The organism is Tamlana sedimenti (assembly GCF_038148895.1).
Lineage (GTDB): Bacteria > Bacteroidota > Bacteroidia > Flavobacteriales > Flavobacteriaceae > Tamlana.
In genome coordinates this window covers 57,672-115,342 of sequence record NZ_JBBVGQ010000001.1, presented here as the reverse complement: position 1 = coordinate 115,342, position 57,671 = coordinate 57,672, and the positions used below count along the sequence as shown (strand labels likewise).

Genomic DNA, 57,671 nt, shown 5'->3' with positions numbered 1-57,671 from the left:
GCAAGTGGCTGATGACTATGCCATTGTAGTTGGCAGCTCGCATGCAGAGCCAATGTTGAGCAATATCAATGTAGAATGGAATCATGATACTATGGGAGAATATCGTTATGATACCAATTCTAAAACAATTAAAAATCTATTTGAAAAAAGAGCCAAAGAAACTGCAAATTACGAAGGAATCTATACCGTTGGAATGAGAGGTGAGCACGATTCTCCAATGATTGTAGGTGAGGATGATACCGAATCTCAAGTAAAATTGCTGGAGCGAGTCATTACAGACCAAAGGGAAATTTTAAAGGAAAACTCTAAAGAAGGAGAAATTAAACCGCAAGCTTTTGTGCCCTACAAAGAAGTGCTCCATTATTATCAAAGCGGATTGGAATTGCCTGAGGATATTACTTTAGTTTGGACAGATGACAATTATGGATATGTACGGCAGCTAAGTAATCCCAAAGAACAAAAACGTAGTGGAGGCGCTGGTGTTTATTACCATACCTCATATTGGGGAAGGCCACATGACTATTTGTGGTTAAACTCAACAAATTCCATGCTCATGTGGGAAGAAATGTCAAAGGCCTTTGAATTTCAGTCGCGTAACATCTGGATTTTAAATTGTGGCGATATCAAGCCTCATGAATACAATATAGAGTTGTTTTTGGATATGGCTTGGAATATATCCAAGTTTCAAAAAAGTAAAGATGTAATTCAACATAGAACAGACTGGGCAAATAGGGAATTTGGTTCAAAAAATGCTGAGAGAATAGCAAATCTTATGGGACATTACGATGATTTGGCTTTTAAAAGAAGACCAGAATTTATGGCGTGGAGTCAAGTGGAGCCTGTAACAAAGGCCAAATCAACAGAACTTACACAATTTAATTATGGAGATGAGGTTTCACAACGTATTAAGGCTTACCAAGACTTAATAGATTCTGTGAATAATATAAAAAAGGAAATACCTGATTTTAGAAAAGATGCATTTTATCAATTGGTCTATTATCCAGTAATTGGAGCCGCTAGTTTAAACCATAAATGGTTGTATGCCTATAAAAACCAATTTGTGGCGCTCCAAGGAAGAGCAAGCTCTTCGTATTATGCAAAAAAAATGCAAGAATCATTCAACCGAATTATTTCGGAAACTAATTATTACAACAAGACTTTGCAGAAAGGCAAATGGAACCATATCATGAACTGGTCGCCTCGGTATTTACCTGTCTTTTCTCAACCCACTTTTGAATTAGCGCAGCCTCAATCAAAGGCTTCATTGGGACTAGCTTTGGAAGGCTATGAGATGGAATTGAACGATAAGACCATAAATTCTTTTGCAGACGTTTTGCCAGTTTTCAATGCGTATACCAAAAACACATATTTTATAGATGTGTTTTTAAAAGGTGAAGCAAGCTTAAATTGGAATGCTGTACCTAAAGCCGACTGGATTAAGATGTCTAAAAGTTCTGGAACATTGCATACAAGTATGCCAGAAGAAAGAATATGGGTAACATTAGATTGGGATAAAGTTCCCAAGGGGAAAAATATTAAAGAAGCGCCTCTTGGACATGATTATCAATTGATTCCTCCTGGTTTCAAAGTGAACTCAACAATAGAATTTATATCTGAAAATAGTGTTTACAGTGTAGGAGTATCAGCCTTTAACCCTAACTTAGAGGATTTAAAGAATTTTAATGGGTTTGTTGAAGACAAGGGATTTGTGTCCATAAATGCTGAAAATTTTACCCAAAAGCAAGATGGGACAGAAGCCATTTGGGCTTCTTTTGAAAATTTAGGGTATACAGGCAACGTTGTTGTGGCTTTGCCTAGAGACGCAAAATCTCAAGTTTTAATTCCTGAGATAATTAAAAACAGCCCAGTTTTAACCTATGATTTTTATACATTTAATTTTGGTGAAGCAGATGTTAATTTGCAAGCCATACCAACGCATGCATTTAATAATGATAGAGGGGTGCGATGCGCTGTTGCCATAGATGATGCTAAACCAGTAATTGTTGATTTTCAAACTTTTGGAAGAAGTGGGCCATGGATGCAAAATGTAATGAAAAATGCTGCAGTGCGATCGGTAAAGCAGATTGTTAATAAAGCAGGTATGCATACTTTAAAGATTTGGATGGTGGACCCTGGAGTAATGGTAGACCAAATTTTAATAGATTTAGGGGGTTGGAAATCATCTTATGCATTTCCCCAAGAAACAAAAATGAACAGAATTGAATAGATTGTCCATTAAGATAACATTATTTATAATCCCACTTGTTTTTCTAGTAGCATGTAAGAAACAAAATGAAAAACCAAATGGAAAGCCTTTGCAGGTGGCATTTTTATCCGATGTGCATTTACTTGATATTTATGGAAAGTTTTCAGATAATGATTATCGGGGCGTATTGAATCCAACTACTGGGAAATATACCCTTGCCCGAACCATGCAATCTCAGTTGGAATCTACGAGGTTGTTTAATGAAAATTATTTTGCATTCAAGGCGGCCCTAAATGATTTGGTTAAAAGAGGTGTTAAGTACGCTGTGTTGCCAGGAGATTTTAGTGATGATGGTCAGAAGGTTAACGTTAGAGCTTTGAAGGATATACTAATTAGTTATGCTAACAAGCACAATATTAATTTTATTCTAACCACAGGAAACCATGACCCGGTTAAGCCATTTTATGAAGATGGTGGAAAAAAGGATTTCTTAGGTGAGGAAGGCAAACAACAAGCCATTTTCAGTAGAGAAAATATATTTATTTCAAAAGATTCTGGTGCTTTGCCTGCAGTCATTACTAAAGATATTGGTAAGTTAGGATATAAGGAAATTTTACAAGAACTTAAGTTTTTTGGTTTTCAACCTAATGAAGAAACTGTTTATTGGGAGACGCCTTTTACCAATTATTTAAATGGTACTTACAGCTATCAAAAAGCCTTAAGTAAAGCAGACATATCCAACAGGACTTATAAAATTCAACCAAATCTGGCAGAAGTGCCAGATTTAAGTTATTTAATAGAGTTAGGCAATAATATTTGGTTTTTGGCAATTGATGGAAACGTTTATCTTCCTGGTTCTGAAGAGATTTCATATAGTCCAAACGATTTTAAGAATGCCAGTGTTGGTTATAATAACGTTTTAACCCATAAAGCATATTTGCTGAATTGGGTACAATCGGTAACAAAGAGGGCGCACAAATTAGGAAAAACTTTAATTGTTTTTAGCCATTATCCAACAGTGGATTTTAATGATGGGGCAACAAATGAAATTCGTAGTTTATTTGGTGAAGATAAAATGCAGTTGGATCGTGTCCCTACAGATGAAGTGGCTAAAGCTCTAAGTGAGGCCGGAGTTAAAGTTCATTTTGGGGGGCATATGCATATTAACGATACAGGATTAAAAAGATTTAGTAAGGAAAGGAGTTTAATTAATATTCAAGTGCCGTCTTTGGCAGCTTACATACCTGCGTATAAGCTGCTAACTTTAAAAAGTAATGAACTTTTTGAAGTAGAAACTATTATTTTAGATTCGGTTGCAGGCTTTAATGAGTTATTTTCTTTATACAAAGAAGAATATAATTTTTTAAAAGAAAATAATGAGGAGGATATATGGAACCAAGATATATTAAAATCTTCGTCCTATAAAGAATTTACAGAATGGCATTTAAGAGAGTTGGTTAGATTTCGGTTTTTAAAAAGTGATTGGCCTGAAGGATTAAAAAACATTTTAATTAATAAAAGAGGAAAGGAGCTCATAACATTTGCTGAAAGTGAACAAGGTGATATCGAGAGTTTTTATAGTGAATTACTGAAACAAGACATAAATTTGAATGATTTTGAAGAATGGACAGGTTTAGACATGGTTAATGATTTTTACAAAATTAAAAATGCAGATAATTTGGCAATTATGGATGTTGGTAAAATCAGAATAAACCAATACATAGCATTGTCTAAGCTTTTTAAAAGCACGGCTCATAGAGAGTTTAGTTTATTCGGAACGATTTTCTTAAAGTTTTGTAATGGTCAACCAGCCAATCATTTTCAAATAGATTTAAAGTCAGGTGAAATTATGGCTATAAATCCTTTAAATCAGTAAATGAGTATAATGCAAATTAACAATTGTTGTCTCTTTATGGGAAAGTATTATGTTCTAATTATTTTTTCATTTATTTTATTTCCTGCTCGAGGACAGCAAATAAAACTTGAACACTACAATGATAAGGATGGGCTTTCACATAATTCAGTAAGGCATATAGTTCAGGATAATCAAGGTTTTTTGTGGTTAGGTACTTTTTCAGGACTTAACAGATTTGATGGTTATCAATTTAAATCGTACTTAAGTTCATCTCATGAAGGCCATGGTATATTAAATGATGATATTACGGACTTAGTATATGATGAAAAGTCAAATAGTATATGGATTGGAACAAGAAAAGGGTTGACGCATTTTAAAACTGATACAAGAGAATTTAAAACATATGTGCCAGATAAAAAGAAACCAGATGCCTTACCAGATGAGGAAATCCGCTCTGTACACGTTGACAAATTTAATCGTGTTTGGGTAGGTACAAAAACAGCCGGAGTCCATTTGTTTTATCCGGAAAGTGAAAGATTTGAAAAAATAAACTTGTCTGGTTTCGAGTATGTAAAGGAAATATTTGAAGACAAGAAAGGCAACATTTGGATTGGTAGCTTTGAAACTGCTTCGGTTGCCAAAATTGTAATGGACAATACAGGCAATTTTACTGAAATGAAAACCTATACGCTTTCAATTCCTAAATCAAACAAGCTTAATCCTTACTTAAATTTTGTTTTTGAAGATTCTAAATCAGATATGTTTGTTGGCACGAGGGAAGGTCTTTATAAACTTGATAGAAAATCGAATACTTTTATAAATCTGTTTATTGAGGATGATTCAGTAAGGGAGAAGTTAGGTCCATATTTTTTGTCAGTTGCTCTGGCACCCGATGGAAAATATTGGGTTGGAACTTTGGGAGGATTATTGGTTTGTGATTATTTGGAAGATATTGCAAAAGGAGATTATAAGTGGTATTATTCAGTATTATCTGATGATACTTCTTTGGTCGATAATCTAATTTCCTCGCTTTATTTTGATCCTTCTGGGGTATTATGGATTGGAACTGAAGATGGTTTAGATAAATACGACCCTTATGAAAATCAGTTTAATTTAAATAAGGATATATCAACGTATATTGGTAACCAAGCTCCAAGAATTAGGGGGTTTTCAAAAACATACAATGATAAAATAATTATAGCAACTTGGCACAATGGGCTTTTTATTGCTGAAAAGGATAATCGTATTGTGCCATTGTTTAATAATAAAACTAATATTTCAAGTATTTATTCCTCGGATGGAAAAATATTTTATTGTGGCTTATGGGATGGGAGAGTTTTAATTTATGATTATTTAAAAAATACGGCAGATGTCATAGATGTTGGGTTTGTTAATGCGCCTGTCTTTTCATTTTTAAAATTGAATCCTACTACATTAATTGTAGGGTCTTTTGGTGAAGGAGCAATTGTACTCGATTTAAACTCGCTTAAGCAAAATCCATTTTATGGCAAACTCGTTCCAGAATTCGAAATTAACAAGATTAAGAATGATGGTGAGACTTTATGGTTTGCTACTGAAACAGGTTTGGTTAAGTATGATTTTTCTAAGCGAACGACCAAAATTTATTCAAGTCAAAATAAAGAACTTTATGGTTTGCCCAACAACAATATTAGTGATGTTTTAATTGACCGCGATAAAAACATTTGGGCAGCTACCCGAAACGGACTCTCCATGCTTAATCCAGATAAAGATGATTTCGAGCCCATAACTGAGTTTCATGAATTGAACGGAAAATGGATTACCGATTTGACTTTAGACGCCGATGGTGTTCTATGGTTAAACATAAACAATAATAAAATAGCTAAATATGATATAAAACATAAAATTGTTAATGTTTACCATGTTGATAGTGGTAATAGATTAGATGTTTTTAGTTCAAGTGGTTTTTTTAATTTAAACGATTCGCAAATATATATAGCTGGCAAAGAAGGGATTATTTATTTTTCAATTAGTGGAATTAAAGAAAATAGCTATTCTCCAAAACCTGTTATTACCGAGTTTAAAATAGAAAATAAAGAAATACTTCCAGGAACATTAATAAACAATCAAGTTCCTTTTAAAAAGGATATCAATTTTAGTAAAGATGTTGTTTTAAGTTATAAGAATAGAAGTTTTTCAATACAATTTGCATCACCATCTTTTACTAATGAACGGCAAAACAAGTTCAAGTATATGTTGGAAGGTTTCAATAAGGAATGGATTGAAAGTTCTAGCGAAACAAGAACGGTGCAATATACCAACCTGTACTCAAAGAATTATATATTTAAAATAAAATCCTGTAACAGTGATGGTGTTTGGAGTGAAGTTAGTGAATTTAATATTAAGGTGTTGCCAACGTTTTGGTTGACTTATAAAGGTGTCGCCATTATTCTATTCATTTTGTCTTTGTTAATTTATCTTTCCAGAAACCTGATAAAATCACGATTAAAACTGAAACAAGAGCTATTAATGGAAAAGGTAAAAAGGGAAAGGGATGAAAAGCTCAATACTGAAAAACTCCGTTTTTTTACAAATATATCTCACGAATTAAGAACACCATTAACCCTAATATTAGGGCCTGTTAAACAATTGTTAGAACAAAAAACCACTGATAAATATGAAGAAAGTAGGTTGAATTTAATTTACCAGAATGCTAATAGATTGCTTCGGTTGGTAAACCAGATCTTGGATTTTAGACGTGCAGAAACAGGAGCGCTTAGTTTAAAAGTATCTGAAATTGATGTTATTGCACCTACAAAAAATATTTTCAATTCTTTTATTGAATTGGCTCAAACCAAGAATATTACTTTCAATTTAAATATTGAAACAGAACCTTTGGAGTGTTGGATTGATCTTGATAAGTATAACAAGATACTATTCAATTTACTGTCAAATGCCATGAAGTTTACGGATAATTATGGTAATGTAGATTTGTTTATTGGGCTTAAAGAGGAACATCAAAAAATGCTGAAGATTGAGGTAAGCGATGATGGTATTGGAATTCCTTTAGAAAGTCAAGAAAAAATATTTTCAAGATTTTATCAGGCGCAAAACAGTAAATCTAGTACAACAGGAACAGGCATAGGCTTGTCTTTGGTCAAAGCTTTAGTTGAAATTCACAAAGGAAATATTGTTGTAGATAGTTCGTCTAACAAAGGAAGCGTTTTTACTGTTGAGTTGCCTGTAGGTAGAGAGGCCTACAATGATGATGAGTTGGTAGAGTTTACACCCAGCCCTGGTAATGGCGACGCCATACCGTTTAAAATCAAAGAGTTGACACTTCAGGATATTGAGGTTAAAAAGTCAAAAACAAATACTAATATCAAACATAAAATATTGGTTTTAGATGACAATACTGAACTCAGAAGGTATGTGGCGGAATATCTTTCCAGTTACTATAAAGTTTATGAGGCTGAAAATGGAAAGGAAGGATTGGAGATTTGCCGGAAGGTAAAGCCTGTGCTTTGTGTTGCGGATGTTATGATGCCAGTAATGGATGGATTTCAATTTGTGGAACAATTAAAGGCAGATGAAAATTTGAGTCACATAGCAGTCGTTTTATTGACAGCTTTAGCCGAAAATGAGAATAGAATAAAAGGGTATTCTATAGGTGTTGACGGCTATTTGGTAAAACCTTTTGATCCGGCCTTGCTAAAAACAAGAATAGATAATATCATAAAAATACATTTTGATTTAAAACAGAAATTTTCAGGTGAGGTTGAAAGCGATATTGTAACCTTGGCACATTCTCAAAGAGATGTCGAGTTGGTTTCCAAAATAAAGAACTTAATTGATGAAAATATCAATGAGCCCAACTTAACACCTAATTTCTTGTGTGAAGAATTAGCAATGAGTTCTTCTAAATTATACCGGAAGATTACCCAACTAACAGATTTGTCACCTAATGAATTTATTAGGACTATCAGATTAAAAAAGTCGGCTCAGTTGTTAAAGACTAAAAATTATAATGTGTCTGAAGTAGCTGATATGGTTGGATTTAATGATCCGTTGTATTTTAGCAGATGTTTTAAAAAGCAGTTTGGATACTCGCCCAGTACTTTATTAAAATAACCCTTTCGTTTCTGCCTTATGGTTACTAAGCAGTTCATGTACATGTTTTTGAATAAAATGTCATGGTGGTTTTTATAAAAAAGGTCAATATTTGATATTACATAATCAATATGAGCTGTTCTAAATGAAAAATATTCAATCTATACCAGTAGTGCCTAAAAATATGATTTTGCCTTTTATTTTGGTCACGTCATTATTTGCATTATGGGGTTTTGCAAATGCGGTTACTGATCCAATGGTACAATCATTCAAGAAGGTTTTAGAACTATCCAATTCTCAAGCTGCATGGGTGCAAATGGCATTTTATGGGGGTTATTTTTGTATGGCTTTACCTGCGGCCATTTTTATGAGGAAGTATTCCTATAAAGTTGGAATTTTAATTGGATTGGGATTATACGCAATCGGTGCTTTACTATTTTATCCTGCAGCCATAACCGAGAAATTTTGGTTTTTTTGCCTTGGGCTTTATATTCTAACATTTGGGTTGGCATTTTTAGAGACAGCTGCAAATCCCTATGCTCTTGCTATGGGAGATAAAAGAACCGCGACACAACGACTAAATTTGGCCCAAGCATTTAATCCGCTAGGTTTAATAGCAGGTTTGTTTGTTGCACAGCAATTTGTCATGAAGAGACTACAATCTGACGACATAGAAAACTTTAGTTCTTTAAATGAAGCATCAAAGTTGTTGGTAAGAACATCAGATTTAATGGTTATACGAAGTCCCTACGTTATTTTGGGTTTGGTGATTACGGGAGTTTTTGTTCTGTTTTTGGTTTCTAGAATGCCACAATCTAAAGAAGAAGGGCACATGCCAAAAATTAGAGAGACCTTCCATGAACTTTTTAAAAATAGAATATATTTATTCGGGGTATTGGCACAAATAGCCCATACAGGGTGTCTCATTATGTGTTGGACATATATATATCTATATGCTGAAGCCATTGGCATAGATAGCGTTGCCGCCGGGTATTTTCAAATGGCAGCTTTTGTTGTTTTTACCTTGGGACGTGCTGTGGGCACTTATTTGTTGAAGTTTGTAAATTCAGGAACCTTGCTAATGGTTTTTGCGGTTATGGGTGTTTTTTTTACTGGTATAGCCATTTTTATTACAGGAATTATTGGATTATACAGTTTGGTTTGTGTTTCTTTTTGTATGTCATTAATGTTCCCAACAATTTATGGTATAGCTTTAGGACCATTAACAGAAGAACAATCAAAAGTTGGCTCTGCCGGTTTAATAATGGCCATTGTTGGTGGTGCTTTAATGCCTAAAGTTCAAGGAACAATAATAGATATTGGAGGTAGTGGTGTGTCAGACATAACCATATTAGGGGTGTCTGAGGTTAATTTCTCATTCTTTTTGCCTCTTTTATGTTTTTTGTATATCGCCATGTACGGTTTGAAAGTTAGTCGTTGAATTAATAAGTTTAAATCAAGCTTTTGCCCATTTTAAAATGGGTTAAAGCATATATTACATTAAATACAATATAAAATGAGTCGGAAAACAAATTACAATATTGTTATCGCAATTCTAACGGTAACAACATTGTTCAGTTGCAATAAAACAACAACAAAAGTAGTCATAAATAATCCTGTTGTAGATGGACACTTTGCAGATCCATCTATTGTTAAATATCAAGGTAAGTTTTATATATATGCAACGAGAGATCCTTGGGGAGGACAGGATTTGGCAGTTATGGAATCTCCCGATTTTAAAAATTGGAAACAAAAGCAAATACATTGGCCCACAAAAACATTGTGTGTTAGTCCAACATCAAATGATAGCCGTGTCTGGGCTCCGTCGGTCATTCAGGGAGCAGATGGCAAATTTTACATGTACGTGTCTGTAGGAAGTGAGATATGGGTTGGGGTTAGTAGCCATCCGTTAGGGCCATGGAAAAATGCAAAACCAGATAATACTCCTTTGATCGTAGGAAATATGTTTCCCGAGTATCATATGATTGATGCGGAAGCCTTTATTGATAGCGATGGTCAGGTTTATTTATATTGGGGATCTGGATTAAATTGGGTCAATGGTCATTGTTTTGTAGTAAAATTAAGGGAAGACATGATTAGCTTTAACAAAGAAGAAATAAAGGATATAACCCCGCCTAATTATTTTGAAGCGCCTATTATGTTAAAGAAAAGTGGAAAGTATTATTTAATGTATTCCGATGGGAAGTGTACTACCGAAACTTATAAAGTACGGTATGCCATTGGAGAAAGTCCTTACGGGCCTTGGATTGAGGGTGATAACAGTCCTATTTTAATCACATCAGAGGATAAAACTACTAGAGGTCCTGGGCATCATACTGTTTTTGAAGAAAACGGCCAAAATTACATTTTATACCATCGCATAACAGATAATATTACGGAGCTTTACAGGGAATTAGCTATTGATAGTTTGAATTTTAGCGATGATGGAAGGATAAAAAAAATTAAGCCTTCCGGCATTGTACTATCTCTAAAGTGATTCCATATTGAAGCAAAAGTAAACGAGATTGACATTTCATTTGCAAATTAAAGTAACCAAGTTTTAATTGCAAGGCTTAAAAGGATTTGATTTTTTCGTTTGAAAATGTCTGAATAAAAATCTGTTTTTAGTATATAAGGCTATATTAAAAAACATTTCAGCGTTTGTAGCTTATCACATTTGGTGAAAAGACTTCTACTCGCCACAAAGAAGTATCTCTATTCTTTATAATTGCCTGTTTTTTAGCCCTATAAAAAAATAGGAATTTTTAATGCTTCATCAAGTAAATTAAAGTTATTGTCACATCCATACGATGTGTTGATTTAATGGGGCCTATAAATTCAATTGGACAGAGTACAATATAGAAGAGCCTTATGACCATTGATCATAAGGCTCTAACAAAAAACTAAACTCAAATACTAAAAACCAGTTTTATTCATAACCAGGATTTTGTACCAATCCAGGGGTTGTTGCCAAGGGTCCTGGTGGAATTGCAAAAATCCTATGGTTTGGGTCTGTATCTGTTTTATCTGTCCAAGAATCTTCCCAAGTTCCAAAACGGATTTGATCTGTTCTTCTGTGGTACTCCCAATAGAATTCAAATCCACGCTCATTGTACACATCATTTAAATTTGCACTTGTTAAAGCGAAACTGGCACCTCCACGGGCTACTCTAACAGCATTAACGTCGGCTAATGCATCTCCACCCGATCCAGATCTTAATATGGCTTCGGCTCTCATTAGGTATATCTCTGCCAATCTAAATATAACTATATCTACTCCAGTATCATCTCTATTGGTGCCAATATCATCAATTCCCCATTTAGAAACCCTAACGCCTACAGATTGGTTTTCTGCAATTAAGCTAACCTCGCGCGTGTGGTTTGCCAGAGATTGGTCTCTTGTCCAAAGTTGTACAGGAACGATGTCGATGGTTTGGTCGGCATTTATAATTGGCGTTCCATTATCATTTTTAATACCGTATAATTGACCTTCTAAGAAACCGCGGTGTACTTTATATTGAGATAGCGGTATTGTGCCTTCTTGGTTAGGGTAACTAGCCTTAAAATATCTAGGGTCATTGGCTGAGTCCCAAGTGTCCAAGAAGTCAGGTAATGTGCAGCCTGCATCTGAACCTGTTAAGAAGTCACCGTCCGGAGAAAGGTAAATATATCCTCTAGAAAGTCCATTTGTAGTGTTTCTTGTGATGCTTCTGCCACCAATAACAACAGAATTTTTTTCATTTTTTACGGCCCAAATAATTTCTTTATGGTTTTCATTATCTGGATCGAATAGGCTAAAGTAGTCGTCAGTTTCCAAAGCATGTGTTCCACTATTAATTATCTCGGTGGTGAGGCTTATTACTTTTTGCATATCCTCATTGGCAAAATTGAAACTTGAGGCATAACGGTTTTCATAAACCGCTCTGTTTAAATAAACCCTGGCCAAAAGTGATTTCGCGGCATCTTGAGTGAAACGTACCGTGTTTTTACCTGTAGGTAGGTTGGGCATAGCAAATTCTAAGTTGGTAATAATTGTATTTACCGCATCTGCTCCGGTTAAAATCTGAGAATCAGCATTAAAATCAATGTTCTCGATGCCTCGATAAGGTACTTGTCCATATGCATCTAAAGCTACCCACATGAAATGCGATAACAAAGCTACAGCCTCTGCATGCTCTTGGGTACCTGTCTCCAAGAAATCTACCGCTAATGTGGCATTGGCCAATCCAGTTGTAACATGCTCCCAAGTTTCCCTGGTATAACGGTGTTCTGGTTTCCAATCATGCCTATGTAGTTCTTGAAATGTACCGCCATCAAACCAGTCACTTTGTCTCGTGGGGACCATGCCCTCATCAGCAGAAAAAGTTTGTAGGGCAAAAAACCATCTATGTCCATAAACCCTTCTCATAGAGTTATAAGCTGGCGCCAAGAGACTTAAGTCGTCTGCATCATTTAATAAGTCCTCTCCTCGGGCCTCATCAATTATTTTTTCCTCTATATCACATGACTGGTATCCAAGAATTGAAACCAACATGACAATTAGAATAATAAATTGTTTTTTCATATTTTATATTTTAATTTTTATTAATTAAATACTTTTCCAATTTTAGAATGAAAGGTCAAGCCCCAATATAATCGTTCTTGGACGTGGATAAGCTGAAAAATCTACACCGTAAGTATTCCCACCAGCCGTATTTACCTCAGGATCATACCCAGAGTAATCGGTTATAACGAAAAGGTTTTGTCCTGTTAAATATAGTCTCAAATTGTCAAGAAAGTATGCGTCTTGAATATTCCACCCCAACGTAGCATTGTTTAATCTTAAGAATGAACCATCTTCAATAAACCTTGACGAAGATACGGGTGCAACCAATGGGTTTTCGTTTACATCAAGGTAAGAACGATAAATATTGTTTCCATTTTGTGCTAAGGAAGCTGCGCTTGAATAAGCTCTAGCGGTATTGTTGAAAATATCCACACCACCTATACCATTAAAGTTCAACGCTAAGTCAAAGTTTTTATAGCTTGCGTTTATGTTGAAGCCATAAATAGTTTTAGGAAGTGCATCGCCAACAATCTCACGATTAGCAGATAAAATTTCATTGCCACTGGCATCAAACCCATCGAATCTATAAAGATAAAAAGACCCTGCAGATTCTCCGTTGGTAAAAATACTACTGAACTCACCAGATGCACCCGGACCAGAAATGCCTCCCACAAAGATATCGGTTTGTAAACCTTCAATTGTATTGTTCAAGAACGATATGTTACCTCCAAAGTCTAGAGAGAAATCTTCAGTTCTTAAAATGTTGGCATCAATACCAAATTCAATTCCTTTGTTAATAATTTCTGCATCAGAGTTTACGAAAACCGTATTAACCGAAGAAGGTGCGGCTGCCGAAACTTCTAAGAAAAGATCAGTAGTGGTTTTGTTAAAATAGTCCAATGTGCCACTAATTTTACCATTAAGTATACTCCAATCTAAACCTACATTAAATTGTTCTGTTACCTCCCATTTTAAATCTGGGTTTGGAGTTCGGCTAATGCCTAATCCATTTACAACTGTTGTGCCGTTAAATACAAAGCTGTTGTCAAATGAGATATTAAATGATGGTTGTGTAACTCTTACGGGAATTGCTTGATTACCAGTTTGTCCCCATCCAACTCTTAATTTTAAGTTGGAGAAAACATCAGAGTTTTTAAGGAACTCTTCTTCACTAATTTTCCACCCCAATGCAGCGGAAGGGAAATAGCCATATCTGTTGTTTTTACCAAACACAGAAGAACCATCTGCCCTAAGAGAGGCGGTTATTAAATATTTATCAAGGAAGCTTGCATTGGCTCTTCCAAAGAATGATTGTAATTTTCTTTCAGTATTACTTGAGCCAATAACAGCATTTCCTTGTGCAATACCTAAATTGAAAATTGGATCTATTTCGGTAGTACTGAAGTCATCTCTTCTAAACCTCACGTCTTTATTGTTAAAAACTTGATAAGAATGTCCTGCAAGTACATCAAAATTAAAAGTTTCATATTCCTTGGTATAGGTTAAATAATTCTCAATTAATTTATTGGAATCCTCTCTAGCGACAAGAGTTACCTGTTCGGTATCAATTGAACCACCATCAGCTGCATTGCTAAAAACCCTTAAATAACGATCAGTATCGGCACTTTCGTAAGCTAAATTTATCTTATAATCCAATCCCTCTAAAATGGTATAGGTTGCAGACAGGTTGGCCAAAAGCCTTTTGCTTTCAGCTCTATCGCGATACAGGTCAAAGAATGACACAGGGTTATCTGTAGCTCCAGTCCTGGTAACAACATTGCCATTGCTATCCCATGGTGCGGCTGTAGGATTGGCCCTCAAAGCAGATGTGATTAAGTTTCCATCTGAACTAGCAGATCCACCTGTGGCCTGACTTTCATCGGTTAAGTCGGCAGCGGTAAGGTTCAATTGTAATTTTAAACGGTCATCCAATGCAGAAGTACCTATGTTAATTCTTCCATTAACTTTTTCATGACCTGTTGTTCTGACCAGTCCTTCTTGGTCTAAGTAGCCTAAGGATACACTATAATTGGTTTTTTCGGATCCTCCCGAGAATCCAAAGTTGTAATTTTGTGTAATGGCTGTTTGGTATATTTCATCTTGCCAGTTTGTGTTGGCGTTAGCAGCATCAATATAGCTATTTGGGTCTCTGCCAACAATAGTTGCCAAACGCGCAGTTTGCTCACGGTATTCACTCGCACTTAGCAAATCAATTTCACGAGCAACATTAGCAAACCCAATCGATGAACCAAATGTAATTGTTGGTTTACCTTCTTTACCTTTCTTGGTTTGGATTATAACTACACCATTAGAAGCTCTGGTTCCGTAGATTGCAGTTGCAGATGCATCTTTTAATACAGTAATACTTTCTATGTCCTGAGGATTTAAAAAGTTTAAAGGGCTTCTTGATCTTGTGGCTCCTAGACCAGAAATGCCTTCTGTTCCTGAGGACCCGCCGTCGAGGGGAACTCCATCGACAACAAATAAAGGATTGCTATCGCCTCTAACTGTATTAACACCACGAATGTTAATGTCGATGGCGCTTCCGGGTTCACCTGACCCACTAGTTACATTAACACCAGAAATTTTACCTTGCAGCAATTGACCTGGAGAATTATTGATTCCCTTGTTGAAATCTGTAGCCCCAATAACTTTAACTGAACCTGTTAAATCTTTGCTTTTTACTTGTCCATAGCCAACCACAACTACTTCATCTAGTAAAGCAGAGTCTTCTTCAAGTTGGATTTGTATACTTGTGCGGCCATTTACAGGAACTTCGAGCGTTTTATAACCTAAAAAAGAAACCACCAAAGTTGCGTCTCCACTATCAACAGTAATCTGAAAATTACCATCAAAACTTGTTACGCTTCCATTAGATGTTCCTTTTTCAACAATACTTGCGCCGGGTAGGGGCACACCATTTTGATCTGTTACGCTGCCTGTAATCGCGAGATTCTGCCCATAAGCGGTTAACAGTGATCCAAGCATTAAGCAAATCATAAAGAAATTTTTCATCATAATTAATAAGTTTAGATTAGTTGTGGTAAAACTATTTACAACCTTCGCTTTTAATATGGATAATTATGTCAAAAACATGGATAAAAACTTCTGCATCTTTTGTCATGGCTAATATTATTAACCCAGATATACACAAGGTTTCCTTTCTAATGTAATTAAAATTTCATTTCGGGTTAGTATTAATTTTAGTGTAAATGTGTTAAGTTTAAAATCTTATCTTCTCTTTTTTTATACTATTTTCGTAACCAAATATTCCTTGTTGAGGATCTATTGGTTCTATTAAAATTTACAAGAGTTACTCTTTACATGGAATGCTTAAAGTTTTTAATAAATAGAAAACAATGAATTTATTTGACATATCAGACAAAGTAGCATTAGTTACTGGTGGCGGTGGTGCTCTAGGAGGAAGTATGGCAGAATATCTGTTGGAAAATGGTGCCATTGCAATTATTCTGCACTACAAACAAAAAACGGTTGATGAAACTGTTAAAAGGATGTCTGCTATTAGCAAAAAAGTGGATGGTTTTGTCTGTGATGTTACTGACCAAAAAAGTGTTGAAGAAGTTTCCAATGCTATAATTGATAAATATGGCAGGATAGATATTTTGATTAATGCGGCCGGTGGAAATATGCAGGGAGCAACCATTGGGCCAAATCAATCTTTTTTTGATGTCGATTTGAATGACTACCGAAAAGTTGTTGATTTAAATCTGTTTGGAAGTGTTATACCCTCTATTGTTTTTGGTAGGGAGATGGTAAAAAATAAAAAGGGTGTCATTGTTAATATATCTTCAGTAGCTGCTGATAGAGCTCTTACACGAGTTGCAGGATATTCCTCATCAAAAGCAGCTATTGACAATTTTACCAAGTGGTTATCAGTTGAGTTAGCTGCCAAATATGGAGACGGTTTGCGCGTAAACTCCATAACACCTGGATTTTTTATAGGAAACCAAAACAGGGATTTGTTGCTTAAAAATGATGGAACTTACACCGATCGAGGAAATACAATTATACAAAATACGCCAATGAAGCGTTTTGGAAAAGCTGATGAGCTTAATGGGGCATTGCATTATTTGTGCAGTGATGCTTCAAAATTTGTCACAGGAATTACCGTAACTGTTGACGGTGGATTCAGCGCTTTTAGTGGGGTTTAAATTTTATTTAAAAAATATGAAAGAAACATTTAGATGGTTTGGAGTATCAGATTCAGTCAAGTTATCTCACATCAAACAAGCTGGGGCTACTGGGGTTGTAACAGCATTACATCATATTGCCAATGGTGAAGTTTGGGAAGTTGAAGAAATTCTGAAAGTAAAGGAAGCAATTGAATCAAACGGTTTGGAATGGACCTTTATTGAAAGTATTCCAATCCATGAAAACATAAAACTACGTAAAGGGGATTATTTGCAGCGTATTGAAAATTATAAGCAAAGCCTCAAAAATGTCGCCACTTGTGGTGTAAAAAATGTTTGCTATAATTTTATGCCTGTTTTGGATTGGACACGTACGCAATTGTTTTGGAAACTTAATGACGGAAGCACCGCGCTTCGTTTCGATAAAGTTGAAATGGCCGTTTTTGAAAAGTTCATCATGAAACGGGAAGGTGTTGAAAAGGCCTATACTCCTGAAATTTTAGACCAAGCCAAAATTCGTTTTTCCGAAATGACTTCAGATGAAAAACAACAATTGGAAGATAATGTTTTAAAAGGTTTACCAGGTACGGTTGATGATTTAACCATTCCTGTTTTTAAAGACATGATTGCCCAATACGATAATTTATCGCATGCCGATTTAAAAGCCAATTTATCTTATTTTTTAAATGAAGTCATTCCCGTTTGCGAGGAACATGGTATTGTTATGGCCATTCATCCAGACGACCCACCAATCGATATCATGGGGCTGCCCAGAATTATAAAGTCGGAAAAGGATTTAGATGATTTAATTGGTTTCGTTGATAGCCCTTCAAATGGCATTACATTTTGTACAGGGTCTTTGGGTGCAAATCCAGATAATGATTTGCCTAAAATGATTAGAAAGTTTAGTGACCGTATTCATTTTTTACATTTACGGAATGTGAAACGTGAAGACGACGGTAGCTTTTTTGAAGATAATCACTTGGAGGGTTCGTCAGATATGTATGAGGTTGTTAAGGCGGTTTTGGATATTGAAAAGGAACGGGGAGTGCAATTGCCTATGCGCCCAGACCATGGGCATCAAATGTTGCAAGATTTAGATTCTAATAGCGCCTATGCGGGCTATACCGCTATTGGCCGATTACGGGGTTTAGCGGAAATACGAGGTTTGGCTATGGGTATTTCGCGTAGTTCATAAATCTACTAAGCATTTACTACATTTTTGGGTTTTCCGCTTAAAAATGCTTCTAAATTTTCAACGGTTGTTTGCATCAAGCGTATGCGTGCTTCTTTCGGTGCCCAAGCAATATGGGGCGTGATGATGCAATTCTTTGCACCTAATAATGGGTTGTCTTTTTCCATAGGCTCTTTTGAAATAACATCTAGTGCGGCTCCAGACAATTTGCCTTCATTTAGTGCATTGGTAAGGTCTGTTTCATTAATCAAAGGCCCACGGGATGTATTGATTATCATAGTGCCATCTTTCATTTTTGCAATGCTTCTGCTATTTATAAAACCTTCGGTTTCTTTGGTTAATGGGCAATGAAGACTTATAATGTCCGAAGTTCTTAACAATTCTTCTAGGGCGACAAAATTCAAAGTATCATTTTCAAATTCCGTGTAAACTGTTCTGTTGTAAACCTTAATCTTTAGACCAAAAACTTGGGCAATTTTAGCCATAGCTTTACCAATTTTTCCAAAACCAATAATGCCCAAAGTTTTTCCAGATAGTTCAATGAGCGGGTAATTCCAAAAGGAAAAATCTTTGCTTTTTACCCACTCTCCGTTTTTTACAGCTGTGTCATGCGCCCCAACATGATGGCACATTTCCAATAACAAAGCCATAGTAAATTGGGCGACAGCACTTGAGCTGTAGTCGGGAACGTTGGTTACAATAATATTGTTTTTTTTGGCAAATTCAATATCAACAACATTATAGCCTGTAGCTAAAACACCAATGTACTTCAAATTGGGCGTTTTTGCCAAAATTGAACCATTAAGTGGTGTTTTGTTGGTTAAAACAATTTCTGCGTCATCAATGTTGTTGATAATATCCTTGTCATTGTAGGGTGTTCTATCAAAAACCGTTAGGTCTCCGTATTGCTTGATGCTTTCCCAATTTAAGTCACCTGGATTAAGGGTGTAACCATCCAGTACCACTATTTTCATAAGTAGAATGCCAGTTTAAAATATAAAATTTGTAAGTGAAAATATTTATTTAACTCTATGGTATATTTCGCCGTAAATAGGGTTTCCTAGACTATCTCTTTCCGTTTGCATATAGGAATCATTGTCAATGAAGACAATGCTTAATCTGTGTATGCTATCTTTCTCCAGAACGTTAATCAAAGCTTCTGAGCCGTATACGGTACGTTCGGTTAACGTATCGTTTTTAAAGGTGTATTCTCCGCTTCCAAACCATTCAGATGGATGGTAAGTAGTAAACCTATTCCACATAAATTTTGTTTCGGAAAACATTTTCATCTGCATGAATTTTTCAGATGTCTTAATGGTATCCACAGAGCCGTCACCAGTATAATTAAGATAACTGGTCATTTCCCAAGTCCCTTTTATGGAAGGCTCATCTAATGCCTCCTCTATGGCTTTTTGGGTAGTAGATTCAGTGTCGTTTTTACATCCAATAAAAAATAATGATAATGCCAGAACAAAGAATAGATTTTTTCTCATGACTTGTTTAGTTTGTTGATTACATCAAATAAATTTACAAAAAAAAACAACATTAAATTTTATCACCATAGATTTTAAATATTTGATCATAGTAAAGTGTTAATAACTTATAGGTAAGGTTTTGATCAAAAATTCTACTTTTGTTGTTCTAAAATGAAATGATTATGTCTAATGATATCGAAAGAGTAAAATGTCTCATTATAGGATCGGGGCCTGCTGGTTATACGGCTGCAATTTATGCGGCAAGAGCCAATATGAGTCCTGTTTTGTATCAGGGTTCACAGCCAGGGGGACAATTAACCACGACTAATGAGGTTGAAAATTTTCCAGGTTACCCTGATGGTATTACTGGTCCAGAAATGATGATGCAATTACAAGCCCAAGCGCAACGTTTTAAAACAGATGTGCGAGACGGATGGATTACCAAAGTTGATTTTTCCGGTGATTTACACAAAGTTTGGGTTAATGGCGAAAAGGAAATTCATGCTGATACTGTGATAATTTCTACAGGTGCTTCCGCAAAGTATTTAGGTTTGGATTCTGAGCAAAAATATTTGAAATTAGGTGGAGGTGTTTCTGCCTGTGCTGTTTGCGATGGGTTTTTCTATAGAAATCAAGAAGTGGTTATTGTAGGCGCTGGAGATTCTGCTTGCGAAGAGGCACATTACTTATCAAAACTTTGTAAAAAAGTAACCATGTTGGTAAGACGCGATGAGTTTAGGGCATCCAAGATTATGGAAGCGCGTGTTAAAAACACTAAGAATATTGAGATTTTGTTTAATACTGAAACTGATGAGGTTTTAGGCGACGGACAAGTGGTTACAGGCGTAAGGGTCTTTAACAACAAAACCAATGAAAAACACGAAATTCCAGCAACTGGCTTTTTTGTGGCCATTGGGCATAAACCAAATACTGATATCTTCAAAGGTTATTTAGATTTGGATGAAACAGGATATATTATAAATGTTCCAGGAACGTCAAAAACCAATGTGGAAGGCGTTTTTGTTTCTGGTGATGCTGCCGACCATGTTTATCGTCAAGCCGTGACAGCTGCGGGAACAGGTTGTATGGCTGCATTAGATGCAGAACGCTATTTGGCAGCCAAGGATTCCACTTTTGAAGTGTCAACATCTACTTATAACTAGGTAAATAAATAATTGAGTTAAATAAAACCGAAGCGAAAGCTTCGGTTTTATTTTTTCGGAATATATTTTTAAAATATGTTTAAAATTGTTTTCTTTGAACCCCAATTTTAAACGGGATGTGGCGCAGTCCGGTTAGCGTACACGGCTGGGGGCCGTGTGGTCGCAGGTTCAAATCCTGTCATCCCGACATCTGTATCGTAAGATACCTTCTAAAAGCTTATTGAATGAATCGTAACAGTAATTTTTTTTTACTTATTTCATTTAATAAGCTTTCTTATTTTAAAAAAGCCTTTTTGGTCATACATTTTTACCTAGCATTTTATAGATTTTAATTAAGACTAACTACAAAAGAATACCCAGAAAAACTTAAGGTTTAAAAAAATATTTAATTTTTTTTCTTGAAGTTGTCACCCACTTATTAAATTTATTCGTCCTGTTAGTATAACGTTCTAATCAATCTGTAATAAGAAACAGATTAAAACATATTAATTAACTAAAACTTCAATTATGAAAAAACAATTACTTTCATGCTTGGCATTGGCTTTAGCTCTTACTGCTGGTGCACAAATTACCCTAGTAAAAGATATTAATGATGGGTCTTCAGATTCAAACCCAAACGACTCGTATACTTTTAACGGTAAAACTTACTTTCAGGCTGATGATAGCTCAGGAGTTAACACTGGTGGTGTAGATTTCGGTGACGAACTTTGGGTTACCGATGGTACAACAGGTGGAACTATGCTGTTTAAAAATATAAGAGGAACTGAGGATACAGGCGGTGGATCAACAAGCTCTCAACCGGAAGGTTTTTTTGAATATAATGGTTCTTTGTATCTCAGTGCGACCACAGATGCTGGAGGTCAATTATTCAAACTTAATGCTACCGAAGATGACTTAGAAGAAGTTACTGGTGTTCCTGGCTTCAATAATTCTTGTGAACTGGGCGGTTTAATCTATTTTGTTTACGCACAAGGTCCTGGTTTGGATAATGTTCTGTATGTTTTTGATGGCACTGGTGCTTCTGCTGTAACCAACAATAGTGTTGGTACATTGGGTACAGAGCATATAAGTAGCAATACCTCTGCTATTTCATCTTCTTATATAACTGCATATAATGGTAAAGTGTATTTTTATGGTATAATGTCTATAGATGCTGCCAAAGATGCTACTGATCCAACACAAATTGGTTACGAACTTTACAGTTACGATCCTGCCTCTGGTATGTTTGAATTGGTAAAAGATATTATGCCAGGATTAAACACTACAGGTTCAGGCCCAGGTAATAGCGGTGTGAATAACCTTAATGTGCTTAATGGGAAACTATATTTTAAAGCTGAAACTTCTGGATATTTATATGAATCTGATGGTACAGAAGGCGGAACTATACCTGTTGCGGCAGCTACAACTGCAGGTGTAGATGGTTGTTTGTCTTTTTATGTTTGGAACGATAAAATTTATTTTGAAGGCGATGCTGATGGAAGTGACCAACTTTGGGTTTTTGACCCTGTTGCAGATACAGTAACCCAAGTTAGTAACGTTACAGGTTACAGTTCACACGACCCAAGATATTACACTGGTGTTGGTGCCGATTTATTTTATGTAGGTAGAAATGGTGTTAATAACACGGATTGGCATATTTACAGATTGAAAAATGGAACAGATTGGTCATACATTGATGCTACTGATGATCTTGATTGCGAGTGGTTGTTCGAGTTAAACGGAAAACTGTATTTTGAAGGTGATGATGACGGGTCAGCCAATGCATATGGTACTGAATTGTATGAGTTGGATCCAACAACACTTTCAGCTTCTGATGTGAGACTTAAAGGTATTGCCGCCGCATATCCTAACCCTGCAAAAGACTATATTACTGTAGATAAATCATTGGTAAACGGTGCTTACAGTATTTACGATGTTACAGGAAAAGCTGTTAAACAAGGAGTGCTTCAATCCCAAAAAATCAATTTAAACTTGAATACTGGGTTCTATATATTTAAAGCCCAAACAGATTCTGGTTTCTATACACAAAAGCTTATCGTGAAATAAGTTAACTTGTTATAAATTTTAAAAAAGCCACTTATAATTATAGGTGGCTTTTTTTATATGATTATCCTAATTTTTAATATTCTAAATTTTTATATTCAAAAAATAACATAGCGTATTATGGTGAATTTTTAAATTTTCTTTTAATAATTCATTAAATAATGGTTTTTGTTCAAAAGTTTACAAAATATGTTATATTCTCTATAACTTTGTTGAATACTCAGTTGGCTTAAAATCAAATTAAGCAAACTCCCTGGGGATTGTGTGATAATGAAAGTATCTGGTAAAACCATTCAATATAATAGCTTAGAGTTCAAGGGCATTTTTGAGCGTCTTTTTCCTCATATGTGTGTACTTGGTTCCCGGATTTTAGGAAGCGATGACAAAGGAAAAGATGTGGCCCAAGAAGCCTTTGTTAAATTATGGCAAAGGGATAACGAAGATTTTAATAGTGAAAGGGCACTTCAAGCTTATCTTTACGTTTTAGTGAAAAATGCCTGCATCAGTCAGCTTCGAAAAGATAAAAAATACAATAGCACAACTTTGGACGAAGGTCTTACCGTCAGCCAACAGTCCGTTTTAAACGAAATATTAAGAGAAGAAACGTACAAGCTATTGTACGATGCTATAAAGGAACTCTCACCCCAAGCTGAAGAAGTTGTAAATTTAGCACTAAAGGGCTATACCAATCAGAACATCGCAGACGAACTGGATATCACTATCAATTCAGTAAAAACAGTAAAGAAGCGGGCTTATTCAAAACTTAGAAAAACGCTTGGAAGCCAATTTGTTACCATATTGCTAACAAATTTCATTCAATTTTTTTAGAGATTTTTAACAAACCTGTCACCCTTTGTAGTAAAAGTTGCGTCCTTATTATGTACAACGTTCTAGTTTGTTGTAATTTAATGGTAAAATGGAAGAAATAAACAATCAAATAAAAAATTCAGAACTTTTAGCAGGCAAAGTGTTGGGCTCTTTAAACGAAGCCGAGCAAAAAACGTTACATGAATGGGAGCAAATGCCTGGTAACAGGAAACTCGCCGAAGATATTCTGAATCCAGAGGCTTTTACGGCCTGGAAATACAAACTCAGGCAGGTTGACACCGAAAAGGAATGGAAATCTTTTTTAGCGCATATGGAGGGCTCTACTGATAACCGCGCTAAAGTTATAAGATTAAAAGTAGTAAAATGGGCGGTGTCAGTAGCAGCAATATTCATATTGGGTATTGCAGTGTTCTCTTTATATGAATATTCAAATCCAGAAAATAATTATCAAACCGTTGAGGCGTCAACCATTGCGCCTGGTTCTTCAAATGCAGAATTGGTATTGTCTGATGGGGCAGTTGTGAACTTAGAACAAGCTTCAAAGAACAAAATTAATGAAGGTGAGGTTCTTGCTGAAAATAACGATGGTGTTCTTCAGTATACCAATTCAAAAGAACAAAAGGAAATAGTCAGCAAAACAAATACGCTAAAAGTGCCTAGAGGTGGCGAGTATCAATTGGTACTTTCAGACGGCACAAAAGTGTGGTTAAATTCTGAAACCGAATTAACCTATTCTGTTCCTTTTGTTGGTAAAGAAAGAAGGGTAAGCTTAAAGGGTGAAGCTTATTTTGATGTTGCTCCGAATAAAGATATGCCTTTTATTGTGGCTTCAGAAAATCAAGAAATACGAGTGTTGGGTACTGAATTTAATGTATCGGCATACCCAAGTGACGCCAATGTGGTGTCTACCTTGGTGGAAGGAAAAGTTCAAGTTCGTAGTACACAAGCCGGGCATTTGGAATTCTTATCACCAAACCAACAATCTATCTTCAATAAAACTTCGGGGAATATGAACAAGCGTACTGTTGATGTTTATCCTTACATAGCTTGGAAAGATGGGCGTTTCGTACTAAATAACGTAACGTTGGAAGATTTTCTGTCTAAAATGTCCAGATGGTATAATGTTGAAGTTGTTTTTAATGATGAAAGCTTAAAAAGCATTAAGTTCTCTGGAGATCTTCCAAGATATAATGATATGACCAGTATTTTAAAAATTATTGAAGCAGAAATGTCCGTGAACATAAAAGTAGAGGATAACAAGAAAATACATGTGTTTAAATAATCTTGCCGTCTGCCAGATTAAGTTGTATATCAAAAGAAAATTACTAACCTCTTTTCTGTTATTTGAAAAGACACATAAGAATAAAATAAATATGAGATTGTCAATTGTTTTTATGATGACCGCTATGCTGAGTTTAAATGCAAAAGCGTATTCTCAATCTAAATTTGTAAAGATAAATTTAACCAATGTGAGCTTTTCGGAGTTGTTTGAAGTTATCAGGCAACAAACAGATTACAGTTTTTTCTTCAATGATGAAAAAATAGCCGAACTGGATAAAATCTCTGTAAACAAGGAAAGGGTCACCGTAAAAGATTTGCTGGATGAGATTCTAGCCGGAACCAATTTGTCCTATAAATTAGTTGACGGTGTTGTGGTTATAGTAGAAGACGGTAAGGTTGTTGAAACCCAAACCTTAATTATATCAGGAAGCGTAGTTGATGCAACAACAAACGAACCTATTCCTGGAGTAAACGTATTGTTGAAAGGAAGTAGGTTAGGCTCGACCACAGATTTTGATGGCAATTTTACCATTAAACTTCCTGGGAATGAAGCCATTTTAATATTTTCTTATTTAGGTTACAAAACGCAGGAGATAAAGGTTAATAAAACCATGGAGCTTCATGTTAAAATGGAAGTTGAAAACCTAGGTTTGGATGAAATTGTCATAACAGGTTATCAAACTATAGATAAGCGCGAGCTAACCAGTTCCATTGCTTCAGTAAGTGCCGAGGACTTAGATATTGTTAGCGCGGTAAGTGTTGATAAAATGCTTGAAGGTAAAGCAACAGGTTTGATGATTACAAATTTAAGTTCAACTCCTGGTGCCGCCGCAAAAATACGTGTTCGTAACGGAAGTACTTTTACGGGAAACCAAAGTCCGTTGTGGGTTGTTGACGGTGTTATTTATGAAGACCCGGTGCCTTTAAATGCAGAGGATATCAATAGCTTTGACAATGTAAATATAATTGGTAACGCGCTTACTGGAATTAACCCTTCAGATATTGCCAAAATAGATATCTTAAAAGACGCATCGGCTACGGCTATTTATGGTACACGAGCTGCTAATGGGGTTATTGTAATCACTACAAAAAGAGGTAAAGAGGGAAAACCTGTTATGAGTTACTCAAACGGTTTGAGCTTTGTGCAGGCGCCTGCATATTCCGATATGAACTTAATGAATTCAAAAGAGCGAATTGATGTTTCGCGCGAAATGTACCAACGTAATTTAGGATACAGCCAATCTTACGATAATATTGACAGATTGGGTTACGAAGGCGCCTTGTTGAATTTATGGGACGGTACATGCAATTTTCAGCAATTTCAAAATCAAGTAAGTTATTTGGAGTCCTTAAATAGTGATTGGTTTGGGGCTTTATATCGCAATTCATTTAGTCAAAGACATTCACTAAGTGCATCTGGTGGTGGTGAAAATGCTAAATATTATTTTTCACTCGGGTATGACGACCAAAAAGGAACCGAGCAAAATGTAGATTTAAACCGTATTACAGCGCGTTCAAATCTTGATTTAGACGTTCGAGATAATGTTTTAGTGTCCTTCAGAATTAATGGATCTATTCAAAAAGGGGCCTATAACCATACTTCTGTGAACCTATTCAATCAAGCTTATTACACAAGTAGAACAATTCCTATTTATGACCAAAATGGAAATTATTTTAAGCAAAGCCAGCGCATACTTTCAGATGCCAATGGTATAGCTTATGCCGGTTATAATGTTTTGAACGAAATGGCCAATTCAGAGCGTAATATTACCAATAAAGACTTTTCGATTACGGGTTCTTTACGTTGGGATTTCTTAGACCATTTTAGATTTACAACACAAGCCAGTTACAGAAATACAACAAACTTAACCGAAGAGTGGATTACGGAAGACACCTTTTATGCGGCACAACTTCGTACCTTCGATGCTTTCGAGGATTTAATTGAAAGTCGAGTGAACTTAGGGAGCACACTTCCATTTGGTGGCGTATATTCTGGCGGTATGGTAAGCCAAGATACTTATGCCATAACCAATCAATTAAATTATAACTTAAGGGTTAATAACCATTCCTTTAACTTAAATCTAGGTCAAGAAGCCCGTTCCATCAATTATTGGGGGGCTACTGGTTTTACAGTTCCAGGTTATAACCATTATCAAGGTAGAGGGTTTGTTGCTTTGCCTAGAGTGTCTCCCATACCAAGTGATAATGGAACTATTTTGGATTTCGATTCGTACGATTATGATGCCATGATTAACTGGTTAACTGTATCGGGGAACAATAATGTTTATCCGAATATCACCGATAGAGTACAAAATTTCATGTCGTATTTCGGTATTTTCAATTATGTGTATGATAATCGATATGTTCTTAATTTCAACATGAGAAGTGATGGTTCCAATGCTTTTGGGCAATATGAGCGGTATAAATTTAAACCTACGTGGTCCGTTTCTGGGCGTTGGAATATCCACAACGAAAATTTCATGGTAAATTCAGAAGCTATTGATGAGTTGGCTCTCAGGGCGTCCTTTGGAGTAAGAGGCACCATGCCTAATGCCAGTCCTTATTTGATTATTACCAATTATGGTAGAAACGATGTAGTTTATTATCCTGAAAATACGGCAAGTTTAAGTGAATTTCCTAATGCGAATTTACGCTGGGAAAAAACCGAAACCACCAACTTAGGGCTAAACTACAGTCTGCTTCAAGGAAGAATTAGTGGCGCATTGGATTTTTCATATTCAAAAAGTACTGATTTATTGCAGGGTAGACCGGTGTCATTGGTTAATGGTAATGCGGTGCAAATGTTCAATTCGGGTAGTAAGGACGTAAGCAACTATGAGTTTTCTATACGAACCATAAATGTTAAGAACAAAAATGTATCGTGGAGCACGCATTTTAATTTTTCTTATGCAAGGGATAGAGTATTGAAAGGCTTTGAAGATGGTGCTGTAGCAGGCTTAACGGTTAGCAATTATCTACAAGGTAATATTTACCGAGCAGGGTTTCCAACCAATGGTTTTTTCTCTTATAAATTTGCCGGACTAAACGAACAAGGCTTACCGACATTTGAGCATCTGGTAGAAGAAAACATGACCGCTGAAGAGCAATTACAAGCGGCATTGGTTTATCAAGGCAGTAGGGTACCGCTATATTATGGTGGTTTTGGAACCCAAATAAGGTCTGGAAATTTTACATTATCAGCTAATTTTACTTATAAATTAGGGTATAAAACTAGATTACTGAGCTTGTATAACGGCAACCAAAATTTACCATTGCCCTATGAAAATATGAGCTCTGAGTTTAATAACCGATGGAGGCAATCTGGCGATGAGGCTCTTACCGATATTCCAACGCTTTCAAATTACAATCAAACATTTACATCAAACCCGACTGCCGACGGACTTAATACTGTTTATGTAACGAATTTCAGAAATGTAGTGCCTCAAGGTAGAAACGCTTGGTGGATGTATGATAACAGTGATGCCAGGGTTGTAAGTGCGAGTCATTTCCGATTCCAATCGTTAACACTATCCTATAATGTGCCAAAAGAATTTGCTGAAACCATTGGCATAAACAATATGAACATAGGCTTACAAGGAAGTAACCTGTCTTACTTTGCCTTTGACAGGAATTTAAGGGGTCAAGATCCTGAACAGGTTAATGGTATTGGCTTGCCAACCTCCCCAACCTATAGTTTAAGTGTAAATATGAGTTTCTAAAAAAGATGAAGATGAAAAAATTGATATACATACTGCTGTTGGTTCCATTTGTTGGATGCAGTGATTTTTTAGATGAGGTTGATCAGGATAAATTGATTCCTGAAAAAACGGACCATTATTCAGCACTTTTGCTTAAAGAGTTTAACGGTCAGTACCCAATTTTTAGGACGGTTGATTATATGACGGATAATGTTACCGAAGATCCCAAAGCCTTTACTTCTGTAAAATTTCCTGTTAAAACAACTTATGCTTGGCAACGCGAAATAGAGATTGATGAAGATGGCAATAGGGTTAATAACATCAATAATGCATGGGAACAAATGTATGAGGATGTAGCCATTGCCAATTATGTAATTGAACTTGTGGACGGAGCCATAGGTGACGAAGAGGAAATAGAATATATAAAAGGAGAAGCATATTTTATCAGAGCCCTTAGTTACTTTAATCTGCTTAATTTATACGGTCCGCCTTACGATGCCTCAAGTGCCAATCAAGATTTAGGCGTTCCCATTAGGGATAATATTGGGGTGGAATTGAGTTACACTAGAAATACAGTTGCAGAATGCTATGCTTTTATCGAGCAAGATATTGAAACAGCAACAAGCCTTATTGCCAAGAGCGGTGTTGAAAAAACAATTTGGCATCCTAATACGGCTACGTGTAATTTATTAATGTCCAGAGTTAAATTGTACCAAAAAAAATGGGATGAAGCCATACAATATGCCAATGAAGTAATGGGAGTAGCTGGATTATCAAAAATTTCTGCAGACTTTCCATTTATTACCGAAAACAATTCCGAGGTTTTATATTCATACTACACAACAAACCCAGTGTTTGGTCTGTATTCTATCGGTACATCATTAAGAGAGGTGTTTTACAGGGCAAATCAAGAATTGGTTGGCCTGTATGATGATGAAGATATTAGAAAAGAAGCCTTCTTTTTGCGTGTTTCAGACGGTACAGGAAACTTTTATTACCGGACAAAAAAATATCAAACAGGTTTATATACCAATTTAGGATTTGCCAATTTTAGGGTAGCGGAGGCCTACCTTAACAGGGCAGAGGCTTATGCTAAAAAGGGAGAGGTTGCAAATGCCATCAATGATATTAAAGCATTACACGGCAAGCGTTATTCTGATGCTTCCCAAGTGGCATATCCATCAACTGATGCTGAGGTGCTAAATTTTGTTTTGGAGGAACGGAGAAAAGAACTGTGCTTTGAAGACCACCACAGATGGTTCGACCTGCGTAGAATGGAAAACCGTCCAGAAATAAAACACGAGTTTACATTAATTGAAGACAATGGAGCAAAATTAGGTAAGGAAATTTTTACCCTGTTGTCCAACGACATAAATTATACTTTGCCACTTCCGCTTAAGGAAAGAGAGAACAATCCGGTCATTAGAAATAATGAACGTTATGAAAAGATACCAATAATTGAATAATAGGCTAATTATGAACAGGAACGTATTTGTATATCTGGTTTTTTTAACTCTAGGGTTTTCATCATGTGAAACGGAGGCAGAGTTGTACCCCACAAATTTGGATGAGGATAGGGTTGCTTCACAGATAGATTTTTCCAATTCCGATGTTAAAAGGTTGTACACCGATTTTAATATGGGGATTTTGTTTGAATACAATCAGATTCTGGATTTTGCTTATGCAGCTTCGTCGGATTCTGAGGCCGCCCAATGGGGAAGTGTTGAAATTCCCCAAGTAAGTACACTGTTTGATAATGATGAAACTGGTATTGTTCCATCTGAAAATCAAGATGATTATCAAACATATAAAAATGCCGTGGTTGATTTATTGGATGATAATCTATTTAAATACTTTAAGCCCAATACTGCCATAGCACAATTAATGCCCTACAAGGTATTGGTAAGCCACTCAATTTTCACATCGAGAAATGTACCAGGAGAAGCGTCAAATGTCATCATCGAGACAGAATCGCGTTTCAGCAGTGAAGCAACAAACGAACTTCGTACCGTATATAATGACCATTCAATTGTTTTTTCAGTCAATTTAGATGACATAAGTGATGTGGAAAAGTTTGCTAAGGACAACTTCTACATACTTTTATGCAGAATCATCGGGATGCACAACCTTTACGACCAAATTCCTAATGAATTTTATGGTGTTAAAAGTAATTACTATGGTCTAGAAATAGAACCAGTTTACAGGGACGAAGAAGGTATTGACGAAGAAAAATTGGTTTTTGTCATCGACAAAGATTGGTTTTATGAAAAAGGATTTATTGATTCAAAATATTTTTTCGATTCTGAAATAGGAACCATTTACCAATATTATGATGAAGATGGGAATTATCTTGGGGTTATTGGGCGCATTACACACTTAAAGGCTATTGCACCAGATGATGAATTTGTTAATAGTAAAGAAAAAGACGTGCGAGCTTACTTAACTGAGATGATACATAGGGATGCTGATGAAATTCTGGCTTATCCTCAAGTGGTAAGAGACAATATGAAAATTTTATTGGATGTGCTTACAGATTGGGGCATTGATATTTTATCACTCAATCCCGATTTGGAAGTATTAAATTAAAATCAAAAATGTATGAAAAAGGATTTTATCTATAGCATTATAATTGGCTTCAGTTTGTTGCTCATGTTTCAAGCTTGTCAAGAAGATCCCATATTCCCAGATCCTGGTTTTGAGATTGAAGATCAGCGTGTAGAAGTAAGACGAGATACGGCTGACCATTACGACATCAATATGAAAATGGATGTCCCCAATGGCGTGAATGAAATTTTGCTATTGAACGCTTTGGATTATAATACATTGGAAACTATTGATGGTTATACAAACCAATCAAAATTTGATTTCACATACTCGGTAGATTTAACACCTTTTGAAAAAGACACAGTGCTTAATTACATCATTAAGGTTACTGATAATGACCTAAGAACTTTTAACCGAGGAATAAGAATTTCGGTTAAAGGGTTTTCTTTTCCAGAGGTTAAGTTGGTAGGAGGTAATAATGTGGCTGTAGCCGCTCCCGCATATTTGTTAAAAGGAACCATTTCTACAGGGTTAAACACCATAAACACGGTTCAAGTTATTTTTCAAGGCGAAGTACAATATAGTTTTGAAGCTGGCCCTAATGATGAACTCTACGAAATGCCATTGGAAGCTTTGGTGTTCTTAGGAAATTTGGAACCCGGAGAAGTATACCCAATCCAGATTATAGTAACTGATAATATGGGACAGGAATCTACCACCATTGTGAATGTGCGTAAAAGTACTTCAATTAAAAAACCAAACAGGATACTCTATACCAACCGCTTAGATGTTCAAACAGAGATTTTAATTGAGTACAATGATGACGAGAATATAACATCGTTTGGCATAAATTTTCCAAGTGGTGTAATTTATCTTGCTAGGTTTGAGTATAATGAGCTTAATATGGTTTCAAAATATATATATAGAAATATTGCTTCTGACGGCGCTTTTGATCGCGATGCCATTCACTTCTTTAACTACATTGAGGGCACAAAACAGTTAATAGATATAGAAAGGCAGGATTTAGGGTACGACGAAGCTGGAAACCTCATTTCTGAAAGTTCTCTAACCAAGGAGGCCAGTGAGTTTGTATACGAGGGTGCTACTACAAAAGTACTTTCTTTCAGAAGAAGCTCTACCTGTAGCAATATTTATTATAGCGATCCTTTTGGACTGGGAGAGAATATTTTTGGGGAATATTTCCAGACAAACAGTTATATGGGCAGTAATACAGTTAGAAGACAACACAGGGAGGATTATGATCCTGTGCTCATTCCAACATATCAAGAAAATTTACCACCATTTCATGATGCAGTAAGTTCCGTTATGTTTACTGTATTTCAAGATATTTTGTACAATAAGTACATGATGACTAAAACAGTACCGACAGACCCAACCTACGATGGTTCTTATTTGTATCAACCTAGTTTCAGTTATGAAACAGATGAAGACGGAAATATATCACTTATTACAAAACTGCTTACAGATGGGGCTTTTGGCTATAAAGGTGAAACCGAAACGTATGCTTTCTTCTATAATTAGCAACAATAGATTAAACTGTTCAAAAAAGCTGTTATTCATCATAATAGCTTTTTTGTTTTATAATGTCACCCCAAACTTAAAAAATTACGTCTTATTAATATAAACCTTTTTTGAAGCCTATAAAAAATGAGATTCCTCCATTTAAACTTAGACAATCATTTCATGAAAAAAAATCTACTTGTGCTATTGGTACTGATGTTTGCAAACATTATTAGTTCAAGTGCACAAGGCATCGAGTTTCAACACATTTCACTTGAAGAAGCCCTTGCTAAAGCCAAAGCCGAGAACAAATTGGTTTTTATTGATTTCTATACCGTTTGGTGTGGCCCCTGCAAAGCCATGGCAAAGAAAATATTTCCGTTGCCCGAGGTTGGTGAGGTTTACAATCAAGGTTATATAAACATCAAATTGGATGCAGAAAAAGAAGGGCTGGCCGACGCAAAAAAATATCAAGTAACAAGCTACCCCACATATTTGTATTTAAATGCTGATGGAAATGTGGTCTATAAAGAAACGGGTATGAAACCGGCAGAAGATTTTATTCAATTGGGGAAAGATGCCTTAAAATCTGTTGACAGCGAATATAGTTTAGAGCGTTTGCAAGCCGATTTTCCCAACAAACAAAACGATGCCGATTTCCTTAAAATCTATTTCAATAAAATGTTGGAATACGGCCAAAACCCTGCCTATGGTATTGATGCTTGGTTAAAAGTACAAACCGAAATTGAGGAGGCCGATGTAGATATGATGGAGTTTTTGTTGAAATATCAAAATTATATTTTAATGGACTCCAAAGGTGAAGAAATTCTTCTGGCCAATTTTGATGAGTATATGGATATTGCCACCCAAAAGGAAGAAAAGGATTTAGAGCGGTTTAAAATATTAACCGTTCAAAACACTAAAAATTTAGCCTACGATACCAAAAATGCGGAGTTATGGCTCGCTTTTATGGAGCGTTTTCAAACCTTGCCGGAGCACGTTCAGAAAAAGGGCAACCTTCTAGAGTATAAAATGATTTATTATTCCATGATAAAAGACGATATAGCCTATAAAAATGTTGTAGAACAATATGTTGACAGTTTAATGAAGGCCAACGTTGTAAGTGAAATTAAAACAGATGACGAGAAGTCTTACCAACAGCGTATTAAAGCTCTTGACGGTAATAACTCTCCAGATGCCGAGCGCTTAAGGGAAGCCTATAAAAATGGAATAACAGGTGGTAGAATTGTAAAAGACCTACATGAAAAAGGCAGTGCTTACCTTCATCGAATTAACAGCAAAAACGATTACAAAACCCTTGAAAACTGGATAGATTACGGTTATCAATTCGGTTCAAGCGCCTATTATATGGATAACCTCATGGCCGATATGTATTATCAAAAGGGAAAAACTAAAAAGGCAATTGCCTTAAAGCAACAAGCTGTGGATAATTGGCCTGAGTATGACAAAAAAAGGGTGAGTAGGGTTTACGAGTTAGAGCAAATGCAGAAAGGTGAGGAAATTTAAAGTATTAAAAGTTAAAAGTAGGTTCATGTTACATAAAATAATAATCGGGTTTTGCTTAACTATATTGCCTTTTTTTGGAGCATCGCAAGGCATCAATTTTGAAAACGGAAGTTTTCAGCAGGCCTTCAATAAAGCAAAAAAAGAAAATAAGGTGTTGTTTGTAGATGGGTACGCCGATTGGTGTGCACCATGTAAAAAAATGGCAAAAACTGTTTTCATGGAAGACGAAGTGGGCGCTTATTTCAATGAGCATTTTGTGTCTTACAAATTGAATATTGAAAAAGGTAACGGACCAAAACTAAAGGAAAAATATGGTATTCAGGGGCTACCGAGCTATGTTTTTATAGATACGAATGATGAGGTGGTTTATAGATCGTCAAGTGCTATGCCTGCTGATGAGTTTCTGAATGAAGCAAAGGCGGCTATGGCTTCAGCTAATAACCCTAATAGTGTAGCACGTTTATCTGAACTTTATAATAAAAATAAAGAAGACGAAACTTTATTGGCAAAGTACTTAGATAAGTTATTAGAAATAAAAACGGATAAAAACTACACAGATATTCTGGAACAGTATTTAAAAGTTCAAAATAATATTGCCGATTCAAGTCAGGCTATGGTGAACTTATTAGCAAATCATCATAAGCAAATTGTTTATGGAGGTGAGGCAGATCGTATTATTAACGAAAATTTAAAAACCAAATCTTGGAAAAAGTATGTTAGAAAAGATATTAGAGAAATCTATCAATCCATTCCCAAAAGTATGGTGAAAACATCTACCGAATATGCCATTATTAAACGTGATACAACATTAATAGAGTTAACTTTGAAAAGAGCACCGGAAACTGGGATTACAGTGGATAATGCGCAAAAAAAGCGAATTTATGCTTACTACTATTTGAATACTAAACAGGGAGAAAAATATAAAGCCTTAATGCATGATGACATTGTTAATTATGTGGCTGAAATTGATCAAGAAAGTTTGAGAATCTACTATCAGGAATGGTTGGTTAGAAAAGCTGAGGGAGATTCAAAAGCCCAAAGAGAAAGACCTTTTTCTCTTCGCAAGAGTGCAGAAATTTACGGTATGGTTAAAGATTATGTGACTTTCGCAAATACTGAAGCGGAGAAAAAGGAAGTGTTGTCTTGGATGGAAGTGGCCTATTACATTCGTCCCAATTCAGCTGAAAACACAAGCAATTATGCGAACATTCTTTATTTGATTGGTGACAAAAACCAGGCTATTGAGCTTAAGGAAGAAGCCTATGGTCTGGGCCAAAAGGAAGGTTTAAAAAGGCTTTCAACCATCAAAAGAGATTTAGACTTAATGAAAGCTGGTGACGATATTTTGTTTTAACATTCTAAATTTTACTTGATTTTCATGTATAGGTTTTAGATGCGTAAAATTTAAAACAATTACCCTAGTGTTTAATTTAAAAAAGTTTAAACGAATTCATATTATAATCTGAATAAATCAGGTAAACCATTAACTTAATTATTATGAGGCATTTTTTAAAACCATTTTTTATAGTATTAATACTTATAGCAACTACTGTACATGGTCAGGAATTATACAAAAATAATATCCATAAATACAAAGTAGCATTAAAGGTTGAGGCTGGGAAGTTGATCGATAAAGGTAATGTTGTGTCGGGAGATTCGCTAAATACAATGTTTAAAGAAAAAGGTTATAACTCAATCGATGTTAACCTTAAATCCATGAAAAAGAAAAAACTAAGCCCAGGAAAGATATATGATTTAGTCTCAGAAGCAGCGGTAATTGTTTCTCCTGCCGGACGATCTGATGAGGTAAATGAGGAAGGAGAAAAATCTAAGAAAGTTAATACTTATCCAGCATCGGGGTATATAATAGATTCAGAAGGTATTGTTGTAACTAACTATCATGTGGTAAGTGGTTTTGTATACCGTAAGAATACCAAGGCCCGAGATGTTTTGGTAGTTATGATGAAAGATGGCACTATTTTTCCGGTGAAAAAAGTGTTATCGGCAGATAAAAATAACGATTTAGCGATTTTAAAAATTGACCCTAAAGGAGTTGAGCTTCCAGCATTAAGTGTGGCAACAAAAGATGCCGAAATTGGGGATCTAGCATATATAGTAAGCCATCCAAAAGGATATTTTTATGCTTTTTCTTCAGGTATGGTTACCGATAAATTTTGTGAACTTAAAATTGGGGGATATAGAAATATTATGGCGATATCAGCCGATTTCGCTGCTGGATCAAGTGGTGCAGCTATTATTGATCAGTTTGGTAATGTAATGGGAACAGTTACTTATACTAAAACCTTGCAACACTCAGATGATGCTGATAAAACTCAAATGGTATTGAAGGCTACAATTCCTGCTTCCAGTCTTTTAAAATTAATTAAGGAAGGCAATTAAAAAGTTGAAATTATTTGTAGAAAATAAAAGTAAACGGCTTAGCAAAAAGAATATATTGCCAAATTATTTGCCATATTTAGCATTTTGTCCCTCTTCTCTTGTGTTAAGGCGTCTTATATATGTATGACAATGATTGTCTTTTCCATTAGTGATATATTTTAAAATTGAATTTTAACATTTTATTAATAGGGGTAAAGTTTAAATAGAACATCTAGATATGTAAAGACTATGCTTTTAGTTTTATTCATATTTGAATTAGTCACTCTATATATGAAGAGAAATCAAGAGGAGGGCTGGACAAAGCGGTCCTCTTTTATTAAAAGTATCTTAAATAAAATGATACCGACAGTTAAAAATTTATTTTTACCCATTAAACAATTAATTCAATGAAACGTATTCTTGTTTTTACATGTTCTTTTTTTGTCGCAATAGCCTTAAATGGTCAGGCGCAAAAGCTTAATTATGAAGATTTATTGCCCACAGACACAACCATAAAAAAGGGTGTATTGCCCAACGGAATGACCTATTATATTAAAAGTACCGATGTGGTTAAAGGGGCAGCAAGTTATTATATCATTCAAAATGTGGGCTCTATTTTAGAGAACGAAGACCAGCAGGGTTTAGCTCATTTTTTGGAGCATATGGCTTTTAATGGTACTGAAAGTTTCCCTGGAAAAGGTATTTTAAACACACTTCAAAAGCACGGGGCTGTATTTGGAAAGGATATTAATGCATATACCAGTTTTGATGAAACGGTTTACAACCTAAACAATATTCCAACTAAAGATAATTTGATTGATACCTGTTTAACAGTTTTGCGTGATTGGTCCAATTATTTATTGTTAACCGATGAAGAAATTGACGCAGAACGAGGTGTAATAAAGGAAGAATGGCGTTCGGGTCAAAGTGGGCAAAGACGATTATGGAAAATTTCAATGCCCATTTCGTATAATCACTCCAAATATGCCAACAGAATGCCCATTGGGTTAATGTCTGTTGTTGAAGGCTTTGAATATAAGGCGCTCCGTGATTTTTATCACGATTGGTATCGAACCGATTTGCAGGCTATTGCTGTAATTGGTGATATAGATGAGGAAGAAGTAGAACAAAAAATAAAGGATAAATTCTCAAATATTCCAGCCGTTGAAAATCCTAAGGAACGTTACATTGTTGACATACCCGAAAACACCAAAATGGGTTTCAGTTTGGGTACAGACCCCGAAGTGTCCTCAGCATCCATAAATTTTGGCATTCGCCACAAAAAATCTTTGGAAAATGAAACTATAGCGGATTTAAAACGTAGTTTATTACAGTCTATGGCAACCAGCATGTTATCATCTAGGGTTTCGGAGATTGCCCTAAAGCCAGAAGCCACGTTTTTGGCTGGTAGAATTGGTTTCACAGGTTTATCAAGAACATCAAACTATTTGTATGTTTCAGTTTATCCTAAACCAAATCAGCAAAAGGAGGCCTTTAAAGAGGTGATGACCGAAGTGCAACGAGCCGTTAAGTTTGGTTTTATTCAGGCTGAACTCGATAGGGCCATTGCCAATTTAAAGACGTCTTATGAAAACGAAATTGCCAAAAATGATGATAAAAATCACGGGCAAATAGAACGAGCGATTCAAAACAATTTCTTGGAAAATCGTACCATAACAGATATTGAAAAAGAATATGAGATTGCGAAAGAAATTTTCGCCAATATCACCCTCGAGGAATTGCACAGCACTTTATTGAAGCTTTACACAGAAAACAACAGATTTTTAAATGTTACAGGGGTTGAAGGGCAAGATAACTTAACCGAGGAACAAGCAAAGGAAATCATTCAAGCTATAGAGAACGATGAGGCCTTGCAACCTTATACAGAATCTTTGGCAGGTAAAACTTTAGTGTCAGATTTAAACATTGTACCAGGTTCAATCGTAAAATCAGTGCACGACAAGGTGGTTGGTTCAACCACATTTACACTGAGCAATGGTGTGAAAGTGCATTATAAATTTGTGGACAAAGAAAAGGATAAAGTGGCCATGCAGGCCATGAGTTACGGAGGTATATCACTTTTAAGTGATGATGATTTACCATCAGCTAATTTGGTTGGAAGTTTGGTGCAAATGTCCGGTTTAGGCGATTTTAGTGCAACGGATTTAAAAAAGGTTTTAGCAGGAAAAACTGCAAGCGTTAGAATAGGTTTGGATGAGATAGGAGAATCACTTTCTGGTGGTTCAAACACCAAAGATGTTGAAACCATGTTGCAAATGGCACATGTGTATTTTGTAAAACCACGCTTTGATACTGATGCTTTCAAGGTTTTGGAAAGTAATATAGATAGTTATTTAATCAGAAGAAGTAAAAACATCAATGAGCAAATGCGCGATAGTTTGGTTGTTGCATTGTATGGTAAAAACAATCCAAAGGAACGTATTTTCAATCAAGATTATGCCGAAGAAATTTCATTTGAAAAAATAAAAGCCATATATCAAGATAGATTCGCCGATGTTTCCGATTTTGAATTTTTCATTGTTGGTGATGTATCAGAAGAGCAATTAAAGCCATTGTTAGAGCAATATATAGCAAGCATACCAACAAAAGCCAAAAAAGAGAATTATAAAGACAATGGTGCCGAATGGATTGCAAACAATATGGATAAAGATATTTATCTAACGATGGAAGACCCGAAAGCTCGAGTTGATATTGCCTATAAAAAAGAGATGCCATTCTCTAGAAAAAATGTAATTTACACAGGAGTTTTGGGAGATATTTTGCAGTTACGCATTAATGAAACTGTGAGGGAATCTGAAGGTGGTGCGTATAGTCCATACGCAGGGGCAAGTTTTAGTAGGGAGCCAAAATCGATGGCTTATGTGTCTTTTAGGTTTGATTGTAATCCGGATATGGCCGATAAATTGGCAGATATTGTGAACGGTGAATTGAAAAAAATAGCTGATGGCATAATCAATGATGACGATTTAAATAAAACACGAACAAACTTTTTAAAGGAACGTGAACAAGCTGAAGATAAAAATGGGTTTGATATGCAGTTGCTTACAAGGTATTTCAGATTTGGTGAGAACTTGAATGACCCCAAAAACTTTGAGAACATTGTAAGCAAAATGACAAAAAAAGATGTTCAGAATATTGCGAAGCAGGTGCTTGAAGGCGGAAAATCGTATGAAATAATCTTTAAACCAAAACAAAAAGTTTAAAAATAATTAACTTCAAAAAATGAAAAAATTAATTTTAGTTATAGCCTTAATCACAACTTTTGTTGGTCAGGCACAAATATTGGAACCCGTAAAGTGGACTACCTCTGTAAATAAAATTTCAGATTCAGAGTACGAACTTGTTGCAACAGCTACAATTGATTCGGGTTGGCACTTGTATTCACAAGATGTACCCGAAGATGGACCTATTCCAACAAGTTTTAGCTACCAAGGAAGCACCGATTATTTAAAAAAGGGAAATACCTCTGAAGAAGAAGGACATACGATTGATGACCCCATTTTTGAAATGAAAATCAAGTATTTTGAAACTAAAGCCGATTTCAAACAACGTATAAAACTTAAATCAAAGTTGCCATTTATAATTAATGGTTCAGTGGAATTTATGGTGTGTGATAACAGCAGATGCTTACCGCCTACGGAAGTCGATTTGAAGTTCAACGTAGAATAAATTAGAACAGCACGTAATGAAGAAGTTTCTTTTTGTACTCGCAGCATTTATATTTTCGGTTAACGCCATTGCGCAAGTATTTGAGCCCGTAAAGTGGTCAACCGATGTTGAAAAAATCTCAGATACAGAATACAACTTAATTTCTAAAGCCACAATTGATAAAGGGTGGCATTTATATTCACAAGATGTACCAGAAGGTGGGCCAATTGCAACATCTTTTATTTATGATGACAGTGAAGGCACATTCAAAATCGTTGGCAATACAACGGAAGATGAGGGGCACACCGTCAACGACCCCGTGTTTGAAATGGAGATTAAATTCTTTGAAGGAACTGCTGTTTTCAAACAAAAAATTAAAGTTAAGGAAACCATTGAAATTATTAACGGATTTGTAGAGTTTATGGTTTGTGATGATACAAGATGCTTGCCCCCAACGGATGTTGATTTGGTTTTTAAAGTTTCAAATAATTCAGGAGCGAATGTGACTGAAACAGTAAGTGCGACAGAGGATTCTGGGAATTCCAACGAACCACAATCAAAAAGAGGTTTGTGGTCTATTTTTATTGTAGCTTTTTTATCAGGATTTGCAGCACTGTTAACACCTTGTGTTTTCCCAATGATACCGATGACAGTTAGCTTTTTTACCAAGCAAAGTAAAAATAAGGCTATTGGTATAAAAAATGCCATTATTTATGGAGTTTGCATCATAGTTATTTATGTGCTTCTGGGAACGGCAGTAACAGCAATTTTTGGAGCAGATGCCCTGAATGCTATGGCGTCAAACCCTTGGTTTAATCTGGTGTTCTTCTTGTTGTTGGTGATTTTTGCAGTGTCATTTTTAGGAGCTTTTGAAATTATGTTGCCAAATTCTTGGGCGAATAAAGTAGACCGCCAAGCAGATAGAGGTGGGTTGATAGGTATTTTCTTCATGGCATTGGCGCTGGCCATTGTATCTTTCTCGTGTACAGGGCCTATTGTTGGAACTTTATTGGTGGAAGCTGCTTCAAAAGGAGGGCTGGCACCAATTATCGGTATGTTTGGCTTTTCTTTAGCCATTGCGTTGCCATTTGCTTTATTTGCGGCATTCCCTGGATGGTTAAATTCACTTCCTAAATCAGGTGGTTGGTTAAACACGGTTAAAGTTGTGCTCGGATTTTTGGAACTGGCACTGGCATTTAAATTTTTATCAAATGCCGATTATGTATTGCAATTACATTTGCTTGAAAGAGAGGTTTTTATTGCTATTTGGATTGCCATTTTTGGAGTGTTGGCGTTTTACCTTTTTGGTAAAATTCAATTGCCACATGATTCACCATTGAGCCATATTTCGGTAGGAAGGTTGAGTTTAGGGTTGCTTACATTAGCCTTTACCATTTATATGATTCCAGGACTTTGGGGTGCACCACTCAACCTGATTAGTGCTTTTCCTCCTCCACATGATTATAGTGAGTCTCCATACGGGGTTGGCTCAACAAAGGCTGCAGGAGCATCAATTTCCAATGCCCACGAAGGTTTGCCAGAAGGAGCACATTTGATGGCGCCACATAACATAATGGCTTTCAGAGATTATGAAACAGGTTTGGCCTATGCTAAAAAAGTGGGTAAACCCGTAATGATAGATTTTACAGGGTACACGTGTGTAAATTGTAGAAAAATGGAACAAAATGTTTGGGTGAAGCCAAAAATATTGGACGTTCTAAAGAACGATGTCGTATTGATATCTCTTTATGTTGATGACCCTAAAGCTTTACCAGAAGACGAAATAAGGGAATATACTCTAAAACCTGGAAAGTATTGGAAGGACTATGGAGATAAATGGGGGGATTTGCAAGCATCTCGATATAATGCCAATTCCCAGCCTTTTTACGTTTTAATGGACCATAATGAGGAAAACTTGATAGATCCGGCAGCCTACACGCCTGATGTTGATGAATATTATGATTGGCTGACGGAAGGTATTTCAAAATTTAAGTAAAACAAGGAACGATGAGCGTTACTGAAAATTCTTTGAAAAAGTCGAATCCTTGGGAAACAAAAACTTCCAAACATGATTTGGAAGCCTATTTTGAACCTTTTCGAAAAAATGTTGTTGGATTGGATTTGAGCTTCGAATCGCCTTACGGAAAACAGAAAATCATATATGCTGATTGGACAGCAAGTGGCCGCTTATATCGTCCCATAGAAGAAAAGCTCTTAAATGAAATAGGTCCCTTTGTTGCGAACACCCATACTGAAACGTCTATTACAGGCAGCGTTATGACACATGCCTACCATGATGCCAGAAACATCATCAAAAAGCATGTTAATGCATCAAAGGATGATGTTTTAATTACCGTTGGTACTGGTATGACGGGAGCTATAAATAAGTTTCAGCGCATTTTGGGCATTAAGCTTAATGAAAACCTAAAAGACCATACCGAAGTTCCCGAAGAAAAGAGACCGGTGATTTTTGTGTCTCACATGGAGCACCATTCAAACCAAACGTCATGGATTGAAACTATCGCTAAAGTTGTGGTCATTCCGTCGAATAGTGAAGGTTTGCCCTGCTTGGATAGTTTAAAGAATTTGCTTGAGGAACACAGTCAAATACCTATAAAAATTGCTGCGATAACCGGTTGTTCCAATGTTACCGGAATTAGAACAAATTATCATGAGGTTGCAAAAATCATGCATCAAAATAACGGTTTGTGTTTTGTTGATTTTGCATGTTCGGCTCCTTATGTGGAAATAAATATGCATCCAGAAAACGAAGAAGAATATTTGGATGCCATTACCTTTTCGCCCCATAAATTTTTAGGTGGTCCGGGTACATCTGGCGTATTGATTTTTAATAAAAAATTATATAAAAACTTAGTGCCGGACAATCCAGGAGGTGGCACGGTAAATTATACCAATCCTTGGGGTGACCATGATTATATTGACGATATTGAAACTCGTGAAGACGGAGGAACACCAGGTTTTTTACAAGCTATTAGAATAGCACTTTCCATTAAATTGAAAGAAGAAATGGGCGTGCAGAATATTTTGGATAGGGAACATGAATTGGTTTCCATTATTTTTGATAGATTATCGAAAATAAATAACTTGAAGATTCTAGCCCCAGACCACAAAGATAGGCTGGGGGTCATTTCTTTTTATATTGAAGAAGCACATTATAACTTGGTGGTGAAGTTACTTAACGACAGGTTTGGTATACAGACCAGAGGTGGTTGTTCCTGTGCGGGTACATATGGGCATTATTTGTTGAATGTGGATCAAATAACCTCAAAATCCATAGAGAAAAAAATATTGGAAGGTTGCCTCATTGAGCGTCCGGGTTGGATACGCATGTCCATTCACCCCACAATGACCAATAGCGAAGTACGATTTATTTGCGATGCCATTAATCAAGTAGCTGAAAACTTCAAAGAATGGGAAAACGATTATACTTATAATTCGGCCAAGAATGAGTTTGTGCACAACAGTAACAAATCTATTGAATCTGAAATTACCCAAAGTTGGTTCAATTCCGGCAATTCTTAAATAGTTATTTTATGATAGGCATGAAGAACCTGTTTTTTGTTTTCATCTTTAGTATACTGTTTTCATGTAATACGCAACCTGAAAATGAGGCGTTATTAGTTGAAGGCGTTTCGGCAGAATTGGCAACCTTTAGAAAAAAGCAAGTTTCTGATGTTATTTATAATTTATCATTCCACATTCCCTTAAAAAAAGAAGAATCCATTGCTTCAAAACTTGAGTTGAATGTGAATTTATCCAATAATAAGAATCATTTAATCTTAGACTTTAACGAGGACAAATCGCATATAAAACATGTACAGGCTAATGACGATAGCATTCCAATAAACCATCAAAAGGAGCATTTAATTATTGATAAAAAGTATTTGAAAGAAGGAGAGAATACAGTTTCCGTTTTATTTGATGCCGGGGAAAAATCGCTTAATAGAAACGAAGATTATTTGTATACTTTGTTGGTTCCCGATAGGGCGAGTACACTGTTTCCATGTTTTGACCAGCCCGATATTAAGGCTAAGTATGTGTTGGATATTACGGTACCAAAATCTTGGAAGGTTTTAAGCGGCGCACCTTTAGCCCAAAAGGAAGAGCAGGCTGATTTTACAAAGTATATTTATGGCGTTTCAGACAAGATGAGTACCTACCTATTTTCATTTGTGGCGGGTGAATTTCAAGAAGTAGCCAAGAAGCCTGATAGCATGGAAATGAATTTATTATATAGGGAAAATGACCAAGCTAAAATTGATGCAAGCATTGATGAAATTTTTAAGCTGCATCAAGAGTCGGTCGATTTTTTAGAAGATTATACCCGATATAATTTTCCGTTCCAAAAGATGGATTTCGCCTCAATTCCGGGGTTTCAATACGGGGGAATGGAGCATGTGGGAGCAATTCAATACCGAGAATCTTCACTTTTTTTAGATGAAAGTGCCACACAAGAAAGTCTTTTGAATAGGGCAAAATTGATTGCCCACGAAACTTCGCATATGTGGTTTGGAGATTTGGTGACCATGAAATGGTTTGATGATGTTTGGCTAAAAGAAGTGTTTGCCAACTTTATGGCCGATAAAATAGTAAATGGTTCTTTCCCAGAAATAAATCACGATTTACGTTTTTTAACGTCCCATTACCCAAGTGCTTACAGTGAAGACCGAACTCGGGGAGCAACACCAATTCGTCAAAAACTGGATAATTTAAAAAATGCGGGTACACTTTATGGCAACATTATCTATCATAAGGCACCAATTATGATGCGTCAACTTGAAGCTATTATGGGTAATGGTTCATTCAAAAAAGGCATGCGCAATTACATTAAAACTTATGCTAACGATAATGCCGATTGGAATGATTTGATGGACTTATTAAACAATGAAACGCCCATTGACTTAAAACAATGGAGTGAGGTTTGGGTAAACCAACCAGGGCGACCGATAATTTCGGATAGTATTAGTTACAAGAACGGTAAAATCGAAAATTTTGAAATCTATCAAAAAGCGGAAGATGGGATTGATAAACTATGGGCACAGGCGTTCAGTTTAGGGTTTGTTTATCCAGATTCCGTGCACACAGTTTCCGTTGAAATAAAAGATAAAAAAACAATTTTAAACAAATTTGTTGGCATGGCCAAACCTTTAGCCATCGTCTATAATTATGATGGTTTAGGTTATGGCGTCTTTCCTGTTGATCTTTCCAATTTAAGTATTTCTAACATTAAAGATGATCTAGCCCGTGGTTACGCATACATTAATTTATACGAAAATATGCTGAACGGAACTATCTCTCCAATGGTAGCACTCAATGAATTTATTAATGGATTTAAAGTTGAAGATGAGGACCTAATTGTTAATCTGATATCAGGTAGAATAGGAAGCACTTTTTGGAAATATTTGTCAAATGAACAGCGTGATGAAATGCAACAATCTTTGGAGGTCATTTTAAAGGAACGTTTATCTGAAAACCTGAGCCCGAGCATTAAGAAAACAGTGTTCTATTTATATCAAAGTATAGCCTATTCTGAAACAGGAAAGGATTTTTTATATGATATATGGAATAAAACCACAACCATAGATAGTCTAAAACTAAATGAAAACGATTATACAGGTTTGGCAGGTACTTTGGCTATTTATAAACATGAGAAAGCTGACGAAATTTTAAATAAGGCCAAGGAAGATATTACAAACGCTGACAGAAAAAAACGTTTTGAATTTTTGCTTCCTACACTGTCAAACGATGAATTGGTACGCGATGATTTTGTGAAATCACTTTCAAAACCAGAAAATAGGGAAAAGGAATCTTGGGTTTTATCGGCCTTAAGTAATATTAATCATCCGTTGCGACAAGATTCAGCTAAAAAACATTTAAGGTTTTATCTGGATTTGGTTGAGGAAATACAACTAACGGGCGACATCTTTTTTCCGAAAGGTTGGCTAGATGTTACCATTGGTTATTACACTTCCGGAGAGGCAAATCAAGTGCTCAAAGAATTTTTGAACGATAATCCAGATTTTAGCCCAGTTCTTAAAAATAAACTTTTGCAATCTACAGATGGTTTATATCGTGTTCAGGAATTATGGGAAATGTGATTTTTAATTTTCGAAAAACTTATTTTACTTTTTTCTGAAGTTTTGACGTGTCCGTCATTTTGTTAATCAAGATTTTCGGGTTTTCGTACAGATAAATACTGCTGTTTCCCGAAGCCTCAATGGTTATATTTTCCATCACTTCAAGGTAGGCATCACTACCAATATTGCAGGTAACATCACAAGAATTTATGGTGAAGTTCTTACCGTTAAACAGTGAACTGTTATCCAAATCTATTTTGGCTAAGTCGCAAGAGCCTTCTATTATGGCATTTCCGCGTTGATACAGCGTAGCCATAAAGTTTGGTGTGTTTATCAAGGCTTCAAGCTTACTATTTCCGCTCATATGAATAGAGCAGTTTTCACTTGTTACGTTTAGTTTAACCTTGGATTTATCGTCCGCTTCAAAGTCAAAATTAGGAGTTTGAACCGTAAGGCCTATTTTTGAAGAACCTTTTGCATTCACCTTCAAGCTAGGTAAATCCATGGTTGCCAATGCCAGAATTTCAGCTTCATCAGTAGTTTTAATTGATTTTAATGCATTGTTATAACCGACCTTAATGTTCAATGCTTTTTTTGAAGTTATCTTTGCTTTATTGTTAAAGGTAAGCACGCTATCAATAACTTGAAATTTAATAAACTCATGTAGGTTTTCATCGGTTTCAATTTCAACAGTAGGATTATTGTTAAAAATAATTTCAATGTCAAAATCTTCATCCAAAGCAATGGTGTGAAATGCATTTATGTCAGTTATTTGCTTGGTAACATTTCTATTGCCTTTAACCTTTTCTTGTGCTGTAATGGAGTTAATTACTAGCAGCAGCAATAAACTTAGTAAATAATTTTTCATATTTTTATATTCAAGGGTCATTATAAATTTAGACCCATTCTGCATAAAAGTAGTCACTTTACAATCAAAACGCCAAATAATGAATACTATTTTAGTTCCAAAAACGTAAATATTTTCTTATATCTTGTTGCTTTTTTGAAACATTGTTTAATCTATGACAAAAATCATATTCTTTATTACGTTTGGTGTCGAACTTTGCATTATAATTAATAAATGAATTTGAAATGAGCATTATTAGAAAAATAAACGAACCAATTTTAACCATACTTGCTTTTTTGGCAATTTCGGTCAATTTAACCCAAGCACAGGAGTTTAAATTGAACAACCCAGAGTCCTCTCTAAAGGTTTTGGGTACTTCAAGTTTGCACGATTGGCATGTTACAGCAGAACAGCAAAGTGGTAAAATTAACTTTTCAGATATTGAGGCAGGAAAAATTGAGAGCCTTTCAGTATCTATAGTTGCAGAGAGCTTGAAAAGTGGAAAATCCTCAATGGACAAAAACACTTATAAAGCATTAAAAACTGATGACCATAAAAACATTTCGTTTCAACTTACCGAAGTAAAGGACGTTGTTGCGAAAGGAAATGGAGCTTTTTCAGTAAAAACAATGGGAAACCTTACCATAGTAGGCACCAAAAAAAGCATTTCGCTCGATTTTGAGATGAATTTAGTGGGGTCAAAAATTAAAATTTCGGGAGATAAAAAAATTAAAATGACCGATTTTAACATAGACCCACCCAAGGCCCTATTCGGTACCATTACCACAGGAGACGATATAACAATTGAATTTACAACAGTATTTAAATAAAAACCAAATTAACAAACAATAAAAATTAAAAATCATGAAAACAATATTTAAACATTCAATTTTAGCAATAGCTTTATTTACTGGCCTGAGTTTTTATGCTCAGAACAGAAACTTAGACAATTACAGGCAGCCAGATAAAAATGGCGTAAATGTATTTGAAGCCCCAAAAGATACCGTATCTACGTTTGACGGAGTTAAGGTACGCGTTGGTGGTTCATCAACCCTTCAATATCAAGCATTAGATCATGAAAATGGTGTAGCTCAAAGTGATATAGATGCAGGTACAGTAATGGCATTAAAAAGCATAGGTTCTAACTTTAACTTAGCAACTGCCAATTTAGATTTAGATGTAGCGTTGGCCAAAGGTGTAAGAATGCACTTAAGAACTTATTTGTCATCTCGTCACCACCCAGAACCTTATGTAAAAGGTGGTTATTTCCAAATTGACAATTTAGACTTTATTAGCGAGGGTTTATTGTCTGATTTAATGGATAATGTAACCATTAAAATTGGACACATGGAAAACAACTACGGTGATGCCCATTTTAGAAGAACTGATAACGCCCAAGCCATCTATAACCCATTTGTAGGTAACTTGATTATGGATGCCTTTACAACTGAAGTTGGTGGTGAAGTTTACTACCGAGGTGAATGTGGTGTTTTGGCTATGATTGGAGTTGCAAATGGTAAATTAAATCAGTCAGTTGCAAATGGATCAAATGATAAAACAGGTGGAGCATCTTTATTGGCAAAACTTGGTTATGACAAACAAATAACAGATGACTTTAGATTCAGATTGACAGGATCTGTTTTAAATACTGGTTATGTTCCAAGAAACTACCTATATACTGCAGACCGTGCAGGTTCTAGATACTACTTTGTAATGGAAGATGTTGATGCAGGAGCAAGTAGTCCTTTTAGATCTGGTCGTTTTGATCCAGGTTTCACAAATAGAATTACTGCTATTATGATTAACCCTTTCGTGAAATACCAAGGATTGGAATTCTTCGGAACTGTTGAGCTTGCAAGCGGTGGTGCTATGGCTGAGTCATCTGACCGTAAAACAACACAATTGGCTGGTGAAGTAATTTATAGATTTGGTAATACTGAAAACTTTTACATAGGTGGTCGTTATAATACAGTGTCTTCAGAACAATCATTTGGAGATGTTGATATAGATAGATTCCAATTGGGTGCAGGCTGGTTTATGACCAACAACATCCTTGCTAAAGTTGAATATGTAACTCAAAGCTATGATGGCTATCCATCAACAAGTATCTTGAATGATGGTAAATTCAACGGTTTGATGGTAGAAGCAGTTATTAGCTTCTAGTTATTAAACCAAAATACACAAACAAGTCTCTTAGTGCGCCAATAAATAAAATAATGATCCCTAAAATTGCACTTTGAGACTTGTTTTTTTAATTTTATAGTATAGAAACATTATAAATATTGGGTGATGAAACGAGGTTTGTTTTTTGTCTTTGTTATTGCTACTCTGGCCTTTGCCAGTAAGGATGATTTCTTTATTAGCACAGAGGTAAATATTGAGCCAGAAAGTTCCTTGTTTGTAAAAGGAACAACCAACGTAAATACCTTTAAATGTATTTATAATGTTACCAAATTTAAAAACCCGATTCCGGTAAACTATCATTTGGAAAATGGTAAAATGGTATTTAACAAAACCGTTTTGGTTTTAAATAACAACTGTTTTGATTGTGGTGGAAAAGCGATAAACAATGACTTTCAAGATATTTTAAAATCTCATCAATATCCTCAAATTAATTTGGTTTTAAAAGAGATTAAAAGCTTGGAAGAAAGTACCAATGTTGAAGTTTTTGTAGATATTGAAATTGCTGGGGTAAAAAGACCATACGTTATCCCGGTGAATTTGAACGAACAAGACAATATGTTCATAAACGGCCATGTTGATATTTGTTTGACCGATTTTCATATCACGGCGCCCAAGAAATTTTTCGGACTCATTTCGGTAGATAACGAAATTGAAATAGAGTTTAAATTGGTAGTACAAGAAGAAGAGAGTTAAACACTTTGCTTACTCATAAAATAAAAGGCTCCAAACATTTGTGTTTGGAGCCTTTTTTAATGGTTGGTTTTGTGTTATTTTCTCTTGATGTGTCCGCCAGATACATCCTTGTTTTTATCAACCGTGCTGGGGTTTCCATAATATGAAATATCTCCGCCACTGCTTGTTTTAGCGGTTAACGAATTTTTAGTGTTTACCGTAATATCGGCGCCACTTGTTGCTTTTACTTCACTGGAGTCCGCTATTAAATCGGCCGCTTTAATGTCACTGCCACTGTTGGCTTCGGCAAAAAGTTTTGATGTTTTTCCAGATAAACGCATATCGCTCCCACTTGTTGATTCACATTTTAAGATAGACGTGTTTACATCAAGATTCATATCGCTTCCGCTCGTTGATTTTAATTCTAGTTTTTCAGCGGTAATGGTGTTTGTTGCGTACACATCGCTCCCACTTGTTGATTCGATTTTAGAGATGTCCTTGAAGCTCACCTTTACCTTTTTGGAAGTGGCATTGCCAATTTGTTTTTTACAATGGATTTTTAATACCCCATTTTCAATTTCAGTAAGAATAAGGTCCTGAAGGTTTTCATCGGCCTCAACGCTAATGCCTTCATTGTCACTCTGTGTAAGGTAAACATCGAGACCTTCATTGACTTTTATGGTTGAAAAAGGTTCATTTACAGGTCTTTCTGTTGTAATGACTTCTCCATTTCCGCGCACACCTGAGTTGAGGTTGATATCGAAATTACATGAAAAAAGCGATAGGCTTAATATGGTTGCTACGATGATTTTGATTAATGTTGTCATAACTGTTTGTTTTTTGATTTGATTTTTATTTTGATTGATGATGGGTTATTATTCCGATTCTATTTTAACACCATCTGAATTGATGTTTACTTTTACTTCTTCAGATTCTGCTTGAAAACCTTCTTTGTCAATTTTAAGATGGGTATCTTCAGCGTGAACTTCCAGACCATTGTCGTCTAGTTTTAAACCAGGCGTATTTACTTTTATGCTAAATTCTTCTTCTGGGCAGTCCAAACATTCGCTGTCTTCATCAAGAATCTTAACATGGTGGTTTAGGTATTTTGACGAAACTAAATTACCATCATATTTTCTGTAATATAAGTAGCGTTTTGTGCTGTTATTTAGATATAATATGGTGTTTTCGGGCAGATACAAAATAACGTTAACGCTTTGGTCGCTAAATTTACTTTCAGGGTTTGTGGTTAAATATGAATCTAGTGATAATATGTTGTTTTGAAATCCATACTTGTAATTTATGTTTTTTGCCCGCTCAATAGCCGTGTCGTAATCCCTGCCATCTGCACTTTTTTCAATCACAATTTTTGCAATTGAATCGGTTGTAGATTTTACAAGTAAGTCTATATCTTGAAAATAAATAACCTTATTTCCATTTTCGTCATGTGCTATTTTAAAGTCATGTCTTCTGTTTTGAAAGTCATAACTCAAATTCGAATTACTAACCATTTTTACGGTTAATGTGTCATTGGCCATAACCGGCAATTCTGCTTTTTCAATATAAGCTTCGGTAAATGCATGCTCGCTGGCTTGACGGATTCCAATCACAATCAGGGCTATTATCGACATAAACCATAATCCCAACAGAGTGAATTTGGCAATATTACCTATAGATTTTAGGTGGTTGATTAGAATTTTCAATCCTAAGTAAAAAAGGAAAAAGAATGGTATGCCAACTGCAAAAAATGCCAATAAGGATATTAGCCAAAGTGGCGCGCTACTGGAGTTTACTATCTCAACAATATCCAACCCCGGAATATGTACAATGTCAGCAACCCCAAAAGAAAATAGGCCAATAATTAGAGCTATTAAAGCCGAGGCTCCAACAAAAATTAAAAATACGCCAACAAGTTTTGCAAATACACGAAGGAAGAACATTATAATGTCTGCCAGCGTGTCAAAAAATGTTCTTGACGATGATTTTATGGAATTAGCGCTTTTTTTTACATCTACTTTTTTTGCCGCATTAGATACTGAGTCTGACACGTTTTTAGCAACGTCGCTTACCGTTTCGGTTACAGAATCAAAACCGTCTTTTATTTTTTTTTCGATGTTGCTAATGTTAACAGGTTCTCCCGTCATCATCAGTTTTTCGGCAGTTGTTTTAGCTTCGGGAACCAAAATCCAAAGTAAAATATAAAGCAATACACCTGTTCCGGCACCAAATACCAATAGAATCCAAGCTAAGCGAATCCAAATGGCATCAATGCCAAAATAGTGTGCCAAACCTGATGAAACTCCGCCTATATAGGAGTTGTCGGTGTCTCTGTATAATTTTCTGGATGTGGAAGATTTTTTTGAGTATGAAGTGCTTGGTTCATCCTCAAAAATTTCGTCATCAACCAAATAATCTTCAGGTTGCCCCATTACGGAAATGATTTCGTCTACTTCCTTCAGGCGAATAACTTGTTTGTTGTTCTGAACGCGTTCGTTAAAAAGCTCGGCAATACGTGCTTCAATATCTGCTATAATTTCAGAACGACCTTGAGAGTCTGTAAATGAACGTTTTATAGCCTCAAGATAGCGCTGTAATTTTTGGTATGCATCTTCATCAATATGAAAAAATATACCGGCTAAATTTATGTTGACTGTTTTATTCATTTTTTTGTTGTTTTTTGGCTTGTTACAATGTTTACTGCGTTACGTAATTCGTTCCAAGTAGTATCTAATTCGTTTAAAAATAATTTGCCTGTTTCGGTCAATCCGTAATACTTTCTTGGAGGTCCAGAGGTACTTTCTTCCCATCTGTAGTTCAATAGTCCAGCGTTTTTTAGCCGCGTAAGTAACGGGTAAATGGTGCCTTCAACCACAAGCAATTTTGCGTCTTTTAGCGTATCTAAGATTTCTGCAACATACGCGTCGTTATCTTTCAATACCGAGAGTATGCAGAATTCTAAAACGCCTTTTCGCATTTGTGCCTTTGTGTTTTCTATCTTCATAGTATCATGCGTTTAATATGGTGAAACTGTTCATTTTTTGATTGATTTGATGATTATTTTGATGAAATTTTAATTCTAATTATGTTCTGGGCGTTGCGCCTCCTTGGGTCGTCGCCGGGCTTTCCGCTACAAGTCCTCGGTCGTGCCTCCCTGTGGGCTTTCCACTACAATCCCTAACGCGGTGCGCAACTCCATTCATGTTATTTTAAAAAATTAATGGTTAAAGGATATTTATAAACTTCGCCTTCTCGGGCTTTTAAGCTTGCAATAACAATAAGTACCAATTCTACGATAAAGGCAATTATGGCAAGTGCCCCCAAAAAGCCACCCAAATAAAGGAGTGGAGATGGCTTGCTCATATTAATGTGAAAATCATGAAAGCCATGAAAATCTACAAAATCAAGACCATTTAAAACTTTAAAAATGAAAAATGGAATGGTGAGTGTGCCTAAAATAACAGCGTATAAAAAAATACTCAGTTGAAAGTTTATGGCCTGCTTACCATTTGCATCAATAAATTCCGATTTGTCTTTGTTGGCAATCCATAAAACGATTGGGCCAATAAAGTTTCCAAACGGGATAAAAAACCTTGTAAAGGTGGACAAATGAATGAACGTTGCAATGTTTTTTTGATGATTATCTAACATGATTTCTTGATTGATTTAGAACATATAATAGTTTCTTATGCAAATATATGTCTAAAATAAGGTACTTTGTTACGCATAGTACTTAAAATTAACATATTTTTAACATATTTTGATGATGTATAATTTCATAACTTAGAGAAAAATTTAAAGCTTAAAAATGAAACTAACACCCAGAAAATTAAATGCTTTTACCATGTTTAAGCTTCCTTCCGCTTACTTGTGTGGGGTGCGCACCAAATATATTGATGCCAACAAATGTATTGTTGCCGTAAGACACAGATGGATAAATCAAAACCCATTTAATTCTATGTTTTGGGCAGTACAGGGTATGGCGGCAGAGTTTTCGACCGGTGCTTTGGTTACGGCTAAAATCCAAGAATCTGGAAGAAAGATTTCCATGCTCGTTACTTCCAATAGTTCTGTTTTTATCAAAAAAGCTACAGGAAGAATCACTTTTACGTGTAATGAAGGACACCTAATTGATGAAGCTATAAGAAAAACCATCGAAACAGGCGAAGGGCAAACAGTATTGATGACTTCGGTTGGCGTGAATGAAGAAGGTCTCGAAGTTTCCACTTTTAAGTTTGAATGGAGTATTAAGGTTAAAAGTTAAATTGTTTGTTGTTAAGGTGTACAGTTGTATGGAGACTTAACATCAAACATCTAAACAACTAGCAAAGTACTGTAACAAAACCCAAAACAAATCAACAAATAAACGAATCAACAAAAAACATTAAAATGACAGCACACGAAATTGACTATAGAATATATGGTGAAGAAATGCAATATGTAGAAATAGAACTCGACCCGCAAGAAGGGGTTGTTGCCGAAGCAGGAAGTTTTATGATGATGGACGACGGCATAAAAATGGAGACTATTTTTGGTGATGGTTCGCAAAAAGATACAGGTTTTTTAGGGAAAATATTAGGAGCAGGAAAACGAATCCTAACCGGTGAAAGTTTATTTATGACAGCTTTTTACAACAACGTGGTTGGGAAACGCAATGTGTCTTTTGCATCGCCTTATCCCGGAAAAATAATTCCTATAGATTTAACGCGTTTTGGAGGTAAGTTTATCTGTCAAAAGGATGCTTTTCTCTGTGCGGCTAAAGGCGTGAGTATTGGTATTGAGTTTTCCAAAAAATTAGGCCGAGGGCTTTTCGGTGGAGAAGGGTTCATTATGCAAAAATTGGAAGGTGATGGCATGGCCTTTGTTCATGCTGGCGGTACCATGGCCATGAAAGAACTTAAAGCTGGCGAAATACTTAGGGTAGATACTGGTTGTATTGTAGGTTTTGACCATTCCGTTGATTATGATATCGAATTTATAGGCGGTATAAGAAACACCATTTTTGGCGGCGAGGGATTATTCTTTGCTAAATTGCAAGGTCCTGGTACAGTGTATATCCAATCGTTGCCCTTTAGTAGGTTGGCTGGTCGAGTATTAGCATCTGCACCGCAAGGTGGAGGTAAAGATAAAGGCGAGGGTAGCATTCTCGGGGGCTTAGGCGATTTACTGGATGGGGATAACAGATTTTAAATGTTATTTAACGAAAAAATAAGATTGTTTTTCCAATTTTTTAGTAAATTGCCTCGTTATTAAAACAAAAGCCTATTAACAAAGATCTACAATTATTCAAACCTTAAACCTTAACAAAGATATGGCGAGAGCAATGCTTGAGTACACCAAAACGGTACTTAACAAAGTTAGTTTTGATGTTACTTTGTTTTGCAGAGAAGTACAAAAGGCGCTAAATCGTTTACTGCCTTATGAGATTGAAGAGCTTAAAATTTTTATTCATTCTCTGATTCAGCAAAACCCAGAATTAAATCAGTGTTTAATTTATTTAAAACCATAAAAAAAGCGACCGATTATCGGTCGCTTTTTTTTTTATGCCCTTTTAGGTAAAGGACTAATGATTTTTACATCCTGAAATTTAATGGCTCCACGGATAATCCCTGAAATGACATCCTGTAAGGCCTCAATAATTTGCATCTTTAGCTCACTTTTGTGATAAATGATGCTAACTTCTCTTGCCGGCGAAGGTTCGCTAAAATAATGCAGGTTTTCTTTTTCTTTTTCGTGAATATCCAATGTATGCAAATAGGGTAAAAGGGTCATGCCTAAGCCTTCGTTCGATAATTTCACCAAGGTTTCAATACTGCCACTTTCCAATTGAAACTGATCTTCGGAATGGCTTTTAAAAACTTTGCACAAGTTAATTACACCATCTCTAAAGCAATGGCCGTCTTCAAGCAGAAGCATATCATCAATTTCTAAATCTGAAACCTCTATTTTTTTGTTGGTATGCAACCTATGGCCTTTAGGAATATAGCTAACGAACGGTTCGTAATACAGTACACGTTCCTTGATGTTTTCGTCTTCTAAAGGCGTTGCTGCTATGGCAGCATCTAAATGCCCTTCGTTAATTCTGGTAATGATTTCATCTGTTGTTAGTTCCTCAATCTTGAGTTTAACTTTAGGGTGCTTCCGTATAAAATTCTTAAGGAACATGGGCAACAGAGTAGGCATAACCGTTGGAATGATGCCCAGTTTAAATTCACCGCCAATAAAGCCTTTCTGCTGGTCAACAATATCTTGTATTCTATAGGATTCGTTAACAATGTTTCTGGCCTGGGTTACAATTTTTCGGCCAACATCTGTCAATTCAATGGGCTTTTTGCTTCGGTCGAATATTTGAATGTCCAGTTCGTCCTCAAGCTTCTGTATTTGCATGCTCAACGTGGGCTGCGTCACAAAACATTTTTCGGCTGCTTTAGTAAAATTTCGGTTTTCGGCAACTGCCAAAACATAATATAATTGGGTAATTGTCATGAGTATAAATTAAGGCTATAAAAATATAAAAACTATCAATAAAACTTATGGAAATAACCATTAATTATAAATTAAATTTGTAGTAAATAAGATAGATTATGGGAATGACATTAAATAGTATTGGATTAGATACAGAAAAAACAAAGGTTTTAGCCAAAGATTTAAATCATTTATTGGCAAATTTTCAAATATATTATCAGAATTTAAGAGGTATTCACTGGAATATTAAAGGGAAACGCTTCTTTGATTTACATGTGAAGTTTGAAGAATTATACACGGATGCCAACATTAAGGTAGATGAAATTGCCGAACGGATTTTAACATTAGGCGAAACGCCTCTTCATACATTTGAAGATTACTCTTCTAGAGCTCAGGTGCCTGTAGGAAAAAACATTTCCCAGGATGAAAGAGCGGTTAAATTAATTGTAGATTCTTTAACTGAGTTGTTGAAAATTGAACGTGTTATTCTTGAAAAATCTGATGACGCCAATGATGAAGGTACCAACTCTATGATGAGTGATTTCATTACCGAACAGGAAAAAACGGTTTGGATGATGAAAGCTTGGCTGGGAGAACCCATTTAAAATTAAGATAGATTAATAGCAAGAAGGGCATCCGTGAGGATGCTTTTTTTGTGGCTTATCAAAGTAATCCCCTGGCTTTTATTTCCAGATATTTATTAATCGTGTCTATCGTTAAATTTTCGGGTGTGGTAAGGATGGAATGAATACCGTACTTTTTTAGTTCATTTACAATCAGGCGTTTTTCAAATTCAAATTTTTCGGCAATGACTTTGTCGTAAACTTGTTGAATGGTTTCGGCTTCGTTTTTTATCAAATTGTCCAGTTCAGTATTTTTAAAGAAAATAATAACCAATAAATGGGCTTTTGATATTGCTTTTAAATAAGCAAGTTGCCTTTCCAAACCATCCAAAGTCTCAAAATTGGTATACATTAAAATGAGGCTTCTATGGGTAATATGGCGTTTAATGTTGGTGTACAAACGGCTGAAATCGCTCTCAAAAAAATCGGTTTTAACATTATAAAGGGCTTCCAGAATAAGTTGCATTTGCGAGCTTCGTCTTTCGGCAACAACCACGTTTTCAATGCGCTTTGAAAATGACATCATCCCGGCTTTATCATGCTTTTTTAAAATAACGTTGCTTATCACTAATGCAGAATTAATGGCGTAATCCAAAAGACTTAATCCGCTAAAAG

Annotated in this window: 41 protein-coding genes and 1 tRNA gene (2 of these 42 cut by a window edge); 31 read left to right on the top strand and 11 right to left on the bottom strand. The window is 35.7% G+C overall.

Annotated elements, in window-relative coordinates; genetic code table 11:
• From WJN01_RS00510 to WJN01_RS00490, 5 genes are all read left to right on the top strand, one after another.
• Positions 1-2,227: the 3' portion of a glycosyl hydrolase 115 family protein gene (locus tag WJN01_RS00510; RefSeq protein ID WP_445195216.1), read on the top strand. It extends 734 nt beyond the left edge of the window; only the last 2,227 of its 2,961 coding nucleotides appear in the window; its start codon lies beyond the left edge, outside the window; the stop codon is at positions 2,225-2,227.
• Positions 2,228-2,321: 94 nt separating this feature from the next.
• Positions 2,322-4,082, top strand: coding sequence for a metallophosphoesterase (locus WJN01_RS00505; protein ID WP_445195215.1), 1,761 nt, complete (start codon positions 2,322-2,324; stop codon positions 4,080-4,082).
• A gap of 36 nt (positions 4,083-4,118) precedes the next feature.
• On the top strand, positions 4,119-8,171 hold the full coding sequence (locus tag WJN01_RS00500) for a hybrid sensor histidine kinase/response regulator transcription factor (RefSeq protein WP_445195214.1): 4,053 nt from the start codon (positions 4,119-4,121) through the stop codon (positions 8,169-8,171).
• Between the two features lie 124 nt (positions 8,172-8,295).
• Positions 8,296-9,591: an L-fucose:H+ symporter permease gene (gene fucP, locus WJN01_RS00495; protein ID WP_445195213.1), complete on the top strand. Its 1,296-nt coding sequence runs from the start codon at positions 8,296-8,298 to the stop codon at positions 9,589-9,591.
• A 75-nt stretch (positions 9,592-9,666) separates the two neighbouring features.
• Complete coding sequence (locus tag WJN01_RS00490; RefSeq protein ID WP_445195212.1) at positions 9,667-10,647, top strand: family 43 glycosylhydrolase; 981 nt, start codon at positions 9,667-9,669, stop codon at positions 10,645-10,647.
• 432 nt (positions 10,648-11,079) lie between these two features.
• Here the strand turns inward: WJN01_RS00490 and WJN01_RS00485 are convergent, their stop codons facing one another.
• Together WJN01_RS00485 and WJN01_RS00480 are read right to left on the bottom strand one after the other, a co-directional pair.
• Positions 11,080-12,714: a RagB/SusD family nutrient uptake outer membrane protein gene (locus WJN01_RS00485; protein ID WP_445195211.1), complete on the bottom strand. Its 1,635-nt coding sequence runs from the start codon at positions 12,712-12,714 to the stop codon at positions 11,080-11,082.
• A gap of 42 nt (positions 12,715-12,756) precedes the next feature.
• Complete coding sequence (locus WJN01_RS00480; RefSeq protein ID WP_445195210.1) at positions 12,757-15,714, bottom strand: SusC/RagA family TonB-linked outer membrane protein; 2,958 nt, start codon at positions 15,712-15,714, stop codon at positions 12,757-12,759.
• Between the two features lie 341 nt (positions 15,715-16,055).
• Between WJN01_RS00480 and WJN01_RS00475 the strand changes: the two genes are divergently transcribed.
• Both WJN01_RS00475 and uxuA read left to right on the top strand, forming a co-directional pair.
• The gene (locus tag WJN01_RS00475; RefSeq protein ID WP_445195209.1) at positions 16,056-16,868 is read left to right on the top strand and encodes an SDR family NAD(P)-dependent oxidoreductase; all 813 of its coding nucleotides are present in this window, start codon (positions 16,056-16,058) and stop codon (positions 16,866-16,868) included.
• A 16-nt stretch (positions 16,869-16,884) separates the two neighbouring features.
• Entirely contained in the window at positions 16,885-18,045 is a 1,161-nt protein-coding gene (uxuA, locus tag WJN01_RS00470; RefSeq protein ID WP_445195208.1) for a mannonate dehydratase, read from the top strand.
• 5 nt (positions 18,046-18,050) lie between these two features.
• On the opposite strand, the gene WJN01_RS00465 is transcribed toward uxuA, so the two are convergent.
• Entirely contained in the window at positions 18,051-19,016 is a 966-nt protein-coding gene (locus WJN01_RS00465; protein WP_445195207.1) for a D-2-hydroxyacid dehydrogenase, read from the bottom strand.
• 45 nt (positions 19,017-19,061) lie between these two features.
• On the bottom strand, positions 19,062-19,535 hold the full coding sequence (locus WJN01_RS00460; protein WP_445195206.1) for a hypothetical protein: 474 nt from the start codon (positions 19,533-19,535) through the stop codon (positions 19,062-19,064).
• A gap of 164 nt (positions 19,536-19,699) precedes the next feature.
• On the opposite strand from WJN01_RS00460, the gene trxB reads away from it, so the two are divergent.
• From trxB to WJN01_RS00375, 17 genes are all read left to right on the top strand, one after another.
• Positions 19,700-20,680, top strand: coding sequence for a thioredoxin-disulfide reductase (gene trxB, locus WJN01_RS00455; RefSeq protein WP_445195205.1), 981 nt, complete (start codon positions 19,700-19,702; stop codon positions 20,678-20,680).
• A gap of 112 nt (positions 20,681-20,792) precedes the next feature.
• A tRNA-Pro gene (locus WJN01_RS00450) sits at positions 20,793-20,867 on the top strand.
• Between the two features lie 320 nt (positions 20,868-21,187).
• Positions 21,188-22,726 (top strand): T9SS type A sorting domain-containing protein, encoded by a 1,539-nt coding sequence (locus tag WJN01_RS00445; protein WP_445195204.1) that lies wholly within the window; start codon positions 21,188-21,190, stop codon positions 22,724-22,726.
• Positions 22,727-22,993: 267 nt separating this feature from the next.
• Positions 22,994-23,551 carry an RNA polymerase sigma factor gene (locus tag WJN01_RS00440; protein WP_445196283.1) on the top strand — a complete coding sequence of 186 codons (558 nt, stop codon included), beginning with the start codon at positions 22,994-22,996 and terminating at the stop codon, positions 23,549-23,551.
• Between the two features lie 88 nt (positions 23,552-23,639).
• A complete protein-coding gene (locus tag WJN01_RS00435) occupies positions 23,640-24,833 on the top strand; it encodes a FecR family protein (protein WP_445195203.1) in 1,194 nt (397 codons plus the stop codon).
• A gap of 91 nt (positions 24,834-24,924) precedes the next feature.
• Complete coding sequence (locus WJN01_RS00430) at positions 24,925-28,551, top strand: SusC/RagA family TonB-linked outer membrane protein (protein WP_445195202.1); 3,627 nt, start codon at positions 24,925-24,927, stop codon at positions 28,549-28,551.
• A gap of 11 nt (positions 28,552-28,562) precedes the next feature.
• The gene (locus WJN01_RS00425) at positions 28,563-29,996 is read left to right on the top strand and encodes a RagB/SusD family nutrient uptake outer membrane protein (protein ID WP_445195201.1); all 1,434 of its coding nucleotides are present in this window, start codon (positions 28,563-28,565) and stop codon (positions 29,994-29,996) included.
• A gap of 10 nt (positions 29,997-30,006) precedes the next feature.
• Positions 30,007-31,116, top strand: a complete 1,110-nt coding sequence (locus tag WJN01_RS00420; protein WP_445195200.1) for a hypothetical protein — start codon at positions 30,007-30,009, stop codon at positions 31,114-31,116.
• A 12-nt stretch (positions 31,117-31,128) separates the two neighbouring features.
• The gene (locus tag WJN01_RS00415) at positions 31,129-32,616 is read left to right on the top strand and encodes a hypothetical protein (RefSeq protein WP_445195199.1); all 1,488 of its coding nucleotides are present in this window, start codon (positions 31,129-31,131) and stop codon (positions 32,614-32,616) included.
• A gap of 162 nt (positions 32,617-32,778) precedes the next feature.
• Entirely contained in the window at positions 32,779-34,122 is a 1,344-nt protein-coding gene (locus WJN01_RS00410; RefSeq protein WP_445195198.1) for a thioredoxin family protein, read from the top strand.
• A gap of 25 nt (positions 34,123-34,147) precedes the next feature.
• On the top strand, positions 34,148-35,476 hold the full coding sequence (locus tag WJN01_RS00405; RefSeq protein WP_445195197.1) for a thioredoxin family protein: 1,329 nt from the start codon (positions 34,148-34,150) through the stop codon (positions 35,474-35,476).
• A gap of 143 nt (positions 35,477-35,619) precedes the next feature.
• On the top strand, positions 35,620-36,522 hold the full coding sequence (locus tag WJN01_RS00400) for a S1 family peptidase (protein WP_445195196.1): 903 nt from the start codon (positions 35,620-35,622) through the stop codon (positions 36,520-36,522).
• Between the two features lie 386 nt (positions 36,523-36,908).
• Positions 36,909-39,725: a M16 family metallopeptidase gene (locus tag WJN01_RS00395; protein ID WP_445195195.1), complete on the top strand. Its 2,817-nt coding sequence runs from the start codon at positions 36,909-36,911 to the stop codon at positions 39,723-39,725.
• 19 nt (positions 39,726-39,744) lie between these two features.
• Positions 39,745-40,191 carry a protein-disulfide reductase DsbD domain-containing protein gene (locus WJN01_RS00390; RefSeq protein ID WP_445195194.1) on the top strand — a complete coding sequence of 149 codons (447 nt, stop codon included), beginning with the start codon at positions 39,745-39,747 and terminating at the stop codon, positions 40,189-40,191.
• A 16-nt stretch (positions 40,192-40,207) separates the two neighbouring features.
• Positions 40,208-42,166, top strand: a complete 1,959-nt coding sequence (locus tag WJN01_RS00385) for a protein-disulfide reductase DsbD family protein (protein WP_445195193.1) — start codon at positions 40,208-40,210, stop codon at positions 42,164-42,166.
• 11 nt (positions 42,167-42,177) lie between these two features.
• On the top strand, positions 42,178-43,713 hold the full coding sequence (locus WJN01_RS00380) for an aminotransferase class V-fold PLP-dependent enzyme (protein ID WP_445195192.1): 1,536 nt from the start codon (positions 42,178-42,180) through the stop codon (positions 43,711-43,713).
• An 11-nt stretch (positions 43,714-43,724) separates the two neighbouring features.
• Positions 43,725-46,289 (top strand): M1 family metallopeptidase, encoded by a 2,565-nt coding sequence (locus WJN01_RS00375; RefSeq protein ID WP_445195191.1) that lies wholly within the window; start codon positions 43,725-43,727, stop codon positions 46,287-46,289.
• A 19-nt stretch (positions 46,290-46,308) separates the two neighbouring features.
• Here the strand turns inward: WJN01_RS00375 and WJN01_RS00370 are convergent, their stop codons facing one another.
• Entirely contained in the window at positions 46,309-47,136 is an 828-nt protein-coding gene (locus WJN01_RS00370) for a GIN domain-containing protein (protein WP_445195190.1), read from the bottom strand.
• A 224-nt stretch (positions 47,137-47,360) separates the two neighbouring features.
• Here WJN01_RS00370 and WJN01_RS00365 point away from each other — a divergent pair, with 224 nt between their 5' ends.
• From WJN01_RS00365 to WJN01_RS00355, 3 genes are all read left to right on the top strand, one after another.
• Positions 47,361-47,945: a YceI family protein gene (locus WJN01_RS00365; protein ID WP_445195189.1), complete on the top strand. Its 585-nt coding sequence runs from the start codon at positions 47,361-47,363 to the stop codon at positions 47,943-47,945.
• 34 nt (positions 47,946-47,979) lie between these two features.
• Positions 47,980-49,278 (top strand): hypothetical protein, encoded by a 1,299-nt coding sequence (locus WJN01_RS00360; protein ID WP_445195188.1) that lies wholly within the window; start codon positions 47,980-47,982, stop codon positions 49,276-49,278.
• Between the two features lie 126 nt (positions 49,279-49,404).
• Complete coding sequence (locus WJN01_RS00355) at positions 49,405-49,992, top strand: YceI family protein (RefSeq protein ID WP_445195187.1); 588 nt, start codon at positions 49,405-49,407, stop codon at positions 49,990-49,992.
• 74 nt (positions 49,993-50,066) lie between these two features.
• Here WJN01_RS00355 and WJN01_RS00350 read toward each other — a convergent pair whose 3' ends face one another.
• From WJN01_RS00350 to WJN01_RS00335, 4 genes are all read right to left on the bottom strand, one after another.
• Positions 50,067-50,798, bottom strand: a complete 732-nt coding sequence (locus tag WJN01_RS00350) for a head GIN domain-containing protein (protein WP_445195186.1) — start codon at positions 50,796-50,798, stop codon at positions 50,067-50,069.
• A gap of 48 nt (positions 50,799-50,846) precedes the next feature.
• Positions 50,847-52,634, bottom strand: a complete 1,788-nt coding sequence (locus tag WJN01_RS00345) for a PspC domain-containing protein (protein ID WP_445195185.1) — start codon at positions 52,632-52,634, stop codon at positions 50,847-50,849.
• On the bottom strand, positions 52,631-52,972 hold the full coding sequence (locus tag WJN01_RS00340; RefSeq protein ID WP_370478504.1) for a PadR family transcriptional regulator: 342 nt from the start codon (positions 52,970-52,972) through the stop codon (positions 52,631-52,633). The genes WJN01_RS00345 and WJN01_RS00340 overlap by 4 nt, the downstream gene beginning before the upstream one ends.
• A gap of 200 nt (positions 52,973-53,172) precedes the next feature.
• Positions 53,173-53,619, bottom strand: a complete 447-nt coding sequence (locus WJN01_RS00335) for a DUF4870 domain-containing protein (RefSeq protein WP_445195184.1) — start codon at positions 53,617-53,619, stop codon at positions 53,173-53,175.
• A 157-nt stretch (positions 53,620-53,776) separates the two neighbouring features.
• Between WJN01_RS00335 and WJN01_RS00330 the strand changes: the two genes are divergently transcribed.
• The 3 genes from WJN01_RS00330 to WJN01_RS00320 all read left to right on the top strand — a co-directional run bounded on the left by WJN01_RS00330 (position 53,777) and on the right by WJN01_RS00320 (position 55,477).
• Positions 53,777-54,232: a DUF4442 domain-containing protein gene (locus tag WJN01_RS00330; protein ID WP_445195183.1), complete on the top strand. Its 456-nt coding sequence runs from the start codon at positions 53,777-53,779 to the stop codon at positions 54,230-54,232.
• A gap of 125 nt (positions 54,233-54,357) precedes the next feature.
• A complete protein-coding gene (locus tag WJN01_RS00325) occupies positions 54,358-55,158 on the top strand; it encodes a TIGR00266 family protein (protein WP_445195182.1) in 801 nt (266 codons plus the stop codon).
• 121 nt (positions 55,159-55,279) lie between these two features.
• Positions 55,280-55,477, top strand: coding sequence for a hypothetical protein (locus WJN01_RS00320; RefSeq protein ID WP_370478498.1), 198 nt, complete (start codon positions 55,280-55,282; stop codon positions 55,475-55,477).
• A gap of 32 nt (positions 55,478-55,509) precedes the next feature.
• On the opposite strand, the gene WJN01_RS00315 is transcribed toward WJN01_RS00320, so the two are convergent.
• Positions 55,510-56,454 (bottom strand): hydrogen peroxide-inducible genes activator, encoded by a 945-nt coding sequence (locus WJN01_RS00315; RefSeq protein WP_445195181.1) that lies wholly within the window; start codon positions 56,452-56,454, stop codon positions 55,510-55,512.
• A 104-nt stretch (positions 56,455-56,558) separates the two neighbouring features.
• On the opposite strand from WJN01_RS00315, the gene WJN01_RS00310 reads away from it, so the two are divergent.
• Positions 56,559-57,038 (top strand): Dps family protein, encoded by a 480-nt coding sequence (locus WJN01_RS00310; RefSeq protein WP_445196282.1) that lies wholly within the window; start codon positions 56,559-56,561, stop codon positions 57,036-57,038.
• A gap of 58 nt (positions 57,039-57,096) precedes the next feature.
• On the opposite strand, the gene WJN01_RS00305 is transcribed toward WJN01_RS00310, so the two are convergent.
• Positions 57,097-57,671: the 3' end of a DUF58 domain-containing protein gene (locus WJN01_RS00305; protein WP_445195180.1), read on the bottom strand. It continues 757 nt past the right edge of the window; 575 of the gene's 1,332 nt are visible here — the last part of the coding sequence; its start codon lies off the right edge, out of view; it ends in the stop codon at positions 57,097-57,099.

Excerpts from the sequence above, each read along its gene's own strand:
- WJN01_RS00500 (WP_445195214.1), top strand. The coding sequence starts at position 4,119 with ATGGGAAAGTATTATGTTCTAATTATTTTTTCATTTATTTTATTTCCT.
- fucP (WP_445195213.1), top strand. The coding sequence starts at position 8,296 with ATGAAAAATATTCAATCTATACCAGTAGTGCCTAAAAATATGATTTTG.
- WJN01_RS00490 (WP_445195212.1), top strand. The coding sequence starts at position 9,667 with ATGAGTCGGAAAACAAATTACAATATTGTTATCGCAATTCTAACGGTA.
- WJN01_RS00485 (WP_445195211.1), bottom strand. The coding sequence starts at position 12,714 with ATGAAAAAACAATTTATTATTCTAATTGTCATGTTGGTTTCAATTCTT.
- WJN01_RS00480 (WP_445195210.1), bottom strand. The coding sequence starts at position 15,714 with ATGATGAAAAATTTCTTTATGATTTGCTTAATGCTTGGATCACTGTTA.
- WJN01_RS00475 (WP_445195209.1), top strand. The coding sequence starts at position 16,056 with ATGAATTTATTTGACATATCAGACAAAGTAGCATTAGTTACTGGTGGC.
- uxuA (WP_445195208.1), top strand. The coding sequence starts at position 16,885 with ATGAAAGAAACATTTAGATGGTTTGGAGTATCAGATTCAGTCAAGTTA.
- WJN01_RS00465 (WP_445195207.1), bottom strand. The coding sequence starts at position 19,016 with ATGAAAATAGTGGTACTGGATGGTTACACCCTTAATCCAGGTGACTTA.
- WJN01_RS00460 (WP_445195206.1), bottom strand. The coding sequence starts at position 19,535 with ATGAGAAAAAATCTATTCTTTGTTCTGGCATTATCATTATTTTTTATT.
- trxB (WP_445195205.1), top strand. The coding sequence starts at position 19,700 with ATGTCTAATGATATCGAAAGAGTAAAATGTCTCATTATAGGATCGGGG.
- WJN01_RS00445 (WP_445195204.1), top strand. The coding sequence starts at position 21,188 with ATGAAAAAACAATTACTTTCATGCTTGGCATTGGCTTTAGCTCTTACT.
- WJN01_RS00440 (WP_445196283.1), top strand. The coding sequence starts at position 22,994 with ATGAAAGTATCTGGTAAAACCATTCAATATAATAGCTTAGAGTTCAAG.
- WJN01_RS00435 (WP_445195203.1), top strand. The coding sequence starts at position 23,640 with ATGGAAGAAATAAACAATCAAATAAAAAATTCAGAACTTTTAGCAGGC.
- WJN01_RS00430 (WP_445195202.1), top strand. The coding sequence starts at position 24,925 with ATGAGATTGTCAATTGTTTTTATGATGACCGCTATGCTGAGTTTAAAT.
- WJN01_RS00425 (WP_445195201.1), top strand. The coding sequence starts at position 28,563 with ATGAAAAAATTGATATACATACTGCTGTTGGTTCCATTTGTTGGATGC.
- WJN01_RS00420 (WP_445195200.1), top strand. The coding sequence starts at position 30,007 with ATGAACAGGAACGTATTTGTATATCTGGTTTTTTTAACTCTAGGGTTT.
- WJN01_RS00415 (WP_445195199.1), top strand. The coding sequence starts at position 31,129 with ATGAAAAAGGATTTTATCTATAGCATTATAATTGGCTTCAGTTTGTTG.
- WJN01_RS00410 (WP_445195198.1), top strand. The coding sequence starts at position 32,779 with ATGAAAAAAAATCTACTTGTGCTATTGGTACTGATGTTTGCAAACATT.
- WJN01_RS00405 (WP_445195197.1), top strand. The coding sequence starts at position 34,148 with ATGTTACATAAAATAATAATCGGGTTTTGCTTAACTATATTGCCTTTT.
- WJN01_RS00400 (WP_445195196.1), top strand. The coding sequence starts at position 35,620 with ATGAGGCATTTTTTAAAACCATTTTTTATAGTATTAATACTTATAGCA.
- WJN01_RS00395 (WP_445195195.1), top strand. The coding sequence starts at position 36,909 with ATGAAACGTATTCTTGTTTTTACATGTTCTTTTTTTGTCGCAATAGCC.
- WJN01_RS00390 (WP_445195194.1), top strand. The coding sequence starts at position 39,745 with ATGAAAAAATTAATTTTAGTTATAGCCTTAATCACAACTTTTGTTGGT.
- WJN01_RS00385 (WP_445195193.1), top strand. The coding sequence starts at position 40,208 with ATGAAGAAGTTTCTTTTTGTACTCGCAGCATTTATATTTTCGGTTAAC.
- WJN01_RS00380 (WP_445195192.1), top strand. The coding sequence starts at position 42,178 with ATGAGCGTTACTGAAAATTCTTTGAAAAAGTCGAATCCTTGGGAAACA.
- WJN01_RS00375 (WP_445195191.1), top strand. The coding sequence starts at position 43,725 with ATGATAGGCATGAAGAACCTGTTTTTTGTTTTCATCTTTAGTATACTG.
- WJN01_RS00370 (WP_445195190.1), bottom strand. The coding sequence starts at position 47,136 with ATGAAAAATTATTTACTAAGTTTATTGCTGCTGCTAGTAATTAACTCC.
- WJN01_RS00365 (WP_445195189.1), top strand. The coding sequence starts at position 47,361 with ATGAGCATTATTAGAAAAATAAACGAACCAATTTTAACCATACTTGCT.
- WJN01_RS00360 (WP_445195188.1), top strand. The coding sequence starts at position 47,980 with ATGAAAACAATATTTAAACATTCAATTTTAGCAATAGCTTTATTTACT.
- WJN01_RS00355 (WP_445195187.1), top strand. The coding sequence starts at position 49,405 with ATGAAACGAGGTTTGTTTTTTGTCTTTGTTATTGCTACTCTGGCCTTT.
- WJN01_RS00350 (WP_445195186.1), bottom strand. The coding sequence starts at position 50,798 with ATGACAACATTAATCAAAATCATCGTAGCAACCATATTAAGCCTATCG.
- WJN01_RS00345 (WP_445195185.1), bottom strand. The coding sequence starts at position 52,634 with ATGAATAAAACAGTCAACATAAATTTAGCCGGTATATTTTTTCATATT.
- WJN01_RS00340 (WP_370478504.1), bottom strand. The coding sequence starts at position 52,972 with ATGAAGATAGAAAACACAAAGGCACAAATGCGAAAAGGCGTTTTAGAA.
- WJN01_RS00335 (WP_445195184.1), bottom strand. The coding sequence starts at position 53,619 with ATGTTAGATAATCATCAAAAAAACATTGCAACGTTCATTCATTTGTCC.
- WJN01_RS00330 (WP_445195183.1), top strand. The coding sequence starts at position 53,777 with ATGAAACTAACACCCAGAAAATTAAATGCTTTTACCATGTTTAAGCTT.
- WJN01_RS00325 (WP_445195182.1), top strand. The coding sequence starts at position 54,358 with ATGACAGCACACGAAATTGACTATAGAATATATGGTGAAGAAATGCAA.
- WJN01_RS00320 (WP_370478498.1), top strand. The coding sequence starts at position 55,280 with ATGGCGAGAGCAATGCTTGAGTACACCAAAACGGTACTTAACAAAGTT.
- WJN01_RS00315 (WP_445195181.1), bottom strand. The coding sequence starts at position 56,454 with ATGACAATTACCCAATTATATTATGTTTTGGCAGTTGCCGAAAACCGA.
- WJN01_RS00310 (WP_445196282.1), top strand. The coding sequence starts at position 56,559 with ATGACATTAAATAGTATTGGATTAGATACAGAAAAAACAAAGGTTTTA.